The following is a 40,435-nucleotide window of genomic DNA, read 5'->3' as shown; positions in this document are numbered from 1 at the left end:
TCGCACTTCAAACTTGATACTAAGCCTTGTCCTTCTTTGCAATCACAGCCTTAAGAGCTGCTGACGTTTTTGTTTCTTATAATCAGATAACAATTGGCCATTAAAATACGATGCCTAGAACATAACGCAATCTGTCATGAAGAATGATTACAGACTCTTCACTTCCACAATTACTCATTTAAAACTTGCTTCGATATAAAAAAGTTAACACTGATCATATTTGCATTCTTTAATCTCAAACTCGAGTGTTGAATGCCCGATGGAGAATTTTTGTGCAAGCGCTGTTTTTAATTCACCCTTCACTTTATCCAGTTGTGAATAATCAGAAAGTAGAACATGAGCTTCTAATGCATTCTGATGCTCGTCAAGTTGCCAGATATGTACGTGATGAACATTGATAACATTTGTTACCTGCTGCATGGCTGTGATGACATCATCAATAACAATGCCCTCCGGTGTTCCCTGCATCAGGATATGAATGGTTTTTGGTAACATCGTGGCTGCCTGGTACAAAACATACGCGGCTATCAATAATGTTATTAAGGTGTCACTCCAGTACCACTCATAAAGAAGGATCAGTGTGCCGGCAACAATAACACCCAGTGAAGCCAGTGCATCCGATACATTGTGCAAAAAAGCGGCACGGATATTCATACTGTGCTTAGACATGGTGAAGGTAAGAAACGCGGTTGCCAGATCAATCACAAGTGCTATCGCCGCCACAATCACAACCATCCAGCCTTCAATAATCTGTGGTTCATAGATTCGCCATAGCGCTTCATAGGCCAGGTACAGCCCAACCAGGACAAGCGTGACTAAATTAATCAATGTGGCGATAACTTCAGCGCGTTTATAACCAAAGGTTCTGAAATGATCCGCCGGTTGACGCCCGATCTTTCTGGCGACCCAGGCAATGAGCAGTGAGGCGGCATCACTGAAATTATGCAGCGCATCAGCAATAAGTGAAAGGCTGCCCGATAGAATACCACCGACGACCTGTGCTAATGTCAAGAGCATATTGATAGCGATGGCGAACCCCAGGCGGCGATCACCTATTGATTCAGTGTCGTGGTTATGCGAATGCGTATTCATTGTGTACCTATAAAGAAAAAGATTTTGTTGTTCGACTGGAAAGATAGGCATGTGCTTCCCGCGCATCCAGCTCTCGTGTACTATTACCTGTGCGTACCATAAGCCGTGCTACGCTGTCCTCATGATAATAAACAGGTTCAACAGCGCTCTCGACAATGACGCGGCAGATGGTTTTATTTTCAATATCGTGGAACCGGCAATGAAGTAATGCGCAAGCGTTTCCTCCTAGACTGGTTTTAACCGTATCCATCAGTGCGCGTTCGAAGCCGTCTCTATTTTTGTGTTTCAATGTCTGGAAGTCAGAGTCGATTCCAATGATATTGCCGTTGTCCTCAACACCGATTAGCAGTGTACCGCCTTCGCGATTTAAAAAACCGGCGATGGTTTTGATGACAATCGACTCAAGTGCGCGATTCGTTCGCTGTTGTCTTACATCCCAACGATACGTGGATTTGAATTCAAGATGCTCACTTTCGCCTCTGGCAATCAATAAGGGTAATTCTTCAGCAAGCTCGTGTTCCAGAGAGCGGACAAGATTTTTTTGGCCAGACAGTCTTATATGGTACAGACCGAACAATAGACCAACAATACCGCCAAGCAGTGCAAACACAAAGCTCATAGGCATTAATTCAAACTTGAATTCAGTAATTAAACGCTGAATCAAAAACTCTATCGGGCTGTTACCCGGAAATTCGATTAAGCCCTTGTATTCGTACCAGAATACCATTGTCGTCAACGGATGTAATAGAAGCACGCCTATTATTGCACCAATAATAAAATGAAAAAGTAAGATCCATTTTTTTTGATTAATTAAACTACCTGATGAGTATGTCATCTTTCTTTAACCACCTGTTTGGTTGATTATTCTCTTGATCTGGAAATCCAGTGCATTGATTCATCGTGGCTTGTGCCTCACCCCGGTGCATGGACACTTCCGCAACTGCAAAAACAGCTCTTGCATAGGCTTTACAGTCTTTGCCTAAATCCTCGAATGCGCTCGCCGTGTTTGTAAGAACCACCCCAATTCCAAAGGTTCCAACGATAGCCGCTGATTTTAACTTTTTATATTCGATCCTTCTTGAGGGTTAATGGGGTATAACAGCTTATTAGTGTGCAAGCACGTTTATCCTGGGACACTCTTTCGAGGTTCTTGGGGTAACTCTTTGACTCAATTGAAGAATCTTCCATAACTCAAATCTCCCCTCCAGAAAAACGCGCACGCCTGTTATTTCGATATTCGTGCGCACATAAACTTGTAAACCAAGTTTGTAAGTATCTGATTCGCTTGAGGATTACAGTACCCCCCACCGGCAAAACGTGCAAGCGCGAATGTAAAGCGTGCCAGTTTTGCTCGAAAAGTCCAAAATATACTGTTTGGATATCCACACTCTCTTTACATTCAGACGCCTCCGCAGGGCAGCACATAATCGACACATTTGATCATTCTGATGTTACCTTTGATCATTGCTCTTAAGGGCACCCTTTGCCATGATCCAGACTCTTTAAGGTTTTACCGTCAGGGTTTCTTATGTATCAGGATATCGAGTATCAGGTTAACGATCGCATCGCGGTTATTTCGATCAATCGTCCGAAGGTGCTGAATGCGATTCGCGTTCAGACCTATAAAGACATTATTGCAGCACTGAAGTCAGCGGATGCTGATGATGCGGTGTCTGTGATTGTAATGACGGGCAGCGAGGGTAAGTTCACCGCAGGTAATGATCTGCGCGATCTTCTGTCTGACGGTGATTTAGAAGGGGTTCGTGACGGCGTTGCCGGTATTTTCGATACGCTCGGAGGTCTTGAGAAGCCGTTGATTCTTGCGCAGGAAGGGGTTGCCGTGGGCATCGGTGCAAACCTGCTGCTTCACGCAGACATGGCGTACGCCGGTAAGAGCATTCGGTATAGCCTACCGTTCGCCAAAATTGGTGTTGCGGCTGAGGGTGGTTCTTCTGTGATGCTAGCTGAAGCAATCGGCCCTAAGAACGCTGCAGATCTGTTACTCACTGGCCGTTTCTTCTCAGCTGCTGAAGCAGAGAAATGGGGTCTGCTGAATGCAGCCGTTGAAGACGGCAAGGCACTTGAGACTGCGATGGCGACTGCAGCAGAGCTGCTCAAGAATCACCAGGGTTCACTTAAAGCAATCAAGGCGCTGGGCCGTGCTGAAGGGCATCGTGAGCGCTTGAACAAAGCCGTACTGGCTGAAATGAATGCCTTTACGGATCTGCTGGCAACACCAGAAACCCAGATGCGTATTCAGCATGTATTGAAGGGTGGTAAGTGACAGACTTCCCACCCTGCCCAGGTGGGCAGTGCCCACCCTACGGGAGTGTGTACTACACGAAAAAAGCCGCTCAATGAGCGGCTTTTTTATTGGTATTGATCAGGCTCTGACTTGCTTAAAGGCCGCCTTCTCTTCGGGTGTCGGTTTGCTGTATTTCAGTACACGTTCAACCACCGTTTTGTACTGACTCCACAACGAGCCTGTGTTGTACGGAATATTGTGCTTACGGCATACCGCCTGCACTTTCTCCGCGACTTCGTTGTAACGATACGACGGCATATCCGGAAACAGGTGATGCTCTACCTGACGGCTCAGGTGGCCACTCATAATGTGCAGCAGTTTCGACCCTTCGAGATTAGATGAGCCCAGTATCTGGCGATAGTACCATTGGCCGCGAGTCTCGTTTTCGCACTCTTTCTCGCTGAAGGTATGGACATCTTCGGTGAAGTGCCCACAAAAGATAATCGTGGAGGCCCAGATGTTACGAATCAGGTTAGCACCCATGTTCGCCAGCAGAATGCCGAAGAACATTGGCCAACCCAGAAACAGCGCTACAACACCCGGATAAAATAGGTAGTCACGGAATACACTCTTGCGGATCTTGGCGAAGAAGTCTTTCGCCAGCTGCTTCTTACTGATGACGGACTGACGCTCAACTTTCTTTTTGCCAAAAAAGACGCGTTCACCAATCAGCTCGTGGTAGGCAACACCCCACTGGAAGAAGGTGGTGAGGCCGAGATACCAGAAGAACTGGTTTTTAAAGCGCGGCTTCCATGGCGTGTCGTCACTGAGACGCAGCAGGTCGTAACCAAAGTCACGGTCTTTGCCGATGATGTTGGTGTAGGTGTGATGTTCAAAGTTATGCGTACGACGCCAGGATTGGCCATCACAGACGTTATCCCATTCGAACGATGTGCCATTCAGATGCGGATCATTCATAAAGTCGTATGCGCCATGCATGATGTTGTGGCCGATTTCCATGTTATCGAGGATCTTGGCAATGCCAAGCATCACGGCACCCACAACAAACCAGATCCAGTGGTAAAAACCGGCAACCATCACCGCACGCCCACCGATATCCAACACGCGTTGCACCCGAACAACGTTACGGATGTAGCGAGCGTCTTCTTCACCCACTTTGGCCATCGCCTCGTCACGAATCTGATCGAGGTCGTTTTTAAATGATTCCAGCGTCTCCGCACTTGGTATGTGAGTCGTCACTTTATTTCTCCTGAAATGACTATTCTGCTGTTGAGCAATCCATCTGTTGCTACCAGCAAATTGCACTTTACGTGCCACGACGGCAGTGATTGCCAGTGTCATACAGTGAGTGACTGGTGTCGATGAAAGTCACTCTTTCCTGGATTTCATTAATAAACCAGGACAGCCATAAACATGGAGTCTGAGACAAATGAAAGCCCTGGAGAGCCGGTATTTGGGGACATGTGGAGAGAAGGTCTGATCTCCCAGTCTGGACAGTTTTTATAACTAGAAAAGAATTCCTTCCTTCTGAAATAAGATGATGACATAAAAAAAGCGGCATTCTCCTTCCGGAAAATGCCGCTTTTATCAGACACCTGTCAGATATCAGGCGTTTGCCATCTCACCTGTTTTCTTAGGTGGGCGGCTGTATTTGAATACACGTGCCACAACGGTTTTGTACTGATCCCACAACGTACCTGTGTTGTATGGGATGTTGTGCTTAGCGCACACCTGCCGCACACGTTCTGCCGCTTCGCCGTAACGATAAGACGGCATATCAGGGAACAGGTGATGTTCAACCTGACGGCTCAGATGGCCACTCATGATGTGCAGAAGTTTAGAACCTTCGAGGTTGGACGACCCCAGAATCTGGCGGTAGTACCACTGACCACGAGTTTCGTTTTCGCAATCTTCTTCGCTGAAGGTGTGTACTTCTTCGGTGAAGTGTCCACAGAAGATGATAATGTTCGCCCAGACATTACGAATCAGATTGGCAACCAGGTTACCTGCCGCGATGGCGAAGAACATCGGCCAGCCAAGGAAGATGCCCACAATGGCTGGGTAGAAGATGTAATCCCGGAACACTGCACGGCGGATCTTTGAGAAGAAATCTTTAATCAACTCAGCGTGAGAGATTGGCAGCTTACCTTCCGGGCGGCGTTTGCCGACGAAAATACGCTCACCAAACAGTTCATGATAGGCCACCGCCCATTGGAAACTCAGCATCAGTACGATTAAGCGGATGGGCTGCCAACGATAGTGCGCCTTCCACTTCACGTCGTCACTGAGACGCAGTGTGTCATAACCAAAGTCACGGTCTTTGCCAATGATGTTGGTATAGGTGTGGTGCTCGTAATTGTGGGTACGGCGCCATGATTCACCATCACAGACATTGTCCCAGTCAAAGGTTCGCGAGTTCAGATGAGGATCGTTCATCCAGTCATACTGACCATGCATCACGTTGTGGCCAATTTCCATATTGTCGAGGATCTTGGCACAACCCAGCATGACAACGCCGACCAGCCACCATATCCAATGGTAGAAACCAGCAACCATAACTGCACGGCCACCGAGTTCCAGAAAGCGCTGTACGCGAACAATTCTGCGGATGTATCGGGCGTCTTCCTCACCAACTTTGGCCATGAGGTCGTCGCGTATTTCATCCAGTTCTTTGTGGAATGATTCCAGTGTATCGGCACTAGGGATAGGTGTTGTCATTATAATTATCCTCGTTAGACATCCAGTACGACGTCATTGACAGGAACAGACACACATAACTGAATGTCTTCTCTGCCCGTGTCGGAGTACTGACCAGTGAGAGTGTTGAGAACTACGCCGCTTTTCTTTGTACATTTGCACTGATGGCAAACGCCTACCCGGCATCCGGCCAGCGGCTTGAGTCCATTTTGCTCGGCAAGCTCAAGAAGGCTGACGGGATTTTCGGCGCTGGAAATTGCAGCGACACCGCCCTTCTCAAAGCTAACGTAAGCATCTTTTGCATCAGCACGGTCAAGCTCAATCGGTGCCGCGCCAAAATATTCAAACATGATGTTATCTGCGGATACGCCTTCGCCTGAGACGACCTGACGCACCAGCTGAATCATAGGTGTTGGACCACAGATCATGACTTTTCGTTCAGCGAAATCAGGACATATTTCTTTAATATGCTCTGCACTGAACACGCCTTTTTCAGCACTGTTCATGAAGGTCACACGAATATTGTCGTGTTCAGCGGCGATCTTTTCAAACTCTTCCTGAAACAATGCATTAGAAGCATCCCTGACGTAGAACATCAGGTGCGCATCACGCTTGTCTCCACTGGCCGCCATCTGGCTGAGCATTGAACGGAACGGAGTGATGCCGCTACCACCAGCAATCATAAGAACCGGCTGGTTGCCCTCAGGAAGGGTAAAGTCACCTTCAGCAGGAGACAGATTGCAGATACCACCTGCGGCAAACGCATCGCGCAGCCAGGGCGTAACCCGACCACCTTCCTGTACACGGATGCTCATTTCGATCAGGCCGGTCTTTTTAAAGTAAGCCGGAGCGCTGGATACAGAGAAAAAACGGGTTTGCAGAGAGCCATTCTGCTCGGCAGTGATCTGCAGGTGCTGACCAGCTTTGAAACCTTTCCAGCGCTTACCAGGGCGGATAACCAGAGTGTATACATCGTTCGTTTCAGGACGTACCTGGATGACTTTTGAACGCACAGCATCGGTGGTCCAGCCTGGCAGGACCACCTGAATCAATGGTTCAAGGTACGCTGTGATCTGATTCTCTTGAGTCAGGCTCTGCGACACCCACTGACGGGCCCGTTCCAGAGGAGTTACTGACTGCACACTAGTTTCTGCTTGGCTCATAATTATTCTACTTTCGTGTATTGAGAACGCGCTTTCTCAGTGTTTGAGATTACCCGCGCAGTGTTAACGAACTGTGACCTTGTGTCTATTGGCGACAGAGGCCACATAGGCTGAACGGAAAATAGCAAAAAGCTTGCCCGTTACTGACAAGTTCATCAGCTACTGCAAATAAATCCTTATAAATCAGTATATTGGACGACTTTGTCAGATAACTACTTGCCGTAGATCAGCGTTATACGCGGTAATTAGTGCTTCTCAGGAAATAATGTTTTTATTCTTGTTGTGATAATGGAAACATTTTCCAAGCTACATAGGAAGAAGTTCTTATGTAAGTGTCAGGAAAATACCACATTCCGTGCCACCCATCCGGAAGCAGCTTGCCGATGTCATTTTACAGTCATTCGGAGGCGATGTCCTGCTGCGACAACCGCGATTGTCGGGGAGAAGCTCCCCTCCTACATATAACCAGACAGCTCGATTTCGCGAATAGCCTTCGGCTGATTCAATCCCACATTGGCTACCTGCCATGATTCGCTCAAGCTGATCATGGTGCATGTAGGAGGGGATCATATCCCCGAACATTCATCGGGTAATAACGATATCGGGAAGAAGCTTCCCTCTTACAGACAGACACAAAAAAAGCGGCCCGTAGGCCGCTTCTTTAAGAACAACTAATCAGATCTTAAGAGAACTGGTTAGAAGTGTTCTTAGCACCACCAGCTTTCAGAGCGTTCTCACCAGCAACGCTTTTCTTATATGGCTTTGTGGTCGTCGACCACGAAGACATGCTTTGCGCCATTACCAAGCTGGAGACACAAAAAAAGCGGCCCGTAGGCCGCTTCTTTAAGAACAACTAATCAGGTCTTAAGAGAACTGGTTAGAAGTGTTCTTAGCACCACCAGCTTTCAGAGCGTTCTCACCAGCAAAGTATTCTTTGTGGTCGTCGCCCATGTCAGAGCCAGCCATGTTCTGGTGCTTAACGCAAGCGATGCCTTGACGGATCTCTTTACGCTGTACGCCTTCAACATAACCCAGCATGCCCTGGTCACCGAAGTACTCTTTAGCCAGGTTGTCCACAGACAGTGCAGTCGTGTGGTAAGTAGGCAGAGTGATCAGGTGGTGGAATACGTTCGCTTCACGTGAAGTATCAGCCTGGAACGTCTTAACGCGAGCGTCAGCAGCAGCAGACAGTTCAGAGTCGTCGTATTCAGCAGACATCAGGTTAGAACGGTCGTAGCCAGAAACGTCTTTACCTTCAGCTTCCCATGCATCGTAGGTCTGCTGACGGAAGTTCAGAGTCCAGTTGAATGATGGAGAGTTGTTGTAAACCAGTTTCGCATCTGGGTGTACTTTACGTACTTCGTCCATCATGCCTTTGATTTCGTGTACTGTTGGTACTGCAGTTTCGATCCACAGCAGGTCAGCACCAGCGTTGATAGCTTCGATACAGTCGAATACGCAACGCTCGTGGCCAGTGCCCTGACGGAACTGGTACAGACCAGAAGGCAGACGCTTAGGACGAACCAGCTTACCGCCACGGTTGAATACAACATCGCCTTCAGCCATGTCAGCTACGTCGATTTCTTCAACGTCCAGGAATGAGTTGTAAACGTCGCCCTGATCGCCTGGCTCTTTAACCACTGCGATTTCTTTGGTCAGGCCAGCGCCTTCAGAGTCAGTACGTGCAACGATAACACCGTCGTCTACGCCCAGCTCAAGGAATGCGTAACGCAGAGCGCGCAGCTTGTTGTGGAAGTCAGCGTGTGGAACAGTCACTTTACCGTCCTGGTGACCACACTGCTTCTCGTCAGCAACCTGGTTTTCGATCTGTAGGCAGCAAGCACCCGCTTCGATCATCTGCTTAGCCATCAGGTAAGTCGCTTCAGCGTTACCGAAACCAGCGTCGATGTCAGCAATGATAGGTACGATGTGAGTCTCGTAGTTGTCGATCTGACCCTGGATTTCTGCTTCTTTAGCAGAATCGCCAGCTTCACGAGCTGCGTCCAGTGCACGGAACAGGCCACCCAGTTCACGAGCGTCAGCTTGACGCAGGAAGGTGTACAGTTCGTTAACCAGTGACGCTACAGCAGTTTTCTCGTGCATAGACTGGTCAGGCAGAGGACCGAACTCAGAGCGCAGAGCTGCAACCATCCAACCAGACAGGTAGAGGTAACGACGCTTAGTAGAACCGAAGTGCTTCTTGATTGAGATCAGCTTCTGCTGACCTACGAAACCGTGCCAGCAACCCAGAGACTGAGTGTACTTAGTCTTGTCTTTGTCGAACTCTGCCATGTCTTCACGCATGATTTTGGCAGTGTAACGAGCGATGTCCAGACCAGTTTGGAATTTGTTCTGAGCGCGCATACGAGCTGCAGATTCTGGGTTGATAGCATCCCATGGGCTACCAGCTGCTTCTTTCAGCGCGGCTACCGCTTTGATATCGTCTTGGTAAGTTGACATAAGTCAGTCCTTAAAAGAGTGGGTTGGAAAGTTTCACAGAGCAGCGAATTTGCTGACCCGCGACTTCTGACAGAGCGAATAGTAGTGCTTTAGATTCCATAATTAAAATCAATAGTATCTATATGTACTATTTCTTTAATGAATGTTCTTCTGGGGGGATTCAGTCGTCTGCGGGCGGCAGGAAAATCGTGAAGGTTGTGCCCTCTCCGATCTCACTTTCTACCTTGATACGGCCGTTGTGTTCTTCGATGAAACCATGTGATAACGACAGTCCAAGGCCGGTTCCTTCACCTACCGGTTTCGTCGTAAAGAAAGGCGTGAACAGCAGGTTCATATGCTCTTTACTGATGCCATGGCCGTTGTCCCGGAAGCGGATCTCGATATAGCCATTGTTGTAGGTGGTTGAGATGTGGATATCGCCATTTTCGTCAACGGCCTGGTTGGCGTTGGCGATCATGTTGGTGAACACCTGGTTCAGCTTACCGAAGTAACCTTTGACCTTTGGCAGCTCTCCATAATCAACATGCACCTGTGCATGATACTTGGTCTGGTTGCTGAGTATGTTCACAGCGCCGCGAACACATTCGTTAACGTCCACCAAGTCCATCTCCCCGCTATCTTCACGGGTGAAGGATTTAAGATCGGCAACAATTTGTTTAACCCGCTCAAGCCCTTCTATGGTTTCGGAGGTAAGACTTTCGAAATCCATCAGCAGATACTCGACATCGTATCTGGTCAGCCCCTCTCGCCAGGCGTCACGTATTTTCTGGCCATCGGCATCACTGTTTACCAGCTTATCCATAGTGAAGACGAACGTCTGAATGTCGGACATCCCCTCTGACATGGTGCAGAAGTTACTGTAAATAAAACCGATTGGGTTGTTGATCTCGTGTGCTACCCCGGCCGACAGCACCCCAAGAGACGCCATTTTCTCGTTGTGCAACAGCGCCTTCTGGTTCTCTTGCATGCTGTCATGTGCCTGCTGAAGCTTACGGAATGAATCATAGAGCTCACGGGATTTGTCCTCGAGCATCTGTTCCGCCTGCTTCCTGAGCGTTTTCTCCCTCAGGTAAGCCGCGCGATAGTCTTCAGTCATCAGCACCCCCAACGGTTATCACTAAGTGACAGGCCTCATCGCCATGGTGCATACACTTGGGTTGTTCAATCGTTACCGTCTCGTTGAAGTGCCTGGCCGAGCCATTGATCAGGCCTTCTGCAAGGTGACACAACTTGCGATCCGACTTATAGATCATCGTCAGCGTGCTCACTCCCTCTTCATAAGAAAAAGACGGCAGATTGGCATCGGGATAGAACTTTAGTACTTCACCATGCACGATTTGATCTACGGACTTCAGAAAATCAATAAGACCGTCACAGTTGTCGAAAAAAACGGGGAATCGGACAGAGAATTCAGTCACCATGTATTCACCGAAGGTTTTAAGCAAGTTCGGTATATCCTGGCCTGTCATTTCTGAAGCCGCACCCAACAGGGCGACCATCTCACTGTCGTCGTAGCTTTCAGAAGACAGGTACATACCGTGAGATCCTGCTTTTTCAAGAAGCTGGTTCCAACCTTCCAAGCCGAACTTCTCTTCGATCATGTCTCTGAGGATGTCGAACACTACGCCTTTCATGTCACCCTCCTATCTCTTTGGTTGAATCGGTTTGCTTTTCAACAGCCACATCCAGTGTTCGACCCGACCAGTTCTGCAAGTGACTCAGCCGATTGATCAATTCACTGGTAAGTGCGTGCCCTTTACGTAAAAGAATCATGCCTTTCTCGCTGTAAAGATCCTGAGCTAACACCATTCCGGCTTCGAGTTCATCGGTTCCCAGATAACAGGCATCGTCGGCAAGGTTGGCGGTATCAAAGGCGCCGCAATCCTCACAGAATATATTCAATATGGCCGGGTCGTACCTCATATTACTCTGGCGAACCAATTCGGCTTTTGCTAGCTGAGGTTTTATTTCTTCACCGGTGAAACGACCACGAATAAGATCAGTGTAGTCCCTCACAATAGAAATGATGCGGGCACCGGCAGGTATTGAAGATCCGGATAGATGATCGGGGTACCCGGAACCATCGAAACGCTCAAACTGACTTCGCAACATAGCCGCACTATGTCGCATGCCTGGTATACCCATAAGTGCTGCTTCTGCGAGTACCGGTACCTGCGCATACTGCTGCATATCCGCGCCATCGAAGTCCACCAGCGGTTTGTTCAGTAATTCGTCAGGCAGTCCGATATTGCCGAGATCTGCAAGCAGTGCAGCATCTCGTATTTCGCGGACATCAGAGTCTGCAAACCCCAGCGCTTCAGCCAACGACTCGGCCATGGATGAGCGCAACTCTGCGGCGGCAGCCGCACCAGGTTCGCGCAATGCTCCAAGACTGGAGGCCAGCCGGAGGACATGACCGTAACTTTTCTGAAGATCATCAAACGCATGTTCGAGCAGTCGGGCATTCAGGCGCAGCTCTTCGGTGCGCTCCGTTACCCGTTTCTCAAGCGAGCTGTTGAGCTCTTCCAGTTCGTGATTCTTACTCACAAGTTCTGCCTGAAGGCGCTGATTTCTTGCCTCGAGCAGGCGTGTGTGCAGGCTTTCTTCGATCAAAGCCCTGAGCTTATTATCGTCCCAGGGTTTGGTCAGGTATTGATGTATCTGGCCTTCGTTTATCGCACGAATCGTAGACTCCATATCGGAGTGACCAGTAAGCAGGAATCGCAGGGTATCAGGGGATTTCTCAGCAACGGTTTTAAGCAGCTCAGCGCCATCGGCGCCGGGCATACGCATGTCACTGATGACGAGATCAACGTCAGTATTTTCGAGTATATAGAGTGCATCACTGACCGATGACGCTGTCGTGATATCGACGTCCAGCCGCCCCAGGGAGCGGGTCAGGGATTTGAGAATATTCTCCTCGTCATCAACCAGAAGAATGACAGGCTTCACGGGCTTCTCATTGTCCAGGGCTGCTGCATCTGCAAACGCCATGAAATCACTCCGAGCAGGGGAATTGATTTCAGTCTAGACAAAGCTGTGACCCATGCCTGAACCTTACGTAATATTCCCGTAAGGCCATATCAAGAATGTCATATTAGGCAGGTTGCCATTCCGGTTTACCCGACAGCCAATGCCTCAGCCGCCGCTGCAGCACTGGCCCAGGCCCACTGAAAATTGAACCCACCCAGATGCCCGGTAACGTCAACGACCTCTCCGATAAAGAACAGGCCCGGAATTATGCGGGATTCCATAGTCTGAGATGACAGTTCTGTTGTATCGACGCCGCCAATCGCGACTTCGGCAGTGCGGTAGCCCTCCGTGCCTGCAGGCTTAACCCGCCACTGATGCAACGACTCGGCCAGTGCTTTGACTGTCTTTTTGCCAGTTTCAGCAAGATATCGATCTTCAAATTTATGATGCGCTAACCATTGCTCAGCAAATTTCTGTGTCGTGAGGCTCGCCAGCCAGGTTTTCAGGTGAGTTTTGCCTTTCTGTTGCTGGGCCTTCTGAAAGGCTTGAGTCAGGTCGATACCCGGCAACAGATTGATCTCGACCGTGTCTCCCTGATTCCAGTAAGAAGAAATCTGTAGAACAGCGGGGCCACTCAAGCCTCGGTGGGTAAAGAGTAAGTCGTCATTAAATACCTGATCGTCACAGCACACTGAGACTGGTAACGCTGTCCCTGAGAGAGCCTTACATAAGCTGCTCAGTTGATCAGTAATAGTGAACGGGACTAACGCCGCTCGAGGAGTAAACACCTGATGCCCAAACTGTCGAGCCAGATCATAGCCAAAGCCACTGGCCCCCAGGGTCGGAATCGAAGGGCCTCCTGTCGCGACCACCAGAGAGCGGCAGTCGTATCTACCGGCTGAAGTACTCAGCGTGAAACCGGCTTCGTTCGGTGTGACCGAATCGACGGACGTATTAAGTTGCACCCCAGCCCCTGCTCGTCGGCATTCCTCGAGTAACATTTCGAGAATATCGGACGATTTATTGTCACAGAATAACTGACCGTCTTTTTTTTCATGAAATGGTATGTCGTACTTGCTGACCAGATCGATAAAGTCCCACTGGGTATACCGGGAGAGCGCTGATTTGCAGAAGTGTGGGTTCTGGCTGAGGTAACAGGCTGGTTCAATATAGTAGTTGGTGAAATTGCAGCGACCGCCCCCCGACATCAGTATCTTTTTACCCGCCTTGTTTGCGTGATCCAGTACTTTGACTGTGCGTCCTTCGGCGGCGGTGCGTGCGGCACAGAATAAACCCGCTGCTCCGGCACCAATAATGATGACATCTGTGGTCGTCGACATTCTTATTCCTACTATTGCCCTGCTGTTTGCGGCTGCTATTATGCCAGCGTTTTGTGACTGACTGGACTGCTGATATGCCCCTGATTGATCGGGAAGGATTAATAAAGGCGTCAGGCCTCGCCGAATGGCAAGCTGACATTGTACTCAGATTGTTGAAAATTCCACAGCTGACGAAAATCTACGACCGCGTCGACCGACAACACGGCATTGATCTCATTGAAGACGCACTGAACGACCAAAACATTAAGTTGGATTATGACGCTGAGCGATTAGCCGAAGTAATTCCCAAAACCGGGCCTTTTATTACGGTGTCTAATCATCCTTTTGGGTTTCTCGACGGCATCATTCTGCTTCTGATTATCGGCCGGATACGACCTGAGTACCGGGTGATAGCAAACTTTCTGCTGGCCTATTTCGAGCCTTTCTCCGATCTGTTTATCACCGTCAATCCGTTCGAGAACAGTGGTCCGAAAGCCATGGGTGGCACACAAAAATCATTAGATCAGTTGAGCAAAGGACTAGGGCTTGGTTTGTTTCCCGCCGGAGAAGTATCAACCTGGTATAAAGGCCAACAAGGTATCAAAGACAAATCCTGGTCACTTTCCAGTATGCGCCTTATCAAACGCGCGGATGTTCCGGTTATTCCGATATATTTCGATAGCCAGAACAGCCTGAGCTTTCATCTTCTGGGTAAGGTGCATCCTCTGATACGTACGCTCCGGATTCCCGCTGAATTTCTTAAGAAGCAGAATAAAACCATTCGTATGGTAATTGGTAACCCGATTACACCCGAACAGATGACTCAGCTTTCAGATGAGGATCTTGCCAACTGGCTCAAAATTACGACTTACGGCCTCAAAGCCCAGCCCTGAAAGCCCGGCAAGTTGATCAGAACAGCTCGGCATCACTGCCGGCAAATGAACTCGCTAGTTGGGAGAGAGTTGAGACTTCGTTCTCGAGCCTCTGAATCGCTTCGGCAACTTCTGAAGTGGAAGAGAAAGCTTTCTCTATCGCCGATCGAATGGAGTCGAATCGCTTTGTGACTGATTCATTCAGGGTATTCTGGCTTTCACTCGACTCTGACAATCCTGTCAGGTATGCGTTGATCTCATTCGAGGTATTCAGTAACACATTTACCGCCTCGTTGGATTTATTAGAACTCTCACGCCCGTGCGCTGCCAGCTCACTGACCTGTCGCATGGATTCCTGTGCCTTATGGGTAATACTGAGAATGCCTGTTACCTTGTCACTTATCTCGCCACTGGATCGATGTGTGCGCTCCGCCAATTGACGTACTTCATCAGCAACCACCGCAAACCCCCGACCATGCTCACCCGCTCGGGCAGCCTCGATAGCAGCATTCAACGCAAGCAGATTAGTCTGCTCTGCCACTGCCTGAATAACGGTGACGATGTCTGATATTTCGCTACTACGCCGGTTTAATTCATCAATATGAAGCCCTGTTTCCGCCACCTGATCAGATACTGCCGTCATGGCCTTGTTAGACGCTGCCATGACATCAACACTCTCTGAAGCGAGCTCACCAGAAGAAGCGGCATTCGCTGCCAGCTTTTTAGAAAGATCTGCGTTATCCGCCACCTGCTGACGAAGCTCGCCCATGCCACTATGAATTTCATTGGCAAACTCGGACTGTTCTTTCATTTCACCCGCGGTTTCGTCAGAACGACGCGCTATTGCACTGATTTCCTGGCTGATCACGACAATAGAGTGATTCACAGAAATCAGTAATTCACTGATTCTGTCGCTGAGTTCTTCGGCATCCTTACGCTAATATTCAAGGCGCCGGAAGCCCGTGTTCTTAGAGCCCTCGTAGATGAGTGCAAGAACGGCGATCGCGCCCGCTCCAAGTAACATCCCGACCATATGCAACACGTCTGAGGCGCGATCCGTCATCGGGATACTGTTATCAGGGTCAGTAATTCCCAGCACCAGAAGAGAGACAATCCCACCAAGGATCCAGAATGGAGCGTACTTTAAGCCAGCCAGAATGGCACAAGCTAATGGATAGACCAGGAGCCCGGGAATAAGGAAACTCGTCAGCCCCCCACTGAGATACGATGCATAGGTGAAATACACCAGAATGCCAACAAGTAGCAGTCGCTCTGTAACCTCTATCGCATGGGTGAATCGGGTAAGCAAAAGGCAGAGGCAACCTAATGCCAGGAATGCATGATGCTCGGCTTTGAATCCCTCGACGCCAAGCATGGCCTGCGACAGCAAAATCACCAACATGGCAAAGATCGCGCAGATTGCCAGTCCTGCCAGCACCCGGGCCTTGAGTAACATTTCGGGATTAACTGGCCGCGGTGTGGCGATGCAGGAATCCAAATAGCGCAGCATTCAGATCAGCCCTCGGGATTTAATTGTTACTTCCAGACTAGTACTGACAACCGACTTTGCACAAAAATGGCAGGTGGTTTACATAAACCATCAGCATCTGACGGTTAATCTTTGAGGAGGCGCTTCACTGGAGCATAGGTGCGGCGATGGATAGGGCATGGTCCCAGGGCTTGAAGTGCTTCAAGGTGAGCTTTCGTACCATAGCCTTTGTGCTTGGCGAATCCGTAGCCGGGATACTTCTCTTCCATTTCGACCATGTCGCGGTCTCGTTGAACCTTCGCCAATACCGACGCTGCGGAGATGGCAGCCACCCTGTCATCTCCTTTGATCAGCGCGGTGGCAGGCACAGTAAGGTCAGGCAGTTTATTGCCATCAATCAGGGCATGATCGCACGGGACGCGTAAGCCATCAACAGCGCGCGTCATTGCCAGCATTCGGGCGTTCAGGATATTGATGCTATCAATTTCTTCCACTGACGCACTGGCGATACAGAAGTCGACCGCTTTTTCACGGATCTCATCAAACAGACGTTCACGCTTTTTTTCTGTCAGCTTCTTGGAGTCTGTGAGTTCAGGAATGGGCTTATCAGGATCAAGAATCACCGCGGCGGCAACGACGTCACCACACAATGGACCAGCGCCCGCTTCGTCCACGCCACAGTAGATCAACCCATTCTCAATCAGTGCTGCCTCTTCTTCTGTCAGTTCGGATTCAGCCGCTTCTGGTGTAGTGATGCTATTCACCGGCTTTTTAACAGCTGGCTGATAGCTTCAGCCGCTTCCTCATCTGCATTGCGCTGCAGCTGGCGATGAATAAACTGAAAGGTTTCCTGCAACTGATGCACGGTATCGTTATCTTCAAGTCGTTCCGCCAACGCCGCTGCCAGTTTTTCTGGCTGAGCATCATGCTGAAGCAACTCAGGCACAACCTCCCTGCCGGCGAGCAGATTCGGCAACGAGATAAATTCCTGCGTCACCATGCGCTTGAGAATCCAGTAAGTCAGCGGCGCCAGACGGTAGCTGACCACCATGGGCCGCTTCATCAGCATCGCTTCTAAGGTCGCCGTTCCAGAGGCCAGAAGGATCACGTCGGCGGCGGCCATGCAGGTCTGAGACTGCCCGAGAATAATTTTCACCGGCAACACTTCCGGGTATTCATTCACCAGCTGCTCGACCTGATCTCGTCGCTCAACACCCGGGACCGGGATGATAAACCTGAGATCCGGATCTTTCTTCAGCATCAGGCTTGCCGTATCGAGAAACAGCTTACCCAGACGCGAGACTTCACTCCCCCGACTACCGGGCATCAGGCAGACGGTTTTCTTGTTCAGCTCAAGGCCCAGATTTTCTCTGGCAGGCGTTTTAGGCGTCTCGAATGGAATCTTGTCCGCCAGATGGTGGCCAACAAAACGCACAGGGACTTTATGATTTTCGTAAAAGCGCGCTTCGAACGGGAAAAGCGTCAACATCAGGTCGACTGCCTTCTCAATCTTGAGAACACGCTTCTGGCGCCATGCCCATACCGAAGGACTGACGTAATGAACGGTCTTGATTCCAGCGGTCCTGAGTTGCTGCTCCAGCCCCAGGTTGAAATCTGGCGCGTCGATACCGATGAACACGTCGGGAGGGTTAGCGATCCAGTCACGAACGAGTTTCTTACGTACGTTGATCAACTCGAACAGACGCCCGAGTACCTCAACCAGCCCCATCACAGAGAGACGTTCCATAGGCACGAAACTGACCATGCCCTCACTCTGCATCATAGGGCCGCCTATCCCCTCAAACGTCGCTTCTGGGTACTTCTCCTTCAGCGACCGGATAAGGCCTGCGCCCAGCATATCTCCGGACGTTTCTCCGGCCACCAACGCGATTCGCATATCAGCGGATAATCCCTCGGCTTGCAGCTTCAATACTGTCGAGCAGCATAGCAACGCCTGCGTCCTCTGCGGCGACAGGTGCGAGTGCTTCTTTAGCCTCTGCCAGCGTGAGATTCTGGCGATAAATGGTTTTGTAGGCTGCGCGGATACGCATAATGCTGTCTTTATCGAAGCCCCGACGCTTCAGACCTTCACTGTTGATACCATGAGGCTGCGCCGGATAGCCCTGCGCCATGACAAAGGCAGGAATATCTTTCAACACAACAGTGCCCGCACCGCACATGGCATGGGCGCCAATTATGCAGAACTGGTGAACCTGAGTAGAACCACCAAGAATCGCCCAATCACCAACGTGTACATGGCCCGCGACGTTGGTGTCGTTAGCCAGAATGCAGTTATTACCGATTACAGCATCATGGGCAACGTGAACGTTCACCATAAAGAGGTTATCGCTACCCACGATGGTAGTGCCTTTGTCCTGAACCGTACCGCGGTGAAAGGTACACGCTTCGCGGATGACGTTGTTGTCACCAATCACCAGAGTCGTCGGTTCGCCCGCATACTTTTTATCCTGACACTCTTCACCGATGGTCGAAAACTGAAATATGCGGTTATTCTTGCCGATCGTCGTTGGGCCTTTGATGACTACGTGTGGGCCAACCACGGTGCCTTCACCAATCTCTACATCTGGACCAACAATAGAGAAAGGACCGATTTCAACGCCCTCTGCAATTTTCGCAGCAGGATCGATAACAGCTCTGGGGTCAATCATGCCACCTCCAGGGTATGTTCAGCACAAATAATGTGGGCACAACAAACAACATCACCATCCACTTCCGCATGGCAATCAAACTTCCAGATACCTCGACGGCGACTGACGAATGCCGCTTTCAGGATCAGTTGATCCCCTGGCATTACTGGTCGCTTAAATCGCACATTGTCTGAGCCTGCGAAGTAAAAAATCGTGTTCGGATCACGGGCTTCGCCGATCATCATCATGCCAAGGTAGCCTGCGGACTGAGCAAGAGCCTCAAGGGTCAACACGCCCGGCATCACTGGATGACCAGGGAAATGCCCGTTAAAGAAGTTTTCATTGATTGAGACGTTTTTGAGTGCCTCAATATGGGAGTTTTCTTCCGAGTCAGTTGTGCAGGACAAAATTCTGTCCAGCAGCAGGAAGGGATACCGGTGAGGCATCACCCGCTGAATCTGTTCAATGGTTGCACCGGACATGCATTAGTCCTTCAGTTGTTTTTCTAAGTCTTTAATGCGCCGAGCCATGCTGTCCAACTGACGGAAGCGGGTTGCCGCTTTGCGCCAGTCATTAATCGGCATCTGCGCAGTCCCGGTAGCATAGCCACCCGGAGTATTAATCGATTTACTGATCACGGTTTTCGGAGCGACAAACACCCCGTCACACAGCTCAAGATGACCCGCGACACCTGCGTTACCCGCCAGGGTGCAGTGTTTACCAAGCTTTGTGCTTCCTGCAACGCCAGCCTGAGCGGCCATTGCCGTGCCAGCGCCCAGCTCAACGTTATGTGCAATCTGGACATGGTTATCGAGGATGACATTATCACCAATGATCGTATCGCCCAGAGCGCCACGGTCGACGCAGCTGTTGGCTCCGATTTCAACATCGTTACCAATGCGAACACCGCCAAGCTGCATGATTTTGACCCAACGGCCTTTGTCAGGCGCAAAGCCAAAACCATCCGCACCAATCACTGTGCCTGAGTGAATTCTGACTCTCTCGCCGAGGGTTACGTCATGATAGAGGGTGACGTTGGCATTCAGATGGCAACCGCTACCTAACACACAATGATCACCAATCACCGTGCCCGCTCCGATTTCACAATCGTCGCCGATAATCGCGCCGTCGCCAATTACGACATTAGCCGCAATACGGCAGCCGTCTCCGATCCTTGCCGACCCGGCAACCACTGCACTCGAGTGAACACCACTGGATGTGCGCGGACGGTTGTCGAACAATTGAGTAGCAAGGGCAAATGCGAGGTAGGGGTTATCGCAGACAAGAGCACTGCCTGAGACGGATTCAGCATCGGCTTCACGAACAATGACCGCACTCGCCTCTGACTCTGCCAGCTGCTTGCGATAACTTTCGTTAGCCAGAAAAGCAATTTCACCGGAGGATGCTTCCTTTAAGGTCGCAACTCCGGTGATTTGCTGATTGCTGTCACCACGAAGCTCAGCTCCGAGGTGAGCAGCCAATTCAGATAGACTGATCTGCACGGGAGGATCGTCCGTTATTATTTCTCGGCGTTGAGACGTTCCAGCAGCAGCTTAGTGATATCTGCTTTTGGAGACTTGTAGATCGCTGCTTGAGCGTTCAGAACAACGTCGTAGCCCTCTTTGTCGATCAGTTCTTTCAGGGTTTTTTCCAGGCTTGGAAGCTGCTTCTGGAAAAGCTCCTGGCGCCACTTCTGCTCCAGCTTCTGCAGTTTGTTACCGTAGAACTGGTATTCCTGGCCTTTGGTTTCAAATTCATTCTTGATTGCACGAGCTTCTTCTTCACTCATGAAATCTTTTTCTTTTTCGATTTTTTTCTGAAGTTCAGTCAGGCTTTCCTGAAGACCTTTCAGCTTATCGATATCAGCCTTGTTGGCTTTTTCGAATTCTTTCAACGCTTCCTGTGTCGCGTCAGAAAGGAACAATGCCCGTTCCATATCCACGACAGCGACTTTCGTTGCCTCGGCTGCGACCGCTACGTTGATGGTTGCTGCTGCAATGAGTGCCATTATCCAGCGCATTCTGTTCTCCTTTTATAATGGTTGTCGTCAGAATACCTGACCCAGTGTAAATTCAAAGCCTTCTGTTCTATCCCCACGCTGTTCGTTCAGTGGGAATGAGTAAGTAAATGTCAGAGGCCCGATTGCCGTCACCCAGGTTAAACCAACACCTGTACTGTAACGAAGCTCTTCAAACTGCAAGCCTTCATCACAGAAGGGGTGTGAATTAAAGCTTGGCAGATCAACATCGGACGGCACATAACATTCGCTGCTGAAGGTATTACCCGCATCGAGGAAGACAATACTGCGAACTGAACTGCGGTCTTCGATAAACGGCGTTGGGAAAATAAGCTCCAGGCTGCCTTCTACGAGCATGTTACCACCCAGAGCGCGCTCTGTTTCACGGAAGAACGGAGCGGTCACTACGGCACCGGAGCTGTCTGTTTCGTACGATGGTACGTACCCAGCGCTGTTTGAGATAGCCGTAGCACCGCCATCAGCGTCTTTGATGTAAATAACCTGCGGCGCACTGTCACTGGTCAGCGGTCGGCCAAGGTCGTCCGTTTCATAGACCACATTACCAGCCGCATCTGTTTCAGCCAGGCTGACCGGCACGTATTCGGGCAGGCCTTTCGGACCAAGGCTGTTGATCTGATAGCCACGTACCGCACCAATACCACCTGAGCGGAAGTTCTTGAAGAACGGCAAACGTTCAAGGTCACCAAAGCCATCACCGTAACCCAGGTCCGTTCTCAGGCGTAAGCTCCACTCAGTCGCCAGCGGGAAGTAATAGTTTGAGGTATAGCTGGTCTTGTAATACGTCAGGTCGCTGCCTGGCACTGAAATATCGGCTTTTATCTTATGCTCTATACCATCGGTCGGGAACAGGCCACGGTTGAGAGAGCTGTAACGCCAGCTGAGCCCCAGAGTGTACTCATCGAATACGTCGCCCTCAGAATCAATAAAGTCGGTGATTTCGGCAGGGACAGTTACCCCTTCAAACATTTCTGTATTCGAATAGCCAACCGAGAACGACAAGCGCTGGCGGCGTGAAATCGGATAACCAAAGGTCACGTTACCGCCGTAGGTGTTAGTCTGATAATCACTTACCGTACTGAGGCTTCCGAAGTCTGTTTCGCGATAGAAAAAGTTAAAGCCACGGCTGACACCATCGACGGTGTAGTACGGGTTCAGGTACGAGAAATTATAAGATTCAACCGTGTCTGTCTTCTGTACACCCAGAGACATACGGTTACCGCTACCCATAAAGTTATTCTGGCTGACGCTGGCACCGAGGATCATGCCAGAGCCTGCAGCGTAACCGATGTTGAAGTTCAGGCTGCCGCTCAACTGCTCTTCCACGGTGTAATTCACGTCGATCAGGTCATCAGTGCCCGGAACAGCCGGAGTTTCGACATTAACTGTTTTAAAGAAACCCAACTGGTTCAGGCGGTTCTTACCGGCTTCAATTTTTTCAGTGGAAGCCCAACCGCCTTCCATCTGAATCATCTCACGACGCAGCACTTCATCTCGGGTGCCGTCGTTACCTGAGAACTGAACGCTGCGAACATAAGTCCGTTTACCTGGCTCAACATAGAAGGTCATGTCGACCAGACGCTCTTCGTCATCGATTTTAGGAATACCGTTCACTTTAGCGAAGGTATAACCGTCGTTACCCAGACGTTTGGTCATCAGGTCACTGGTGAAAGTAACCCGGCGGCGAGAGAAGACATCGCCTTCTTTTACCATATAAAGACGGGTAAGCTCTTCTTCATCAACCACCAGGTCGCCCGCGAGTTTTACATCACGAATGTTGTAGAGTTCGCCTTCAGAGACGCTGACGGTAATGTAGACGCCACGCTTATCGGGTGATACCGACACCTGAGTTGATTCGATGTTAAAACGGATATAACCGCGATCCAGGTAGTACGAACGCAGGGTCTCAAGGTCACCCGCAAGCTTTTCACGGCTGTATTTATTATCGCTGGAATACCATGACCAGAAGTTTGTGCTCTGTAGAGCCAGTGGACTCAGCAGCTCCTCATCAGGGAAAATTTCGTTACCGACAATATTGATATGCTCAATCGTAGCAACGTTGCCCTCATCAACATTAATTTTGAGTGCAACTCGGTTACGTGGCAAAGGTTCGACCTCAGTCACAATGCCCGCATCATAACGGCCCTGAGCAACGTACTGTCGCTCCAGTTCGAGAGAGATACGTTCAAGCGTTGAGCGCTTGAAGACAAGCCCCTCTGCCAGCCCACTCTGTTTCAGGCCGTCCATCAGGGCTTCTGTTTGAATGGCTTTGTTACCTTCGATTTCGATAGAGGTGATGGTTGGCAGTTCAACCATGCGCACCACCAGTACATTCCCATCACGGTAGAGTTCGATATCTTCGAAGAAACCCTCACGGAACAGAGCGCGGGTAGCTTCAGCAATACGCGCATCGTCAACGGTGTCGCCCGTTGCAATAGGGAACGCCGAAAAAACAGTACCTGCAGACACCCGCTGAAGCCCTTCAAGGCGAATATCTTCAACAGTGAAAGAAGCAGCATGGAGTGTGGCAGACAGAAGCCAGAGGGATATAACCGACAGCAGAAAACGCATGTAAATAAAAACCCAGTCGCCACCTCCTCAGAGGCGGCTTATATCATTGTAGAAAGCGACAATCATCAGCATGAGCAATAACATCATACCTACCTTTACCGCAGCGATCTGAACCGATTCTGGTAATGGTTTACCACGAATCAGCTCAGCCGTATAAAACAAAATGTGACCACCGTCGAGCATGGGCACAGGTAGCAGATTAAGCACGCCCAGCGACACACTCAGCAGCGCCAGAAAGTTAACGAAAACAATAAGGCCGCCTGACGCAGAATCGCCGGCTACTTTAGCAATGGTGATGGGACCGCTCAAGTTCTTTACTGAGACATCACCCATGAGCATTTTCCACAGTGAGTCCAGCGTCAGTACGATGAGGCTCCAGGTCTTATCGACGCCCATCAAAAATGACTTCACCGGGCTCGGATGAACTTCGCGTACCCAGTCATCCGGGGCAACGGGAGCAACCGGCATCACACCTATACGACCAATGACTTCACCACTGTCCAGGGTGATGCTCTGCGGCCAGGCTTCGACTTCAATAAGCTCACCTGCGCGGTCCACTTCAACCAACACTGATGTACCGGCCGAGTTACGTATCAGGGAGACCCAGTCCTGCCAGGTTGCGATCTCTTCACCATTCGCAGCCACCAGAGTATCGCCTGTCTGGAGACCAGCGGCCTCGGCTGCCGAGCCTTCCATAACCTGAGAAATCTGCAGAGGGATCTCTGGCATGCGCGGTGTAATACCCAATTTGCTCAGAGGGTCTGGCCCCTCCTCTTCACTCAACCAGCGATTCAGAGGCAAGCTCAGTTCAACTGGGCGCCCGTCCCGGATGACTTCCAGGCTGACAGTGCGCGTCTCGCCGAGGAAAGATAACAACTCCCAGCTGACATCTTGCCACGACTGAGTACTCTCGCCATCAATCGCGCTCAGTTCATCACCCGGAAGTACGCCTGCGATCGCAGCGGGCGAGCCTTCTGCAATCTCAGACGCTACCGGGATAAACTGTTTTGAGCCACCCCAGAAAAGTAAGGTATAGACAAGTATTGCGAAGAGGAAGTTAGAGATCGGTCCCGCAGAAGCAATCGCAATCCGCGCCCACGGAGACTTACTATTGAATTCCTGATCACGTAAATGTTCAGCAACGGGAGCTTCACGACTGTCCAGCATTTTGACGTAGCCGCCCAATGGAATGGGTGCCAGAGAATACTCGGTACCGTGGCGGTCTTTCACAGAAAAGAGAGGCTTGCCAAAGCCCACCGAGAATCTGAGTACCTGAACCCCAGCTCGGCGTGCAACCCAGAAGTGACCATATTCATGAATAACAACCAGAATACTGATCGCTATGATGAAATATAACAGCGTCAAAAGTCTTCCTCCCGGAGAAAGCGTTCGGCAGTCGCACGCGCCCAGCTGTCTGCTGACAATACAGCATCCAGTGCATCCGCATCAGCAACAGAATGCTGATCCATCACGTGTTTAATCAGTGTAGGAATCTGCGTAAAGCGAATTTCTTCCCGCAGAAAAGCGGCAACGGCGACTTCATTTGCCGCATTCAAGACCGCTGGCATAGTCCCCCCCTGCGCAAACGCTGTCCGAGCGAGCGCCAGACAAGGAAAGTTCTTCTCATCCGGTGCTTCAAAATTGAGTCGTGCAATATCAAAGAGATTCAACGACTCAACACCTGCTTCTATACGCTCAGGCCACGCCATTCCATACGCAATGGGAGTCCGCATATCGGGCTGCCCCAGCTGTGCCAGCACTGAGCCGTCACAGTACTGAACCATGGAGTGAATGACGCTTTCGGGGTGCACAACAACTTCGACATCATCGGCGTCGCAATTGAACAGGAAACAGGCCTCAATCAGCTCAAGACCTTTATTCATGAGGGTGGCTGAATCGACTGATATTTTCGCACCCATAGACCAGTTCGGGTGGGCAACGGCCTGCGATGGTGTCACATCTGTCAACTCACGGGACTCCCGCCCGCGAAAAGGGCCGCCTGACGCGGTGAGGAGAATCTTACGAATTCCACTGGCTTTCAGATTACCAGCATAATCGGCAGGCATAGACTGAAAAATGGCGTTGTGCTCGCTGTCGATCGGGAGCAGTTCTGCGCCCCCCGTTTTTACAGCATCAAGAAACAGCGGTCCCGCCATGACCAGACTTTCTTTATTGGCCAACAGTACCCGTTTACCTGCGTTCGCAGCAGCCAGTGTCGGCAGAAGCCCGGCAGCGCCAACAATCGCTGCCATAACCTGATCAACACGCTCATCGGAAGCAACCTGTACCAGCGCTTCCTCACCACTCAGAACTTCGGTGACGCATTCATCGGGTAATTGTTCACGCAACTGAGTGGCCGCATCAGCGTTCGCCATCACCGCATAACGGGGCGAAAATTCAGCAATCTGAGCGGCCATCTCAACGGCACGTGTCGCCGCAGTCAATGCGTATACACGATACTTATCAGGGTGGCGACGTACCACATCTAAGGTACTGCAACCGATGGAACCCGTAGAACCCAACACGGTGATCCATTGCGTCATACAGCGAGGCCCCAGTTAAGCAGCATCATCATAAAGGCAAATACGGGAACGGCCGCCGCCATACTATCGATACGATCCATCACACCACCGTGCCCCGGCAACAGCGATGAGCTGTCTTTGATACCACGATGACGTTTCATCATACTTTCAACGAGATCCCCTAATACCGAGATCACAGTGGTGGCAGCAGTAATGACAAAGATCTTCACGACATCTTCTGTCGTCAGAGGCTGTAACCACAGATCCAGACCAACGCAAGTCAGTGCAGCCAGGAAAATGGTTGTGGCAAAGCCGCCCCAGAAACCAGCCCAGGACTTACCGGGACTGACGTGAGGAGCAAGTTTACTGTTGCCCCACTTACGGCCTGCAAAGTAGGCACCTGTATCAGCACCCCAGACCACCAGCATGACATAGATGATCAGCAGAGAACTGTGCGGTTCTTCTTTCAGGTGCATAAAGCCCACCCACATAGGGATCAGGACGCACAAGCCGAGGAAGGCACGGATAACACGCGCGTTCCAGATGTCGGTGCCACCTGGGTAACGCTTTACCAAAGCAAACGCGACCGTCCACCACAGGGTGCCAGCGGCGAGAAACCAGATCTTCCACTCAGGGTTGATACGAAGAAAACGTGCACTGATGTAAAGGCAGACAAAAACAAAGAAGGCGTACAGTAAACGGCTCCAGTTTTTTTTGTAGCCAGCAATGTTCGCCCACTCCCATGCGCCGATACTGCAGATCGCTGCGATGAAAAATGCGAAAGGCTTGAGCGGCAGGAAGAAGATACCCACAATCATTACCGGGGCGAGTATCAATGCCGTTATAACGCGCTGCTTAGTCACCGTTCTTGGCTTCCTTTAACTGATCATCAGTCCGCCCGAAGCGCCGTGTCCGGCTGGCAAAGGCGTCTAATGCTTTTTTATATTCTTCTTCTTTGAAATCAGGCCAGAGTACGTCTGAAAAATAGAACTCAGCATAAGCCGTCTGCCACAGCATAAAGTTACTGATACGCTGCTCACCGCCGGTCCGGATCATCAGATCCGGCGCTGGGAACTCGCTTAGCCAGGTGTACTGGTGCAGACTGTGCTCAGTGATATCTTCGGGCTGCATCCGACCTGCTTTGACTTCCTCGGCCATACGACGCGCCGCTTGAGCGATGTCCCACTGGCCGCCATAGTTCGCCGCTACTACCAGCGTCATGCCGTCGTTAGCTTGAGTCATTGCTTCGGATTCGGCCACCAGGCCTTGGATCTTTTCAGAAAATGCAGAAAGGTCGCCCATGATTTTCAGGCGAATATTGTTCTTATGAAGCTTTTTTACTTCCCGTTGCAGGGCTGCAATAAACAGCTGCATCAATGCGCTGACTTCCTGCTCAGGGCGGCGCCAGTTTTCACTGCTGAATGCGAACAGAGTGAGTACCTCGACACCGGCTTTCGCGGAGGTCTCGACAACCGCTCTTACGGCATCTACGCCAGCCTTATGGCCTGCCACGCCCGGCATAAACCGCTTCTTAGCCCAGCGGTTATTGCCGTCCATAATTATGGCAACATGGCGTGGCACACTTCCCTGTGCGGCACTGGAGTCATCAATACTAGTGGACATGTCCGATCAGACCTTCATCAGGTCTTTTTCTTTCTCTGCCAGCAGGTCATCCACCTGACCGATAAACTTATCTGTCAGCTTCTGGATAGCATCTTCTGCACCGCGTGACTCGTCTTCAGTGATTTCTTTCTCTTTCAGCAGGTCTTTTACGCTGCCGTTGGCATCACGACGAATATTACGCACAGACACACGACCTTTCTCAGCTTCAGCGCGGGCCTGCTTGATGTAATCTTTGCGCGTCTCTTCTGTCAGGGCAGGCATTGGCAGACGAATAGTATCGCCATTCGTTGCCGGGTTCAGACCCAGGTCAGATTTGAGAATTGCTCTCTCAATCTGCGGGACCAGATTTTTCTCCCATGGGTTGATCGCCAGGCTACGGCCATCTTCCACAATCACGTTTGCAACCTGGTTGATCGGCGTTGGAGTGCCGTAATAATCAATCATGACGCTGTCCAGGATCGCCGGGTTAGCACGACCAGTACGAACTTTCTTAAATGCATCTACCAGAGCTGCAACGCTCTTGCTCATACGATCTTCAGCGTCTTTCTGGATTTCATTAATCATGCTTTTTCTCCACTTACAATCAGGGTGCCGTGATCACCGCCAGTCATCAGGCGGCCCAGCACTCCTGTATCATTCATATTGTACACACGCAGTGGCATGTCATGATCCTGCGCCAGAACGATTGCGGTCAGGTCCATCACACCCAGTTGTTTCTCAAGGACTTCGCCGTAAGTCAGCAGATCGTACTTTTCTGCAGTCGGGTCCTTCTTCGGGTCGGCAGTATACACGCCATCGACATTCGTCGCTTTCAGAACCAGATCAGCATTTATTTCGATACCACGCAGACAAGCCGCAGAATCGGTCGTAAAGAAAGGATTCCCCGTCCCTGCAGAGAAGATCACAACATCCCCCTGATTCAGAGCACGGATAGCACTGCGACGATCGTAGTGGTCAACAACACCACTCATCGGAATTGCCGACATGACGCGGGTCGGCATGTTGGAGCGCTCCAGAGCATCACGCATCGCCAGAGCATTCATAACGGTTGCCAGCATACCCATATGGTCACCTGCAACACGATCAAGGCCAGCTTCACTCAACGCTTTACCACGGAACAGGTTACCACCACCAATAACCAGCCCTACCTGTACTCCAAGACCACGAAGCTGAGCAATTTCCAGCGCCATACGATCGAGTACTTTAGGGTCAATACCGAAATCCAGCTCGCCCATCAGGGCCTCACCGCTGAGTTTCAGCAGAATTCGCTTATATTTCGCGCTTTTTTGCTCGGCCATGAACCTTCTCCTGAAAATGTTTGGCGTATTCTACGTATATTTACATCAGACATATACAAATATGCCGGGCAAGCCCGGCATATTAATGGTGGTTTTCAGAATGTGAGCCCCACCGGTGCTGTTATCAGCCTTTAAGCTGTGCAGCAACCTCAGCAGCGAAGTCAGTTTCTTCGACTTCGATACCTTCACCTACTTCCATACGCAGGAAGCTGATGACTTCTGCACCACCTTCTTTTGCCAGCTGAGCAACAGTCAGGTCTGGGTTCTTAACGAATGGCTGCTCGAGCAGGCTGTTTTCTTTCAGGAACTTCTTAATACGGCCGCCCATCATCTTCTCGACGATCTCATCTGGCTTGCCAGCCATGTCTGGCTGTGCCTTGATGATTTCTTTTTCTTTCTCGAGAACGTCGGCAGGCATATCTTCGCCACGAACAACACGCGGGTTAGATGCGGTAACGTGCATAGCAATATCTTTCGCCAGTTCTTCGTTACCGCCAGTCAGCGCAACGATACAAGCGATTTTGCCGTTTGAGTGAAGGTAAGCACCAACAGTGTCAGCTTCAACGATGGCTGGACGACGTACAGTGATGTTTTCACCGATCTTCTGTACCAGAGCTTCACGAGCATCTTCCAGATCACCAGCCATCAACGCAGCAATGTCGGTCTCTTTGGTTTCAGCCAGCTTAGCTACGACTTTGTCTGCGAACGCGTTGAAGTTCGCATCGCCCGCAGCGAAGTCAGTTTCAGAGTTGATTTCAACAATAACAGCATTGCCTTCACCAACAACAACACGCAGCTTACCTTCAGCAGCGGTACGGTCAGCTTTCTTAGCCGCTTTCAGACCTGAGTTCTTACGCAGATCTTCAATTGCCTGATCGATGTCACCGCCAGCAGCAGTCAGTGCTTTTTTGCACTCCATCATGCCTAGGCCAGTACGTTCACGCAGCTCTTTTACCTGGGCAGCAGATACAGTTGCCATGTGGAATATCCTCTTAAATCTATAAATTGACGATAAAGATTTAAAAAAAGGGGCATAGCCCCTTTTTTCGAATTCAGCTCTGATTACTCAGCTGCTGGCGCTTCTTCAGCAACTTCAACGAACTCATCTGCAGATGCGCCGCCTTGCTTACCTTCCAGGATTGCATCTGCTGCTGCAGAAACGTAGATCTGGATAGCGCGGATTGCATCGTCGTTACCTGGGATAACGTAGTCGATGCCATCTGGGTTAGAGTTAGTATCAACGATACCGATGACTGGAATGCCCAGCTTATTGGCTTCCTGAACAGCGATACGCTCGTGATCAACGTCGATGACGAACATAGCGTCTGGCAGACCGCCCATTTCTTTAATACCACCGATAGAACGCTCGAGCTTGTCCATCTCACGTGAACGCATCAGAGCTTCTTTCTTGGTCAGCTGTTCAAAAGTACCGTCTTTCTGCTGAGCTTCGAGCTCACGCAGACGCTTGATAGACTGACGGATAGTTTTGTAGTTAGTGAGCATACCGCCCAACCAACGGTGAGCAACGAATGGCATATTTGAACGCTCTGCCTGCTCTTTGATGATCTTGCCAGCTGCGCGCTTAGTACCAACAAACAGAACTTTGTTGTTTTTCGCAGCCATACCTTCGATCAGCTTCAGCGCGTCATTCAGTGCTGGAACAGTCTGCTCGAGGTTGATGATATGAATCTTGTTGCGGGCACCGAAGATGTACTGACCCATTTTGGGGTTCCAGTAACGAGTCTGGTGACCGAAGTGTACGCCTGCTTTCAGCAGGTCACGCATGCTAACTTGTGCCATTGTCTTACTACCTTATATGTAGGGGTTATGCCTCCACGAACCCTGAGCCCCGACCTGTCGAAACAGGCACCCCGGCACATCAGTTTCAGTCCGTGTGTGTCGTTTAAGTATCTACGTACCACTACTTTGTAGTAGCACGGCGCTGAGCGCGGGCGCTTTATACCATTTTACGCGCCTATGTGCCAGCTGTTACACGATCCTTTTACTGACTTCTTATTCAACGGTTCAACCCCAGCCACACAAGAAGTACAATACAATCATTGCTATTCAATGAAACGGAAGATCTCCTCTGATGGGTGTAACGATCAATACGGCGGAAGACATCGCCAAAATGCGGGTAGCCGGGCGTCTGGCTGCAGAAGTTCTGGAGATGATCGGTGACTATGTAAAGCCGGGCGTATCGACAGGTGAACTCGACCGCATCTGCCATGACTATATTGTCAACGAGCAGAAGGCGATCCCCGCCCCACTGAATTACAACGGTTTCCCGAAATCGATCTGCACCTCTGTTAATCAGGTCATCTGCCATGGCATTCCCAGCGATGACAAAATCCTGAAGAAAGGTGACATCATTAATATTGATGTTACTGTGATCAAAGACGGTTACCACGGCGATACCAGTAAGATGTTTATGGTAGGCGAGGTTCAACCAGCGCTGGATCGCCTTATCCGTGTCACTCAGGAGTCTCTGTACCTTGCCATTGATATGGTAAAACCTGGTGTTCAACTGGGGGATATCGGCCACGCAATTCAGACTTATGCCGAATCGAATCACTACTCAGTAGTACGTGAGTACTGCGGCCACGGTATCGGCAAAGTATTCCACGAAGACCCTCAGATCCTGCACTATGGTAAGCCGGGAACTGGCATGGCGATTCAGGAAGGTATGATTTTCACCATTGAACCTATGATCAATCTTGGCTCGCGCCATAACAAACTGCTTAAAGACGGCTGGACTGTGGTGACTAAAGACCGCAAAGCCTCAGCGCAGTGGGAACACACTCTGTTAGTCACTGCTGACGGCGTCGAAGTCCTGACCAAACGCAAAGAAGAAGAGCAGTTCTGGAAGTGACCGATTTATCTGACATGCCGGTACTACCTCAGGTTGATGAAGACGCGTTACTGGAAGAATTAAAGGAAAAATCCCTCCCTCTTCCAGTAATCAAGCCCCTTCTAACCCGCATTCAGACCGAAGCACATGATTATTTTCGCGAGACGCTGGATGCCGACCTGCTGGTCCGGCATCGCTCAACTCTGATCGACAGAATTTTACGGGCACTCTGGCGCTTCCGCAGCATCGCCACAGAAGACATCGCGCTGATTGCGGTGGGTGGCTATGGTCGAGCAGAGCTGCATCCACATTCTGATATCGACCTGCTTCTGCTTGCGCGCGATGAAGACAGTATCAATCGTCACGCCAGCGACCTGCAGGACTTTATTACCCTGCTGTGGGACATCAAGCTGGACATAGGCCACAGTGTTCGCACCATGGACGAATGCGTTACCGAGGCCGAAGGGGATCTCACTATTATCACCAATTTGTTAGAGAGCAGAACTCTGATTGGTGATGAAACACTGCATTCCGAACTACGCGCACGAATTACCCCTGAGGCCCAATGGCCAGCCGCCGTCTTTTTCGAAGCCAAATCTGAAGAACTCAATACCCGCCACGACAAACACAATAGCGCCGACTACAACCTCGAACCCAACGTTAAAAACTCTCCTGGCGCCCTCCGGGATATCCAGACAATCACCTGGGTCGCCATTCGTCATTTCGGCAAAGGCACGCTACAGGCACTGGAAGATAACGGCTTTCTGACTGAGTTCGAACACAAACGCCTGGCCAGCAGCGTCAGCTTTCTATGGGAAGTAAGATACGCACTCCACATGTTGGCAGGACGCGAGGAAGACCGACTCCTTTTTGATCTGCAAACGCAGGTCGCAGAAGTTCTTGGCTACAAGGATACGGGGCGACAACTTGGCGTTGAACGCTTTATGTCTCAATTTTATCGCCACCAGCTCTCCACTATGGAGTTGAGCGATATGTTGATGATGCACTTTACAGAAGACTATATGCAGTGTGATGACGACACCATCACACCTGTAAATGAGCACTTCGTTCTGTGCAACGGTTACCTGCAGCTGACGACGCCAGACTTGTTTGAGAAAGAACCTGCCTGGTTGCTTAGGGTCTTCCCTATGCTGGCACAGATCTCCGAGTCAAAAGGTATACACTCAGCGACTATCCGTGCGCTGCGGGATAACCGAAACCTGATCGATGAAGAGTATCGCCAGAACCCGGAACACAACGCCATCTTCATGACTCTGATGCGCAGCAGGTCACGCGTGGTTCGCGAGCTGTCTCGCATGATGAGGTATGGCATTCTCGGGCGTTATATTCCGTCGTTTGGTCGCGTTATTGGCATGATGGAGTACGACCTCCTGCACAAATATACGGTGGATGAACATACCTTCCGTATGATTCGCCTGCTGCGACATTTCCGCTATGGCGACGTGCGTGAACGCTTTCCGATTGCCTCCCGGCTGATTCATAGGGTTCATAAGAAAGAGGTTCTCTATCTCGCTGCCCTGCTCCATGACGTGGGTAAAAGCCGGGAGGGCGACCACGCCGCCAATGGTGGCGAGATTGCCGAAGCCTTTTGCATTCAGCACGGGCTCAAGCCAGCCGATACCCATATGGTCACCTGGCTGGTGAGTAACCACTTATTAATGTCGAATGCTTCCCAGCGCCTCGACCTGAGTAACCCGGATGATATCCACCAGTTCGCCGTCGATGTCGGTGATCAGTACCACCTCGACATGCTGTTTCTGATTTCTGTCGCAGACACCCACTCCACCAACCCGGAGCTTTGGACGCCATGGCGTGCAGAGCAGATGAGAGAGCTGTACAGAAATACCCAAGCGGCATTGAGACGAGGCCTTGAAAACCGCCTTCACAAAGACGATGTCATCGAGGAAATCCAACAGGAAGCCATATCACAGCTCCTGGATTATGGTTTGCCCGAAGCGCGCGCTCGCGAAATCTGGGGCCAGCCCGGAGAAGATTACTTTCTGCGTGAAGGCGTGGACAATATCGTCTGGCAAACCCGCGAGATAGACGCGCATGGTAACAGTGCTAAGCCGCTTGTCTCGGTACGACAGACATCTGACCGTCAGTTTGAAGGCGCCACACAGATCTTTTTGTTTATGAAAGATCAGCCGAACCTGTTCGCAGTCACGACGGCAACCCTGGATCAGCTCAACCTGAACATCCAGGACGCTCGCATCATGACCTCCGAGTCAGAGAACAATGCGGTCGATACCTATATTGTCCTCGACGAGAACAATGAAGCAATTACAGACCCTGAGCGTATCCGCGTAATTCGTAATACCCTGTGCGATGCTCTGGATGAGCCCGAAGAGTTCGATACGATCATTCGTCGCCGGACCTCACGGGTGCTGAAACAGTTCGATGTGCCTACCCAGGTAACCATAAGCAATGACCCTCTGATGCGCAGAACCGTTCTAGAGGTTATAGCAGCCGACCGCCCAGGCCTGTTGGCAAGGGTGGGTAGCATCCTGATGGACTTTGGAGCTCAGCTGCAAGGGGCTAAAATTCTGACCGAGGGTGAGCAGGTATCGGATATCTTCTTCATCGTCGACGCGAACGGCGAGCCTTATTCCGACCCGACTTCCTGCGAAGAGCTGTGCCAGGCTCTCGAGGACGGCTTGGACGAGCAAGTGGAAGAACAATCTGCAGTTTAATTATCAAATTAAACAACATAGCAGAACAATCAATACCATCCTCACCACTCGTTATCCTCCGGTAACCGCGATAAAGTAATCGTCAACCGGAGGTACTTATGACTCAACGCTCTCTCGAAAATATCATTCGTAGTTACCCAAGCTCGGACGGTGATGGTGTCAAAATCAGACGTCTGGCACTCTTTAATCAACGTGACGCCGATCCTTTTCTGATGCTCGACGAACTGGTATCCGACGATGAAGCGGATTACATGGGCGGGTTTCCACCTCACCCTCATCGCGGTATGGAAACGCTGACGTATCTGCGCAAAGGTGCATTGATCCACAAAGACCACATGGGCAACCGCGGCGAAATCCGCAGTGGTGGCGCTCAGTGGATGTCTGCTGGTCGCGGTATCATACATAGCGAAATGCCAGAGCTGGACCAGGGCGGACTGCATGGCTTTCAACTGTGGATTAACCTGCCCGCCAAGGACAAAATGAGCGCACCGGATTACCGGGATGTGCCGAAATCAGAAATCCCGGTTGTGACTCTTGATGGTGGTGGCGAAGTCAGAGTTCTTGCGGGTGACTGGAAGATCGAAAATAAGCAGGTGACGGGCCCGCTGGACAAGTTAGCCGCTAACGCCAGCTATCTGGACGTTACCCTGCCTGAAGGCAGTGAACTGACACTCCCTGTTGCTTCTGGTAAACGCGCGATAGTCTATGTGTACAAGGGTGAGCTGGTTACTGGCCATTCGGTACCAGAAAAACCATTGCTCATTTACAGTACTCACGGGGAAGAGCTCGTTCTTCAAGCTAAAAGTAATGCAAACTTACTGGTGCTGACAGGCGATCCGATTCTTGAGCCCGTCGCGCACTATGGCCCGTTTGTGATGAACACACAGGAAGAGATTGAGCAGGCAATCAAAGATTATAACAGCGGCCAGTTCGGCCGCTGACAGGTGGTACCAGTCTTATTTCTTGCGTTTTATCGGAGCAAAACCTTCGCTGTCCATCAGGTTACCGGCTGGACGTGAAGGCCGCGGCCCATTTTTCTTCTTCGGAGATGGGCCTTTTTTCTCGGTTGCTTTCTTCGCGGCTGCTTTTTTCGCAGCTGGGCCTCGTGGCTTTTTCTTCTTAACCCCCGCGGCTTTGCCAGACGCTTTCACCTTCTTAGGGCCGGTGTACTTAGCTTTCAGCTCCTTAATCGTGCGCGACGTCATCTCCTGACGAATATAGCGCTCAATAGCGGCTTTCAAATTCCATTCACTAGGAGCAATCAGACTGATGGCGAGTCCACTGCGCCCTGCACGACCTGTGCGACCGATACGATGAATGTACTCATCCCCCTTACGAGCAAGATCGTAATTGATGACAAGATCGAGACCATCAACATCAAGACCGCGTGCTGCCACATCGGTGGCTACGAGTATGTTACGTCGACCTTCGCGAACATTCTGCATGACATAGTTACGCTCATCTTGAGTCATATCACCGTGCAGCACGGCAATGCCTTCTCTATGACGGCGGAGAAACTCGCTCAGTCGCTCAGCTTCAGTACGTCTATTAACGAATACGATGGCTTTGTCGTAGGTTTCGTTCGCCAGAAGCCAGGTTAAAAGACGATCTTTATGCGCGTTATCATCTGCCAGAATACGCTGTTGAGTAATATCATCGTGGCTTTCCTGAATACCTTTGGTGGTAATCTCAACAGGGTCTTTCAACCACGAACGCGCAGCACGCCCTACCCCCTCATGACGCAATGTCGCAGACAACATCAATGTCTGACGCTCTGAGCCACACTTTCCAACAATATGCTCCATATCCTCAGAGAAGCCCATATCCAGCATGCGATCAGCTTCATCCAGAATCAGAAATTCAATGTCACCCAGCTCGGCCGTTTCGCGCTTCAGGTGATCCACGAGACGCCCTGGCGTTGCAATGAGGATCTCTGGATTCTTACGCAGAACCGCTGCCTGATACTTGAACTCCTCACCGCCGGTTAATACTCCGGCCTCAAGGTGATTCATATCGGTCAGCCGCTTAGCATCCTTAAATACCTGACGAGCAAGCTCACGGGTAGGAACGATAACCAGAGCACGCGTGGCGCTATCAGGCGCATCAACCGTCAGTAACTTCTGCATGACCGGCAATAAGTAGGCAAAGGTCTTACCACTGCCCGTCTCGGCACATACCTGAACGTCACTTCCACGTAATACTTCAGGGATAACCTCAAGCTGCACGTCGGTTGCTTCGGTAATGGACTGTTTTTCAAGCCCGGCAATTAGCCTTGGGTGTAATTCTGTTCCGGCAAACACGCTGAAATCCCGCTGGAGAAAAAACGCGAGTATACCAGACCTTAGAGCGCAGGACTGCGCTGTCAGCATTAGCACTACACAGTCACCCAGCAACACCTTAGACTAGCGATAAACACTTTACCGCAGGAACACGGATATGAAGAAAGTGATCAGCCTGACGTTGATCAGCGCGGCCATTGCAGGCTGCGCAACCACCTTGACCGGCCGCAATCAGCTGATGATCGTCTCGCCGGATTCCGCTATTGTTGAGTCCCAGAAAGCCTACGCCAGCACCGTCGGCGAACTCGATCAGAATAATCAGCTGGTGACTGATCCTGCTTGGGTAAAGCGTATCGAAACCATCACAGGGCGACTGGTAACAGAAGCCATCAAGCTTGACCCTGGCACCAAAGACTGGAAATGGAGCGTCGCGATTATTGACGACCCTGATACCTTAAATGCCTGGTGCATGGCTGGCGGTCGCATGGCGATCTATACCGGCATAGTTACTCAACTGAACCTTAGTGACGACGAAATTGCCCAGATTATGGGGCACGAGATATCTCACGCCCTAGCCAACCACACCGCTGAACGTATGTCCCGTGCTGTGCTGATGAACGGCGCACTCGCGGCCACCGCGGTAGTGACTGACAACAACGGCTATGTACTGACTGGCACCGCAATGGCTGCGAAAGTTGCTCTGGAGTTGCCGAATAGCCGAACTGCTGAATCGGAAGCTGACGAAATCGGTATCGAGTTAGCAACCCGCGCGGGATATAACCCCGACGCAGCGGTAAGCTTGTGGAAAAAAATGGCTGAAGCAGGAGGTGGCGGTGGCCCGGAGTTCCTGAGTACCCACCCTTCTCCGGACAACAGAGCTTCAAGACTGGATAAGCTTGGAGAGAAAATGCTCAAGCTGAATCCTCAGCTTAAAAAGTCTCAGGTCTACCCAGTTACAATAGTAACGGACTCAGAAGAAGTTTGAAGACAGTGATGTGACCTGAGCAAGTAACGCCAGTATCGGTCAGAGATCGATACTGGTCGCTTTCAGGTACTGAGCACGGAAACCGTTTATCACTGTTTCACCGGCAGTTCTGTTTCCAACAGTGATTTCACCGATATAAATATCGCTCTTCGGCGCGTTAGCGTAATACTCATTAAAGAAAGCCAGCATGGCGTCCCTATCCGACGGGTCCACACCTCTGGACGAAGGATCAGGCTTGCTTAGTTCAAGTACAAAATTGCCGTCGGACGTTGCACTGAACTTTAACGGCTGCATATCGCCAAACCCTAAATTCAAACCGAGATAAACCTGATCAATCTGTAAAAGAGATCCGGTACCAGTACATGCATCTCCGCATGTATCGATCTGAAATTCCTCGGCCAACAAAGACAGGTTCAATTGTCCCAGTAGTTCTGACTGACCCGAATCATCTGGGCGAGACCATAAAGTAAAACCAGACCCGTCGAGATATACACCCCGCATGTCGATATTCCAGACGTGGTTAGTACCATCGGCAAAATCGAGCGTGAAGCGGGAGCCGATGTCTGCTCCACTGCGTCTGATAGCAGCCCGCTGTCCGCAATCACCTGCACTCGCAAAAATACAATCCATCACATACTGTCGCGTATTCTGAGCGGCCGAAGTATAAACATCCGTCAGTATCTGCAACGCTGCGACGTCATCGCCGATTGCAGGTGCATCGCCGGTATAGAAGTCAGCCGGATCACCATCCCAATCAGAACTACCACGAACACTTCGCACGACCCAGGGGTGAAGATAGCTACCAATATCAACAGGCTTTTTAACAGCACCGTTCTGGCTGCCCTCTCCCATAATGTAGAACTGATCCCACTTGATGCCGACCTCATTACCAGTTCCGTCCTCGATGCCCGTGACTGCGAGAGAGGCATCGTCCGTACTGAAGACAAAATCCTGGAGTGCAAAGCCTAAGCCGGCACCACTCTGTGAGGACATTTCGGCATCATCAAGCGCCTGTAACTCCGCATTCGCTGAATGAGCAATAACGACGGCAGCGGATAGCGTTAATAATTTTTTCATCTCATTAACACCCCTTAATGCGGCCAACACAGGTAGCAACACGAGGCGTACCACGTGTAGCTTCCTCAAGAGTCAGATACAGAGGGTACTTAGTCTCACCACCTGATTGATATCGAGAGATGTTCATAAACGCACCGCTATCTGTTAGTACACGATCGGAGCCAGGAACACCCGAAAGATCTTCCCACGGCACAGATTCGGTTTGTACGGACAGGAATACACCCGATGCAGAACCGCTCTCAAAGTCAGTACCTTTATCGCCAATATAGATCGACTGATATATCGTAGATCGGAAACACGCTGGAGTACCAAGAACCTCGCAATCGCTTGACCTCGTTAGCGTTGGGATCAATGACGCAATCAGGCCTGTTTCATCGGTCTGGAAATTACGCCCAGTCGGCACACCAAACCAGGACGCGCGCTTAAGGTAAGTTGTGTTGAGTCTATCCGCACCATCCCCTGTTGCACCATCAAGAAGATCAACCTGGGTGTAAATTTCTTTATCAGAAGATGCTAGAAGCAGGAGACAGTTCGGCGCCAGAGCGTTCCATCCACTACAGTTATTGTCGTAGACAACCTGAATGTCGCCGCGAATCTCGCCTTCTACAATACCGGTAACAGAAATCAGATCGCCTGAGAGATCACCTTGAGCTTTATCAAAGCCAACCCGAACGCCGGAAATCCTCTTCTGACCATTCTCAGTTTTGTACGCCAACTCTATGAAAGGGTTTCTCGCCATAAACGGAACATATGCCGCATTTGCAGCGTCGTCATGGTTATCAACCCGACCGAGAGCGAAATCTTCAATAATGATGTCGGAATCGTAAACCTGGGCGCTACCATCGGGGTTATAGAGAATATTTCGGTTGTCATCCGTAATAGGCACTGTTCCATCAACGTACGCTTCGCGCTCAAAGCGGCCGAGTCTCAATTCGTCGATGTTAAAAACAGTTTCGAGCTCCATCCCAAGGTTAACCTTAGTGAACTCGTAGTCACCAGACCAGTTTCCTGAACCCTGATTGTATGAACTCGTATCAATGGTGATAAATGCCTGCCCTGATACATCAGAGAGGTCACGATCAGTCATAGGCTCAAGCGCACAAACAGATGCACTAAGTATCAAGCCTGACATCACGAAAACTGGACCTACATCCTGTAAACGCATACTTCACCTATTTTTGTATTTATTGAACAACTGTAGATTAATTTAAATCTAGTTCTCCTATCAGGTAATTTCCAATCAAGGATCGGTAAATAGCCTGCATCATTACGAGCCATAATGACACGATGAGACTTATTTCAAAAGGGACATTTTTATAATTATCAATAAATATCAACAACTTAAGTATTGTTACACTGACTTTCAAATAGACACACGTAATAAACACGAAACATAGGCGATTCTGCAGGAAGGAAGTGCCTTGCGACAGCGTGAAGGTGGTAGCGGTTGTCGGGGATAGAATCCCCCTCCTACATATTTCTGTCGAAGCGCCGCATCGCG

Annotated in this window: 36 protein-coding genes; 6 read left to right on the top strand and 30 right to left on the bottom strand. The window is 50.4% G+C overall.

Translation table 11 applies throughout. The annotated features are described in order from the left end of the window. Nucleotides 1-204: 204 nt before the first annotated feature. Complete coding sequence (locus B2R29_RS09245) at nt 205-1,143, bottom strand: cation diffusion facilitator family transporter (protein ID WP_301180789.1); 939 nt, start codon at nt 1,141-1,143, stop codon at nt 205-207. Continuing rightward, nucleotides 1,100-1,927 (bottom strand): helix-turn-helix domain-containing protein, encoded by an 828-nt coding sequence (locus B2R29_RS09240; protein WP_020931834.1) that lies wholly within the window; start codon nt 1,925-1,927, stop codon nt 1,100-1,102. The genes B2R29_RS09245 and B2R29_RS09240 overlap by 44 nt, the downstream gene beginning before the upstream one ends. Nucleotides 1,928-2,620: 693 nt before the next feature. On the opposite strand from B2R29_RS09240, the gene B2R29_RS09235 reads away from it, so the two are divergent. Next, complete coding sequence (locus B2R29_RS09235; protein ID WP_301180788.1) at nt 2,621-3,376, top strand: enoyl-CoA hydratase/isomerase family protein; 756 nt, start codon at nt 2,621-2,623, stop codon at nt 3,374-3,376. A 99-nt stretch (nt 3,377-3,475) separates the two neighbouring features. Here the strand turns inward: B2R29_RS09235 and B2R29_RS09230 are convergent, their stop codons facing one another. The 8 genes from B2R29_RS09230 to B2R29_RS09195 all read right to left on the bottom strand — a co-directional run bounded on the left by B2R29_RS09230 (nt 3,476) and on the right by B2R29_RS09195 (nt 13,991). Beyond that, complete coding sequence (locus tag B2R29_RS09230; RefSeq protein ID WP_301180787.1) at nt 3,476-4,597, bottom strand: fatty acid desaturase family protein; 1,122 nt, start codon at nt 4,595-4,597, stop codon at nt 3,476-3,478. Nucleotides 4,598-4,963: 366 nt separating this feature from the next. Beyond that, nucleotides 4,964-6,076 carry a fatty acid desaturase family protein gene (locus B2R29_RS09225; protein WP_301180786.1) on the bottom strand — a complete coding sequence of 371 codons (1,113 nt, stop codon included), beginning with the start codon at nt 6,074-6,076 and terminating at the stop codon, nt 4,964-4,966. A 14-nt stretch (nt 6,077-6,090) separates the two neighbouring features. Then, nucleotides 6,091-7,218: a ferredoxin reductase gene (locus B2R29_RS09220; RefSeq protein ID WP_301180785.1), complete on the bottom strand. Its 1,128-nt coding sequence runs from the start codon at nt 7,216-7,218 to the stop codon at nt 6,091-6,093. Between the two features lie 864 nt (nt 7,219-8,082). Beyond that, a complete protein-coding gene (locus tag B2R29_RS09215) occupies nt 8,083-9,678 on the bottom strand; it encodes an isocitrate lyase (protein ID WP_301180784.1) in 1,596 nt (531 codons plus the stop codon). A gap of 160 nt (nt 9,679-9,838) precedes the next feature. Continuing rightward, nucleotides 9,839-10,774: a sensor histidine kinase gene (locus B2R29_RS09210; RefSeq protein ID WP_301180783.1), complete on the bottom strand. Its 936-nt coding sequence runs from the start codon at nt 10,772-10,774 to the stop codon at nt 9,839-9,841. Beyond that, nucleotides 10,767-11,312, bottom strand: coding sequence for a heme NO-binding domain-containing protein (locus B2R29_RS09205; RefSeq protein WP_301180782.1), 546 nt, complete (start codon nt 11,310-11,312; stop codon nt 10,767-10,769). Before B2R29_RS09205 ends, B2R29_RS09210 begins: the two co-directional genes overlap by 8 nt. 1 nt (nt 11,313) lies before the next feature. Beyond that, complete coding sequence (locus tag B2R29_RS09200) at nt 11,314-12,672, bottom strand: HD domain-containing phosphohydrolase (protein WP_301180781.1); 1,359 nt, start codon at nt 12,670-12,672, stop codon at nt 11,314-11,316. Nucleotides 12,673-12,797: 125 nt separating this feature from the next. Then, nucleotides 12,798-13,991 carry an NAD(P)/FAD-dependent oxidoreductase gene (locus B2R29_RS09195; protein WP_301180780.1) on the bottom strand — a complete coding sequence of 398 codons (1,194 nt, stop codon included), beginning with the start codon at nt 13,989-13,991 and terminating at the stop codon, nt 12,798-12,800. Between the two features lie 74 nt (nt 13,992-14,065). Between B2R29_RS09195 and B2R29_RS09190 the strand changes: the two genes are divergently transcribed. After that, entirely contained in the window at nt 14,066-14,863 is a 798-nt protein-coding gene (locus tag B2R29_RS09190) for a lysophospholipid acyltransferase family protein (protein ID WP_301180779.1), read from the top strand. Between the two features lie 16 nt (nt 14,864-14,879). Here the strand turns inward: B2R29_RS09190 and B2R29_RS09185 are convergent, their stop codons facing one another. The 17 genes from B2R29_RS09185 to rpsB all read right to left on the bottom strand — a co-directional run bounded on the left by B2R29_RS09185 (nt 14,880) and on the right by rpsB (nt 30,828). Next, nucleotides 14,880-15,728, bottom strand: a complete 849-nt coding sequence (locus tag B2R29_RS09185; protein WP_301180778.1) for a methyl-accepting chemotaxis protein — start codon at nt 15,726-15,728, stop codon at nt 14,880-14,882. A gap of 51 nt (nt 15,729-15,779) precedes the next feature. Further along, entirely contained in the window at nt 15,780-16,352 is a 573-nt protein-coding gene (locus B2R29_RS09180; RefSeq protein ID WP_301180777.1) for a hypothetical protein, read from the bottom strand. A gap of 104 nt (nt 16,353-16,456) precedes the next feature. After that, entirely contained in the window at nt 16,457-17,056 is a 600-nt protein-coding gene (gene rnhB, locus B2R29_RS09175; protein WP_301180790.1) for a ribonuclease HII, read from the bottom strand. Nucleotides 17,057-17,091: 35 nt separating this feature from the next. Then, complete coding sequence (gene lpxB / locus B2R29_RS09170) at nt 17,092-18,228, bottom strand: lipid-A-disaccharide synthase (RefSeq protein ID WP_301180776.1); 1,137 nt, start codon at nt 18,226-18,228, stop codon at nt 17,092-17,094. Between the two features lies 1 nt (nt 18,229). Continuing rightward, nucleotides 18,230-19,000 (bottom strand): acyl-ACP--UDP-N-acetylglucosamine O-acyltransferase, encoded by a 771-nt coding sequence (lpxA, locus tag B2R29_RS09165; RefSeq protein WP_301180775.1) that lies wholly within the window; start codon nt 18,998-19,000, stop codon nt 18,230-18,232. Continuing rightward, nucleotides 18,997-19,461: a 3-hydroxyacyl-ACP dehydratase FabZ gene (gene fabZ / locus B2R29_RS09160; protein ID WP_301180774.1), complete on the bottom strand. Its 465-nt coding sequence runs from the start codon at nt 19,459-19,461 to the stop codon at nt 18,997-18,999. The genes lpxA and fabZ overlap by 4 nt, the downstream gene beginning before the upstream one ends. Nucleotides 19,462-19,464: 3 nt before the next feature. Further along, nucleotides 19,465-20,481 carry a UDP-3-O-(3-hydroxymyristoyl)glucosamine N-acyltransferase gene (gene lpxD, locus B2R29_RS09155; RefSeq protein WP_301180773.1) on the bottom strand — a complete coding sequence of 339 codons (1,017 nt, stop codon included), beginning with the start codon at nt 20,479-20,481 and terminating at the stop codon, nt 19,465-19,467. A 17-nt stretch (nt 20,482-20,498) separates the two neighbouring features. Next, entirely contained in the window at nt 20,499-20,999 is a 501-nt protein-coding gene (locus B2R29_RS09150) for an OmpH family outer membrane protein (RefSeq protein ID WP_301180772.1), read from the bottom strand. A gap of 27 nt (nt 21,000-21,026) precedes the next feature. Further along, nucleotides 21,027-23,585, bottom strand: coding sequence for an outer membrane protein assembly factor BamA (gene bamA / locus B2R29_RS09145; protein WP_301180771.1), 2,559 nt, complete (start codon nt 23,583-23,585; stop codon nt 21,027-21,029). A gap of 27 nt (nt 23,586-23,612) precedes the next feature. Further along, complete coding sequence (gene rseP, locus B2R29_RS09140; protein WP_301180770.1) at nt 23,613-24,950, bottom strand: RIP metalloprotease RseP; 1,338 nt, start codon at nt 24,948-24,950, stop codon at nt 23,613-23,615. After that, entirely contained in the window at nt 24,947-26,128 is a 1,182-nt protein-coding gene (ispC, locus tag B2R29_RS09135; protein ID WP_301180769.1) for a 1-deoxy-D-xylulose-5-phosphate reductoisomerase, read from the bottom strand. Before ispC ends, rseP begins: the two co-directional genes overlap by 4 nt. Then, complete coding sequence (locus tag B2R29_RS09130) at nt 26,125-26,970, bottom strand: phosphatidate cytidylyltransferase (RefSeq protein WP_301180768.1); 846 nt, start codon at nt 26,968-26,970, stop codon at nt 26,125-26,127. The genes ispC and B2R29_RS09130 overlap by 4 nt, the downstream gene beginning before the upstream one ends. Then, the gene (locus B2R29_RS09125; protein ID WP_068441108.1) at nt 26,963-27,730 is read right to left on the bottom strand and encodes an isoprenyl transferase; all 768 of its coding nucleotides are present in this window, start codon (nt 27,728-27,730) and stop codon (nt 26,963-26,965) included. Before B2R29_RS09125 ends, B2R29_RS09130 begins: the two co-directional genes overlap by 8 nt. Before the next feature lie 6 nt (nt 27,731-27,736). Further along, on the bottom strand, nt 27,737-28,294 hold the full coding sequence (frr, locus tag B2R29_RS09120) for a ribosome recycling factor (RefSeq protein WP_301180767.1): 558 nt from the start codon (nt 28,292-28,294) through the stop codon (nt 27,737-27,739). Then, on the bottom strand, nt 28,291-29,028 hold the full coding sequence (pyrH, locus tag B2R29_RS09115; protein ID WP_301180766.1) for a UMP kinase: 738 nt from the start codon (nt 29,026-29,028) through the stop codon (nt 28,291-28,293). The genes frr and pyrH overlap by 4 nt, the downstream gene beginning before the upstream one ends. Before the next feature lie 124 nt (nt 29,029-29,152). Next, a complete protein-coding gene (gene tsf / locus B2R29_RS09110; RefSeq protein WP_301180765.1) occupies nt 29,153-30,007 on the bottom strand; it encodes a translation elongation factor Ts in 855 nt (284 codons plus the stop codon). An 83-nt stretch (nt 30,008-30,090) separates the two neighbouring features. Beyond that, nucleotides 30,091-30,828: a 30S ribosomal protein S2 gene (gene rpsB, locus B2R29_RS09105; protein ID WP_301180764.1), complete on the bottom strand. Its 738-nt coding sequence runs from the start codon at nt 30,826-30,828 to the stop codon at nt 30,091-30,093. 292 nt (nt 30,829-31,120) lie between these two features. Between rpsB and map the strand changes: the two genes are divergently transcribed. The 3 genes from map to B2R29_RS09090 all read left to right on the top strand — a co-directional run bounded on the left by map (nt 31,121) and on the right by B2R29_RS09090 (nt 35,534). Continuing rightward, nucleotides 31,121-31,900 (top strand): type I methionyl aminopeptidase, encoded by a 780-nt coding sequence (gene map, locus B2R29_RS09100; protein WP_301180763.1) that lies wholly within the window; start codon nt 31,121-31,123, stop codon nt 31,898-31,900. Further along, nucleotides 31,897-34,593: a [protein-PII] uridylyltransferase gene (gene glnD, locus B2R29_RS09095; protein ID WP_301180762.1), complete on the top strand. Its 2,697-nt coding sequence runs from the start codon at nt 31,897-31,899 to the stop codon at nt 34,591-34,593. Before map ends, glnD begins: the two co-directional genes overlap by 4 nt. Before the next feature lie 98 nt (nt 34,594-34,691). After that, the gene (locus B2R29_RS09090; RefSeq protein ID WP_301180761.1) at nt 34,692-35,534 is read left to right on the top strand and encodes a pirin family protein; all 843 of its coding nucleotides are present in this window, start codon (nt 34,692-34,694) and stop codon (nt 35,532-35,534) included. 15 nt (nt 35,535-35,549) lie between these two features. Here the strand turns inward: B2R29_RS09090 and B2R29_RS09085 are convergent, their stop codons facing one another. Continuing rightward, the gene (locus B2R29_RS09085) at nt 35,550-36,893 is read right to left on the bottom strand and encodes a DEAD/DEAH box helicase (RefSeq protein ID WP_301180760.1); all 1,344 of its coding nucleotides are present in this window, start codon (nt 36,891-36,893) and stop codon (nt 35,550-35,552) included. Between the two features lie 136 nt (nt 36,894-37,029). Here B2R29_RS09085 and B2R29_RS09080 point away from each other — a divergent pair, with 136 nt between their 5' ends. Then, nucleotides 37,030-37,857 (top strand): M48 family metallopeptidase, encoded by an 828-nt coding sequence (locus B2R29_RS09080; protein ID WP_301180759.1) that lies wholly within the window; start codon nt 37,030-37,032, stop codon nt 37,855-37,857. Nucleotides 37,858-37,896: 39 nt separating this feature from the next. Here B2R29_RS09080 and B2R29_RS09075 read toward each other — a convergent pair whose 3' ends face one another. Then, nucleotides 37,897-38,934, bottom strand: coding sequence for a hypothetical protein (locus B2R29_RS09075; protein WP_301180758.1), 1,038 nt, complete (start codon nt 38,932-38,934; stop codon nt 37,897-37,899). A gap of 4 nt (nt 38,935-38,938) precedes the next feature. Beyond that, nucleotides 38,939-40,021: a hypothetical protein gene (locus tag B2R29_RS09070; protein ID WP_301180757.1), complete on the bottom strand. Its 1,083-nt coding sequence runs from the start codon at nt 40,019-40,021 to the stop codon at nt 38,939-38,941. Between the last annotated feature and the right edge of the window lie 414 nt (nt 40,022-40,435).

Source organism: Thalassolituus sp. UBA3500 (assembly GCF_002377545.1).
In the GTDB taxonomy this organism is placed as follows: domain Bacteria; phylum Pseudomonadota; class Gammaproteobacteria; order Pseudomonadales; family Oceanobacteraceae; genus Thalassolituus.
This window is presented reverse-complemented; position numbering and strand designations above follow the sequence as displayed.

Bases quoted from the DNA above. Each gene is read 5' to 3' on its own strand.
- B2R29_RS09245 (WP_301180789.1), bottom strand. From the start codon at position 1,143: ATGCCTATCTTTCCAGTCGAACAACAAAATCTTTTTCTTTATAGGTAC.
- B2R29_RS09240 (WP_020931834.1), bottom strand. From the start codon at position 1,927: ATGACATACTCATCAGGTAGTTTAATTAATCAAAAAAAATGGATCTTA.
- B2R29_RS09235 (WP_301180788.1), top strand. From the start codon at position 2,621: ATGTATCAGGATATCGAGTATCAGGTTAACGATCGCATCGCGGTTATT.
- B2R29_RS09225 (WP_301180786.1), bottom strand. From the start codon at position 6,076: ATGACAACACCTATCCCTAGTGCCGATACACTGGAATCATTCCACAAA.
- B2R29_RS09220 (WP_301180785.1), bottom strand. From the start codon at position 7,218: ATGAGCCAAGCAGAAACTAGTGTGCAGTCAGTAACTCCTCTGGAACGG.
- B2R29_RS09215 (WP_301180784.1), bottom strand. From the start codon at position 9,678: ATGTCAACTTACCAAGACGATATCAAAGCGGTAGCCGCGCTGAAAGAA.
- B2R29_RS09210 (WP_301180783.1), bottom strand. From the start codon at position 10,774: ATGACTGAAGACTATCGCGCGGCTTACCTGAGGGAGAAAACGCTCAGG.
- B2R29_RS09205 (WP_301180782.1), bottom strand. From the start codon at position 11,312: ATGAAAGGCGTAGTGTTCGACATCCTCAGAGACATGATCGAAGAGAAG.
- B2R29_RS09200 (WP_301180781.1), bottom strand. From the start codon at position 12,672: ATGGCGTTTGCAGATGCAGCAGCCCTGGACAATGAGAAGCCCGTGAAG.
- B2R29_RS09195 (WP_301180780.1), bottom strand. From the start codon at position 13,991: ATGTCGACGACCACAGATGTCATCATTATTGGTGCCGGAGCAGCGGGT.
- B2R29_RS09190 (WP_301180779.1), top strand. From the start codon at position 14,066: ATGCCCCTGATTGATCGGGAAGGATTAATAAAGGCGTCAGGCCTCGCC.
- B2R29_RS09180 (WP_301180777.1), bottom strand. From the start codon at position 16,352: ATGCTGCGCTATTTGGATTCCTGCATCGCCACACCGCGGCCAGTTAAT.
- lpxB (WP_301180776.1), bottom strand. From the start codon at position 18,228: ATGCGAATCGCGTTGGTGGCCGGAGAAACGTCCGGAGATATGCTGGGC.
- lpxA (WP_301180775.1), bottom strand. From the start codon at position 19,000: ATGATTGACCCCAGAGCTGTTATCGATCCTGCTGCGAAAATTGCAGAG.
- fabZ (WP_301180774.1), bottom strand. From the start codon at position 19,461: ATGTCCGGTGCAACCATTGAACAGATTCAGCGGGTGATGCCTCACCGG.
- B2R29_RS09150 (WP_301180772.1), bottom strand. From the start codon at position 20,999: ATGCGCTGGATAATGGCACTCATTGCAGCAGCAACCATCAACGTAGCG.
- bamA (WP_301180771.1), bottom strand. From the start codon at position 23,585: ATGCGTTTTCTGCTGTCGGTTATATCCCTCTGGCTTCTGTCTGCCACA.
- ispC (WP_301180769.1), bottom strand. From the start codon at position 26,128: ATGACGCAATGGATCACCGTGTTGGGTTCTACGGGTTCCATCGGTTGC.
- B2R29_RS09125 (WP_068441108.1), bottom strand. From the start codon at position 27,730: ATGTCCACTAGTATTGATGACTCCAGTGCCGCACAGGGAAGTGTGCCA.
- frr (WP_301180767.1), bottom strand. From the start codon at position 28,294: ATGATTAATGAAATCCAGAAAGACGCTGAAGATCGTATGAGCAAGAGC.
- pyrH (WP_301180766.1), bottom strand. From the start codon at position 29,028: ATGGCCGAGCAAAAAAGCGCGAAATATAAGCGAATTCTGCTGAAACTC.
- tsf (WP_301180765.1), bottom strand. From the start codon at position 30,007: ATGGCAACTGTATCTGCTGCCCAGGTAAAAGAGCTGCGTGAACGTACT.
- rpsB (WP_301180764.1), bottom strand. From the start codon at position 30,828: ATGGCACAAGTTAGCATGCGTGACCTGCTGAAAGCAGGCGTACACTTC.
- map (WP_301180763.1), top strand. From the start codon at position 31,121: ATGGGTGTAACGATCAATACGGCGGAAGACATCGCCAAAATGCGGGTA.
- B2R29_RS09090 (WP_301180761.1), top strand. From the start codon at position 34,692: ATGACTCAACGCTCTCTCGAAAATATCATTCGTAGTTACCCAAGCTCG.
- B2R29_RS09080 (WP_301180759.1), top strand. From the start codon at position 37,030: ATGAAGAAAGTGATCAGCCTGACGTTGATCAGCGCGGCCATTGCAGGC.
- B2R29_RS09075 (WP_301180758.1), bottom strand. From the start codon at position 38,934: ATGAAAAAATTATTAACGCTATCCGCTGCCGTCGTTATTGCTCATTCA.
- B2R29_RS09070 (WP_301180757.1), bottom strand. From the start codon at position 40,021: ATGACTGATCGTGACCTCTCTGATGTATCAGGGCAGGCATTTATCACC.